This is a genomic window from Acinetobacter sp. YH12106 (genome assembly GCF_013418995.1).
Taxonomy (GTDB): Bacteria; Pseudomonadota; Gammaproteobacteria; order Pseudomonadales; family Moraxellaceae; genus Acinetobacter; species Acinetobacter pseudolwoffii.
This window is the reverse complement of record NZ_VPAV01000016.1, coordinates 1-57671: the sequence shown is the minus strand read 5'-3', so window position 1 is coordinate 57671 and position 57671 is coordinate 1. Positions and strand designations below refer to the sequence as shown.

Annotated in this window: 53 protein-coding genes and 4 pseudogenes (1 of these 57 running past the window's edge); 17 read left to right on the top strand and 40 right to left on the bottom strand. The window is 45.7% G+C overall.

The genetic code is table 11. From position 1 onward, the window contains the following. From FTU45_RS11345 to FTU45_RS11330, 4 genes are all read right to left on the bottom strand, one after another. Window positions 1-557: the 5' end (the start) of an amino acid permease gene (locus FTU45_RS11345; RefSeq protein WP_074384173.1), read on the bottom strand. It extends 883 nt beyond the left edge of the window; 557 of the gene's 1440 nt are visible here — the first part of the coding sequence; it begins with the start codon at window positions 555-557; its stop codon lies off the left edge, out of view. A gap of 151 nt (window positions 558-708) precedes the next feature. Beyond that, entirely contained in the window at window positions 709-1071 is a 363-nt protein-coding gene (locus FTU45_RS11340) for a RidA family protein (RefSeq protein WP_373685755.1), read from the bottom strand. A 45-nt stretch (window positions 1072-1116) separates the two neighbouring features. Further along, entirely contained in the window at window positions 1117-2229 is a 1113-nt protein-coding gene (gene alr, locus FTU45_RS11335; RefSeq protein WP_180076415.1) for an alanine racemase, read from the bottom strand. Window positions 2230-2252: 23 nt separating this feature from the next. Next, entirely contained in the window at window positions 2253-3512 is a 1260-nt protein-coding gene (locus FTU45_RS11330; RefSeq protein ID WP_100328927.1) for a D-amino acid dehydrogenase, read from the bottom strand. A 138-nt stretch (window positions 3513-3650) separates the two neighbouring features. On the opposite strand from FTU45_RS11330, the gene FTU45_RS11325 reads away from it, so the two are divergent. Continuing rightward, the gene (locus FTU45_RS11325; RefSeq protein WP_180050560.1) at window positions 3651-4118 is read left to right on the top strand and encodes an Lrp/AsnC ligand binding domain-containing protein; all 468 of its coding nucleotides are present in this window, start codon (window positions 3651-3653) and stop codon (window positions 4116-4118) included. 110 nt (window positions 4119-4228) lie between these two features. On the opposite strand, the gene lysM is transcribed toward FTU45_RS11325, so the two are convergent. The 6 genes from lysM to FTU45_RS11295 all read right to left on the bottom strand — a co-directional run bounded on the left by lysM (window position 4229) and on the right by FTU45_RS11295 (window position 7990). Then, on the bottom strand, window positions 4229-4726 hold the full coding sequence (lysM, locus tag FTU45_RS11320; RefSeq protein ID WP_005095992.1) for a peptidoglycan-binding protein LysM: 498 nt from the start codon (window positions 4724-4726) through the stop codon (window positions 4229-4231). Window positions 4727-4912: 186 nt separating this feature from the next. Continuing rightward, window positions 4913-5149: an acyl carrier protein gene (gene acpP / locus FTU45_RS11315; protein WP_004646101.1), complete on the bottom strand. Its 237-nt coding sequence runs from the start codon at window positions 5147-5149 to the stop codon at window positions 4913-4915. An 83-nt stretch (window positions 5150-5232) separates the two neighbouring features. Then, on the bottom strand, window positions 5233-5967 hold the full coding sequence (fabG, locus tag FTU45_RS11310) for a 3-oxoacyl-ACP reductase FabG (protein WP_005095990.1): 735 nt from the start codon (window positions 5965-5967) through the stop codon (window positions 5233-5235). Then, window positions 5964-6950, bottom strand: a complete 987-nt coding sequence (gene fabD, locus FTU45_RS11305; protein WP_005095987.1) for an ACP S-malonyltransferase — start codon at window positions 6948-6950, stop codon at window positions 5964-5966. The genes fabG and fabD overlap by 4 nt, the downstream gene beginning before the upstream one ends. 222 nt (window positions 6951-7172) lie before the next feature. Continuing rightward, window positions 7173-7355: a 50S ribosomal protein L32 gene (gene rpmF / locus FTU45_RS11300; protein WP_004279227.1), complete on the bottom strand. Its 183-nt coding sequence runs from the start codon at window positions 7353-7355 to the stop codon at window positions 7173-7175. Between the two features lie 77 nt (window positions 7356-7432). Continuing rightward, window positions 7433-7990 carry a DUF177 domain-containing protein gene (locus tag FTU45_RS11295; protein WP_074384127.1) on the bottom strand — a complete coding sequence of 186 codons (558 nt, stop codon included), beginning with the start codon at window positions 7988-7990 and terminating at the stop codon, window positions 7433-7435. A 97-nt stretch (window positions 7991-8087) separates the two neighbouring features. On the opposite strand from FTU45_RS11295, the gene FTU45_RS11290 reads away from it, so the two are divergent. The 6 genes from FTU45_RS11290 to rluB all read left to right on the top strand — a co-directional run bounded on the left by FTU45_RS11290 (window position 8088) and on the right by rluB (window position 12607). After that, window positions 8088-8750, top strand: coding sequence for an elongation factor P hydroxylase (locus FTU45_RS11290; protein WP_180076422.1), 663 nt, complete (start codon window positions 8088-8090; stop codon window positions 8748-8750). 87 nt (window positions 8751-8837) lie between these two features. Continuing rightward, window positions 8838-9455, top strand: a complete 618-nt coding sequence (locus tag FTU45_RS11285; protein WP_180076414.1) for an L-threonylcarbamoyladenylate synthase — start codon at window positions 8838-8840, stop codon at window positions 9453-9455. A gap of 41 nt (window positions 9456-9496) precedes the next feature. Further along, complete coding sequence (locus FTU45_RS11280) at window positions 9497-9781, top strand: hypothetical protein (RefSeq protein ID WP_005095980.1); 285 nt, start codon at window positions 9497-9499, stop codon at window positions 9779-9781. A gap of 311 nt (window positions 9782-10092) precedes the next feature. After that, window positions 10093-10887: a ScpA family protein gene (locus FTU45_RS11275; protein WP_100355517.1), complete on the top strand. Its 795-nt coding sequence runs from the start codon at window positions 10093-10095 to the stop codon at window positions 10885-10887. Then, on the top strand, window positions 10884-11474 hold the full coding sequence (gene scpB, locus FTU45_RS11270; protein WP_005095975.1) for an SMC-Scp complex subunit ScpB: 591 nt from the start codon (window positions 10884-10886) through the stop codon (window positions 11472-11474). The genes FTU45_RS11275 and scpB overlap by 4 nt, the downstream gene beginning before the upstream one ends. Window positions 11475-11515: 41 nt before the next feature. After that, window positions 11516-12607 (top strand): 23S rRNA pseudouridine(2605) synthase RluB, encoded by a 1092-nt coding sequence (gene rluB / locus FTU45_RS11265; protein WP_074384125.1) that lies wholly within the window; start codon window positions 11516-11518, stop codon window positions 12605-12607. 54 nt (window positions 12608-12661) lie between these two features. Here rluB and FTU45_RS11260 read toward each other — a convergent pair whose 3' ends face one another. The 7 genes from FTU45_RS11260 to bfr all read right to left on the bottom strand — a co-directional run bounded on the left by FTU45_RS11260 (window position 12662) and on the right by bfr (window position 23113). Then, window positions 12662-14398, bottom strand: a complete 1737-nt coding sequence (locus FTU45_RS11260; protein ID WP_180040304.1) for an ABC transporter ATP-binding protein — start codon at window positions 14396-14398, stop codon at window positions 12662-12664. A gap of 10 nt (window positions 14399-14408) precedes the next feature. Beyond that, entirely contained in the window at window positions 14409-15560 is a 1152-nt protein-coding gene (locus tag FTU45_RS11255) for an ABC transporter permease (RefSeq protein ID WP_180076413.1), read from the bottom strand. A 7-nt stretch (window positions 15561-15567) separates the two neighbouring features. Then, on the bottom strand, window positions 15568-16506 hold the full coding sequence (locus tag FTU45_RS11250) for an ABC transporter permease (protein ID WP_180076412.1): 939 nt from the start codon (window positions 16504-16506) through the stop codon (window positions 15568-15570). 12 nt (window positions 16507-16518) lie between these two features. Next, the gene (locus FTU45_RS11245) at window positions 16519-18525 is read right to left on the bottom strand and encodes a M3 family metallopeptidase (protein ID WP_180076411.1); all 2007 of its coding nucleotides are present in this window, start codon (window positions 18523-18525) and stop codon (window positions 16519-16521) included. Between the two features lie 19 nt (window positions 18526-18544). Beyond that, window positions 18545-20350, bottom strand: coding sequence for an ABC transporter substrate-binding protein (locus tag FTU45_RS11240; protein WP_180076421.1), 1806 nt, complete (start codon window positions 20348-20350; stop codon window positions 18545-18547). A gap of 22 nt (window positions 20351-20372) precedes the next feature. Continuing rightward, window positions 20373-22130 carry an ABC transporter substrate-binding protein gene (locus tag FTU45_RS11235; RefSeq protein WP_180076410.1) on the bottom strand — a complete coding sequence of 586 codons (1758 nt, stop codon included), beginning with the start codon at window positions 22128-22130 and terminating at the stop codon, window positions 20373-20375. A gap of 518 nt (window positions 22131-22648) precedes the next feature. Beyond that, the gene (gene bfr, locus FTU45_RS11230; protein WP_100328939.1) at window positions 22649-23113 is read right to left on the bottom strand and encodes a bacterioferritin; all 465 of its coding nucleotides are present in this window, start codon (window positions 23111-23113) and stop codon (window positions 22649-22651) included. A 342-nt stretch (window positions 23114-23455) separates the two neighbouring features. Here bfr and FTU45_RS11225 point away from each other — a divergent pair, with 342 nt between their 5' ends. After that, window positions 23456-24523: an aldehyde reductase gene (locus tag FTU45_RS11225; RefSeq protein ID WP_180076409.1), complete on the top strand. Its 1068-nt coding sequence runs from the start codon at window positions 23456-23458 to the stop codon at window positions 24521-24523. Window positions 24524-24644: 121 nt separating this feature from the next. On the opposite strand, the gene rlmF is transcribed toward FTU45_RS11225, so the two are convergent. From rlmF to FTU45_RS11195, 6 genes are all read right to left on the bottom strand, one after another. After that, complete coding sequence (rlmF, locus tag FTU45_RS11220) at window positions 24645-25619, bottom strand: 23S rRNA (adenine(1618)-N(6))-methyltransferase RlmF (RefSeq protein ID WP_100357348.1); 975 nt, start codon at window positions 25617-25619, stop codon at window positions 24645-24647. Window positions 25620-25845: 226 nt separating this feature from the next. Beyond that, window positions 25846-27885, bottom strand: a complete 2040-nt coding sequence (gene ligA / locus FTU45_RS11215; RefSeq protein ID WP_180076408.1) for an NAD-dependent DNA ligase LigA — start codon at window positions 27883-27885, stop codon at window positions 25846-25848. A 108-nt stretch (window positions 27886-27993) separates the two neighbouring features. Beyond that, window positions 27994-28986 (bottom strand): cell division protein ZipA C-terminal FtsZ-binding domain-containing protein, encoded by a 993-nt coding sequence (locus FTU45_RS11210; RefSeq protein ID WP_180076407.1) that lies wholly within the window; start codon window positions 28984-28986, stop codon window positions 27994-27996. 1 nt (window position 28987) lies between these two features. Further along, entirely contained in the window at window positions 28988-32440 is a 3453-nt protein-coding gene (gene smc / locus FTU45_RS11205) for a chromosome segregation protein SMC (protein WP_180076420.1), read from the bottom strand. Between the two features lie 11 nt (window positions 32441-32451). After that, complete coding sequence (locus FTU45_RS11200) at window positions 32452-33147, bottom strand: GntR family transcriptional regulator (RefSeq protein ID WP_180076406.1); 696 nt, start codon at window positions 33145-33147, stop codon at window positions 32452-32454. A 200-nt stretch (window positions 33148-33347) separates the two neighbouring features. Continuing rightward, complete coding sequence (locus tag FTU45_RS11195) at window positions 33348-34151, bottom strand: sulfite exporter TauE/SafE family protein (protein ID WP_180076405.1); 804 nt, start codon at window positions 34149-34151, stop codon at window positions 33348-33350. Window positions 34152-34178: 27 nt separating this feature from the next. Between FTU45_RS11195 and FTU45_RS11190 the strand changes: the two genes are divergently transcribed. Both FTU45_RS11190 and FTU45_RS11185 read left to right on the top strand, forming a co-directional pair. Beyond that, window positions 34179-34934: a biotin--[acetyl-CoA-carboxylase] ligase gene (locus tag FTU45_RS11190; protein WP_100355526.1), complete on the top strand. Its 756-nt coding sequence runs from the start codon at window positions 34179-34181 to the stop codon at window positions 34932-34934. A gap of 13 nt (window positions 34935-34947) precedes the next feature. Then, a complete protein-coding gene (locus tag FTU45_RS11185; protein ID WP_005172432.1) occupies window positions 34948-35691 on the top strand; it encodes a type III pantothenate kinase in 744 nt (247 codons plus the stop codon). Here FTU45_RS11185 and FTU45_RS11180 read toward each other — a convergent pair. The 3 genes from FTU45_RS11180 to ffh all read right to left on the bottom strand — a co-directional run bounded on the left by FTU45_RS11180 (window position 35642) and on the right by ffh (window position 38514). Next, window positions 35642-36247 carry an alpha/beta hydrolase gene (locus FTU45_RS11180; protein ID WP_005172434.1) on the bottom strand — a complete coding sequence of 202 codons (606 nt, stop codon included), beginning with the start codon at window positions 36245-36247 and terminating at the stop codon, window positions 35642-35644. The two genes, FTU45_RS11185 and FTU45_RS11180, sit on opposite strands and share 50 nt — an antisense overlap. Window positions 36248-36384: 137 nt before the next feature. Beyond that, window positions 36385-36957 carry an alpha/beta hydrolase gene (locus tag FTU45_RS11175; RefSeq protein ID WP_005095930.1) on the bottom strand — a complete coding sequence of 191 codons (573 nt, stop codon included), beginning with the start codon at window positions 36955-36957 and terminating at the stop codon, window positions 36385-36387. Between the two features lie 150 nt (window positions 36958-37107). Then, the gene (ffh, locus tag FTU45_RS11170; RefSeq protein ID WP_180076404.1) at window positions 37108-38514 is read right to left on the bottom strand and encodes a signal recognition particle protein; all 1407 of its coding nucleotides are present in this window, start codon (window positions 38512-38514) and stop codon (window positions 37108-37110) included. A gap of 138 nt (window positions 38515-38652) precedes the next feature. Between ffh and FTU45_RS11165 the strand changes: the two genes are divergently transcribed. Next, complete coding sequence (locus tag FTU45_RS11165; RefSeq protein WP_180076403.1) at window positions 38653-39462, top strand: inner membrane protein YpjD; 810 nt, start codon at window positions 38653-38655, stop codon at window positions 39460-39462. Between the two features lie 60 nt (window positions 39463-39522). On the opposite strand, the pseudogene FTU45_RS11160 reads toward FTU45_RS11165, so the two are convergent. Beyond that, window positions 39523-39789, bottom strand: a pseudogene (locus tag FTU45_RS11160) (class I SAM-dependent methyltransferase); the annotation flags it as partial. Between FTU45_RS11160 and FTU45_RS11155 the strand changes: the two are divergent. Both FTU45_RS11155 and FTU45_RS11150 read left to right on the top strand, forming a co-directional pair. Further along, window positions 39778-40170 (top strand): annotated as a pseudogene (locus FTU45_RS11155) (inner membrane protein YpjD); the annotation flags it as partial. The pseudogenes FTU45_RS11160 and FTU45_RS11155 sit on opposite strands and share 12 nt — an antisense overlap. Window positions 40171-40269: 99 nt before the next feature. Further along, complete coding sequence (locus FTU45_RS11150) at window positions 40270-40749, top strand: DUF4097 domain-containing protein (protein ID WP_257220136.1); 480 nt, start codon at window positions 40270-40272, stop codon at window positions 40747-40749. 55 nt (window positions 40750-40804) lie between these two features. Here the strand turns inward: FTU45_RS11150 and FTU45_RS11145 are convergent, their stop codons facing one another. The 12 genes from FTU45_RS11145 to paaA form a co-directional block, all read right to left on the bottom strand. Continuing rightward, window positions 40805-41404, bottom strand: coding sequence for a DapH/DapD/GlmU-related protein (locus tag FTU45_RS11145; RefSeq protein WP_180076402.1), 600 nt, complete (start codon window positions 41402-41404; stop codon window positions 40805-40807). Between the two features lie 31 nt (window positions 41405-41435). Continuing rightward, window positions 41436-42374 carry a PaaX family transcriptional regulator C-terminal domain-containing protein gene (locus tag FTU45_RS11140; RefSeq protein WP_180076401.1) on the bottom strand — a complete coding sequence of 313 codons (939 nt, stop codon included), beginning with the start codon at window positions 42372-42374 and terminating at the stop codon, window positions 41436-41438. Window positions 42375-42437: 63 nt separating this feature from the next. After that, window positions 42438-43730 carry a phenylacetate--CoA ligase PaaK gene (paaK, locus tag FTU45_RS11135; RefSeq protein WP_159138559.1) on the bottom strand — a complete coding sequence of 431 codons (1293 nt, stop codon included), beginning with the start codon at window positions 43728-43730 and terminating at the stop codon, window positions 42438-42440. A gap of 59 nt (window positions 43731-43789) precedes the next feature. Continuing rightward, on the bottom strand, window positions 43790-45001 hold the full coding sequence (gene pcaF, locus FTU45_RS11130) for a 3-oxoadipyl-CoA thiolase (protein ID WP_180076400.1): 1212 nt from the start codon (window positions 44999-45001) through the stop codon (window positions 43790-43792). Between the two features lie 11 nt (window positions 45002-45012). After that, complete coding sequence (locus FTU45_RS11125) at window positions 45013-46566, bottom strand: 3-hydroxyacyl-CoA dehydrogenase (protein WP_180076399.1); 1554 nt, start codon at window positions 46564-46566, stop codon at window positions 45013-45015. A 3-nt stretch (window positions 46567-46569) separates the two neighbouring features. After that, complete coding sequence (gene paaG, locus FTU45_RS11120) at window positions 46570-47361, bottom strand: 2-(1,2-epoxy-1,2-dihydrophenyl)acetyl-CoA isomerase PaaG (protein ID WP_180076398.1); 792 nt, start codon at window positions 47359-47361, stop codon at window positions 46570-46572. Then, complete coding sequence (locus FTU45_RS11115; RefSeq protein ID WP_180076397.1) at window positions 47361-48131, bottom strand: enoyl-CoA hydratase-related protein; 771 nt, start codon at window positions 48129-48131, stop codon at window positions 47361-47363. Before FTU45_RS11115 ends, paaG begins: the two co-directional genes overlap by 1 nt. A gap of 38 nt (window positions 48132-48169) precedes the next feature. Further along, window positions 48170-49228: a 2Fe-2S iron-sulfur cluster-binding protein gene (locus FTU45_RS11110; RefSeq protein WP_180076396.1), complete on the bottom strand. Its 1059-nt coding sequence runs from the start codon at window positions 49226-49228 to the stop codon at window positions 48170-48172. A 75-nt stretch (window positions 49229-49303) separates the two neighbouring features. Further along, window positions 49304-49804: a 1,2-phenylacetyl-CoA epoxidase subunit PaaD gene (paaD, locus tag FTU45_RS11105; RefSeq protein WP_074384102.1), complete on the bottom strand. Its 501-nt coding sequence runs from the start codon at window positions 49802-49804 to the stop codon at window positions 49304-49306. Window positions 49805-49832: 28 nt separating this feature from the next. Further along, complete coding sequence (paaC, locus tag FTU45_RS11100; RefSeq protein ID WP_180076395.1) at window positions 49833-50588, bottom strand: 1,2-phenylacetyl-CoA epoxidase subunit PaaC; 756 nt, start codon at window positions 50586-50588, stop codon at window positions 49833-49835. A gap of 17 nt (window positions 50589-50605) precedes the next feature. Further along, the gene (gene paaB, locus FTU45_RS11095) at window positions 50606-50896 is read right to left on the bottom strand and encodes a 1,2-phenylacetyl-CoA epoxidase subunit PaaB (protein WP_004279183.1); all 291 of its coding nucleotides are present in this window, start codon (window positions 50894-50896) and stop codon (window positions 50606-50608) included. 31 nt (window positions 50897-50927) lie between these two features. Further along, window positions 50928-51872 (bottom strand): 1,2-phenylacetyl-CoA epoxidase subunit PaaA, encoded by a 945-nt coding sequence (paaA, locus tag FTU45_RS11090; RefSeq protein ID WP_100328957.1) that lies wholly within the window; start codon window positions 51870-51872, stop codon window positions 50928-50930. Window positions 51873-52135: 263 nt separating this feature from the next. Here paaA and paaZ point away from each other — a divergent pair, with 263 nt between their 5' ends. The 3 genes from paaZ (at window position 52136) to FTU45_RS11075 (ending at window position 57004) form a co-directional block, all read left to right on the top strand. Next, window positions 52136-54247, top strand: coding sequence for a phenylacetic acid degradation bifunctional protein PaaZ (gene paaZ, locus FTU45_RS11085; RefSeq protein ID WP_180076394.1), 2112 nt, complete (start codon window positions 52136-52138; stop codon window positions 54245-54247). 194 nt (window positions 54248-54441) lie between these two features. Continuing rightward, window positions 54442-55881 (top strand): MFS transporter, encoded by a 1440-nt coding sequence (locus FTU45_RS11080; RefSeq protein WP_005095892.1) that lies wholly within the window; start codon window positions 54442-54444, stop codon window positions 55879-55881. A gap of 187 nt (window positions 55882-56068) precedes the next feature. Next, window positions 56069-57004 carry a tRNA-dihydrouridine synthase gene (locus FTU45_RS11075; RefSeq protein WP_180050636.1) on the top strand — a complete coding sequence of 312 codons (936 nt, stop codon included), beginning with the start codon at window positions 56069-56071 and terminating at the stop codon, window positions 57002-57004. 52 nt (window positions 57005-57056) lie between these two features. Here FTU45_RS11075 and FTU45_RS11070 read toward each other — a convergent pair. Next, window positions 57057-57545: pseudogene (locus FTU45_RS11070) on the bottom strand (nuclease-related domain-containing protein); the annotation flags it as partial. A gap of 40 nt (window positions 57546-57585) precedes the next feature. On the opposite strand from FTU45_RS11070, the pseudogene FTU45_RS11065 reads away from it, so the two are divergent. Continuing rightward, window positions 57586-57671: pseudogene (locus FTU45_RS11065) on the top strand (IS5/IS1182 family transposase); the annotation flags it as partial.

Sequence of the window (57671 nt, the reverse complement as noted above, 5' to 3'; positions counted from 1 at the left end):
ATAAAGCCGCCAATAAAGATCAGGCCTAAAATGGCTAAAATCTTAATCAGGGCAAACCAGAATTCAATTTCACCAAACAGTTTGACCGTCAGCAAGTTCAAACCCAGAACCAGCAATACACAGCCGACACTGATCAATGCCTGCCCGATGGGGGTAAAGGCCACACCCTCAGGCAACCAGAAACTCAGATAATTAATAATCGCTGCTAAATCGGCAATCCCGACCAGAACCCAACCAAGCCAATAAGACCAGCCAATATAATAGGCCGCGCCCGGACCAATCAGGTCGCGTGCCATATCAATAAATGATTTGTAATGTAAATTAGCCAACAATATCTCACCCAATGCGCGCATCAGGAAGAAAAACATAAAGCCAATAATCATATAAATAAATAAAATTGAAGGGCCGGCCAAAGAGATAGTTTTACCCGATCCCATAAATAAACCGGTACCAATTGCACCACCAATGGCAATTAACTGCAGATGCCGATTGGATAGCTTGCGTTGTAGCTCATGTTGCGACGGCGCTGCGTCATCTTTAGCGGATGTTGTATTCATGTTTAGTTCCTTTTTCGCATCAGACCCTTGCCCATCTGATCGGATTTCTTCCTGAAATCCTGAATGCAGATGAAGTTCCATTTAAAAAGCTAAATGACCGGATCTGATGTCCTTACAAAATTAAGTTGGGAGATATAAAAACCAAAACAACTCAAGCCTGTGCTGCAATCACTGCAATTTCAATCAGCCAGTCAGGATTGACCAGATCTGCCTGAATGGTGGCACGTGCCGGAGTTCCCTGTCCTTGCAACCAGTGAATCCAGATCTGGTTCACGGTTTGAAAATTTTCCCGATTTTTCACAAATAGTTGTGCCGACAGCAGTCGGCTTTTGTCTGTTCCTGCCAGCTTGAGCAGCTGATCAATTTTCGTCAGCACTTCCTGCGTTTGACCGCTAATATCCTGACGGGTGCTATCCGGCACCTGCCCTGATACATACACGGTCTGGTTGTGAATGGTGACAGCACTCATGACCTGATTGCTGTTAATACGCTGGATATCGGTGTGTTCCATCATCATATGTCCTCTCAATTTCTTCCGTTATTTGGTCAATATTTAGTTTTAGCTTTCAATCCGAACCGGTACACGAGCCGTAATCGCACACATCAATTCATAGCCTACGGTTCCTGAACCGGCCGCGACCTCATCAATTGATAAAATTTCACCTTGCGAAGATTTCCCCCAAAGTACCACTTCACTCCCCACAGTCGCCTGAGGGACAGCGGTCAGATCGACGGTAAGCATATCCATACTGACCCGACCAAGAACTTGAGTCTGCACTGAATCCACCAGAACTGGTGTACCTGTGGCTGAAATGCGCTGATACCCATCGGCATATCCACACGCCACTACACCAATGCGCATCGCCTGCTCCGCAACGAAGTTAGAACCATAACCCACACTTTCATCAGCCTGAATATACTGAATCGCAATGATTTCACTGCGCAGGCTCATGCCGGGCTGCAAATTCCAGTCATCAATAGTATGGTCAGGATAGTCAGGCGAACTGCCATACAGCATGATGCCACTACGCACAATGTCGGATTGAATATGGTGATGATGGCGCAGGATGGCTGCACTATTACTGACAGAAGTTTTCCCTGCTAAGGGTTCAATGATTTGCGTGAACATTGAATATTGATAATCAATGCCGTTCTGGCCAAAGCGCTGACCATCTGCATCGGAAAAATGCGTCATATGGCTAATTGAGCGCACATTGCCCAGTGCCTGGACTTGCTTAAAAATATCCGTATATTCGTGGGCCTGAAAACCCAAACGGTTCATACCGCTGTTAAGTTTTAAGTACACATCAAATTTTGCGTCTGGATTGATCTGCTGAAACTGCGTTAACCAGGTGATTTGATGCTGGCTATGTAGACTAAAACTTAAATCTAATGCAGCACAGACGTCTAAATCGTCTACAGCAAAAATTCCTTCGAGCAGTAAAATTTTGCCCTGCCAACCGAGCGCACGCAGACGCTGCGCTTCAGCCAAATCCAGCAAGGCAAAACCATCGGCTGATTGAAATACTGAATAGACTCGCTCAATACCATGACCATAGGCATTGGCTTTAACCACAGCATAGACTTCTGCATTTGGCGCTGCGGCTTTGGCGATCTTCAGGTTATGCTGCAATGCATCTAAGTGCACTACAGCTTGAATTGGGCGTGGCATAGCTTCTTCCTTGAAACAGCAATTTAGGCCGCGTGTGAATAACGTCCGAGTGAAAGTCCTTCAGTGCTGATTTCGGTTTTATGATTCAACACCATGTCACTGATTAACTTGCCCGAACCACAGGCCATGGTCCAACCCAGGGTGCCATGTCCAGTATTCAGGAACAGATTTTTAAAACGCGTTACACCAATAATCGGGGTACTGTCTGGGGTCATTGGACGTAAACCGGTCCAGAAACTCGCTTCTGCCAGATCCCCGCCTGGGAATAATTCCTGAGTGACCATTTCCAGAGTGGCACGGCGATTGTCTTTCAAATTGTGGTTAAATCCACTTAGTTCGGCCATACCGCCAACACGGATCCGCTGGTCAAAACGCGTGATGGCAATTTTATAGGTTTCATCCAGCACCGTAGATTGTGGTGCAAAGTTGGCATCAACAATTGGAATGGTCAGTGAATAGCCTTTGACTGGATAAACCGGCAAATCCAGATTCAAAGGTTTTAAGAAATCACGCGAATAACTACCGAATGCCAATACATATTTATCAGCCGTCAGCACTTCACCATTGACCACGACACCCTTAATTTCATCGCCTTCAATCACCAAACGCTCAACATTTTGGTTAAATTTAAACTGCACGCCCAATTCTTTGGCAACATTGGCTAAGGCATTGGTAAATAAATAACAGTCGCCTGTCTCATCATTGGGTAAATGCAAGCCGCCCACCAGTTTATCCTGGGCATGCGCCAGGGCTGGCTCAACTTTGGCCAGATCAGCGCCCAACAACAATTCATGCGGTACGCCGCATTCTCGCAATACCGCAATATCACGTTGCACCATCTCTAATTGCGCTTCGTTACGAAAGACTTGCAAAGTACCTTTAGAACGGTGCTCATAGCTGATCCCGGTTTCTTTACGCAATTCACGTAAACAGTCACGGCTATATTCAGCCACACGAGTCATACGTTCTTTGTTAATCGCATAGCTGGCTGGATTACAGTTTTTCAGCATTTGTGCCATCCAGTTCAACTGCCACATACTGCCATCTAAATTAATGGCTAAAGGTGCATGATGCTGGAACATCCATTTCACTGCTTTAAATGGAATGCCCGGTGCTGCCCATGGCGTCGAATAGCCCGGAGAAATTTGTCCGGCATTGCCAAAACTGGTTTCTTCAGCCGGCCCGGTTTGACGGTCGAGCACTTTAACTTCTGCACCCTGCTGCGCCAGATAGTAGGCACTCGCCACACCGATTACACCACTGCCTAAGACCAAAACGCGCATCTTACTACCCTCAAATTTTTCTAGTTAATTTAACTAGTATATTTTTGGATCAATAGTGAATTTAACTATATTGAGACGATATATTTAGTGAAATAAACATTTTTTTCGGGCAGAATTAAAAAAAAGAGGGAAATATTGATGCGTAAATTAGACCGCATTGATCGCATGATTCTGGCTATCTTGCAACGCGATGGCCGGATTGCCATTAGTGAGCTGGCAGCACGTGTGAACCTGTCAACCACACCCTGTTCAGAACGGGTAAAACGGCTGGAGCGCGAAGGCATTATCATGGGTTATTACGCGCGCTTAAATCCGGAACTGCTAGAACGCAATTTGCTGGTCTTTCTGGAGATTAAGCTTTCTGCAAAATCGGGTGATGTATTTGATCAGGTGGCGCGTAATCTGACCGAAATTCCAGAAGTACTGGAATGTCATTTGATTTCCGGTGACTTTGATTATCTGGTCAAGGCACGTCTCAAAGAGATGAGTGCCTATCGGCGTCTGTTAGGCGATTTGCTAAAAAAATTACCTGCTTCTGCCTCCTCACATAGTTATGTGGTCATGGAGGAAGTAAAAGAAAGTCTCTATCTGGATCTTGGCGGGTAATTATTTTTATCTTTCAACATTCAGCGCTCAAGCTGTTTCCAAAAAAATAATGCCCCAAATGGGGCATTATGGTGAACAAGATATTTAGATATTTATTTTCGACTTAAAAATCAGGCCGGAATACGCAATACCTGTCCCGGGAAAATATCATCAGCATCTTTGAGCAATGGGCGATTGGCCTCAAAGATCTTATTGTACTGATTGGCATCACCATAAAATTCTTTCGAGATTTTTGACAAGCTATCCCCCGATTTTACCGTATAGAATTTGCTTTCCGGTTCAGGGCTGCTGACCGTAAGCTGATCATCCACTTTGGCCACATGATCAATATTCCCCACCGCCAGAATAATTTTTTCACGATCGGCCTGACTTTGCACCTGACCTCTGACCGTGGCCAGATCCGAGGTTGAATTATAACTGATGGATAAACCAGTGATCGGAAGACCCAGACCTTTTACATGACCAAGTAATTTATTTGCGACTTCTTGGGCAGAAGGCTCTGCGGGCTGTGCTGCTGCGGCTGGAGTAGTATTTGCTGGTGCGGCCTGCGGCTCTGCGGCAGCTGTATTTTTCTTACCGATACCTTTTACAAAATCAAAAAGACCCATATGGAACTCCATTCTTGTCGTTAATGTCATATCACTCTTATTTTTTATAATGAAAATAGCCAAGGCATAGTTAGTCATTGGTGACAGAAAGGTAATCGATTGTAAAATTTCCATTTAGGTGAAAAGCAGACACAAAAAAACCACCGAGAGGGTGGTCTTTATGCTCAGCAAAGCTGAAATCGGCGATTAACCCAGTTTCTTAGAAACATAGTCAATTGCAGATTGAACAGTTGTGATTTCGTTAGAATCTTCATCAGGAATCGTGATGTCGAAATCATTTTCGAAAGACATAACCAGTTCAACTAGATCTAGAGAATCTGCACCTAAGTCATCCATGAAAGACGCTTCGTTTTTAATCTCTTCGATTTTGATACCAAGTTGTTCTGCAACTGCTTGCTTAACACGTTGTTCGATATCGCTCACAGGAATTCTCCTCATTGCTTGTGGCGTTTTTAATGCCGTTAGTTTAATTGAATCTAAAAAATTTGGAAAGTTTATACTTGAGCTTAGCTCATGTATAAGCCCCCATTTACATGCATAACTGTACCAGTAATGTAACTGGCTTTGTCTGAAGCCAGGAAACTTACAGCATTTGCGATATCTTGTGGGTTACCCAAACGGTTTAACGCCACTTGCTCAGTCATTTTTTTACGAATTTCTTCGCTTAACTGTTCAGTCATTTCAGTTGCAATAAAGCCTGGTGCGACCGAGTTAACCGTAATCTGACGGCTACCCATCTCTTTGGCCAAACTACGACTGAAGGCTTCAATTCCGGCTTTGGCAGCAGAATAGTTGGCCTGCCCCGGGTTGGCAAAGTGTGCCACCACAGAGCTGATGTTGATGATGCGTCCGAAACGTGCCTTGGTCATGCCTTTCAGCACACGTTTAGACAGACGGTAAACGGCTTTCAGGTGAATATTTAAAATATCATCCCAGTCATCTTCAGACATGCGAAGCAATAAGTTGTCTTTGGTAATACCGGCATTATTAACCAACGCCAGCACTGGACCATAGTTCTGTTCGATCTCGGTCACCAGTGCATCAATCGCAGCACCATCACGTACATCTAAAACTTTGCCCGCACCATTTTCAGCAAACTGTGCAGATAATTTTTCAGCGCCCGCTTCAGAGGTCGCAGTACCCACGACAAAATAACCATCCTGAATCAACTGTTGTGCGATCGCAGCACCAATACCACGACTTGCACCTGTTACCAAGGCAACTTTCGGTTCCTGTGTCATGCAATTTTCCCTTCTGCCGTCAATACGGTGTTCAATGCATCTTCCAGACGAGATTTGCTATCCAGTGGAAGTGCTTTTTCGATATTCGGTAGGCGTTTCGCCAAGTTACTCAATACATTACCCGGACCACATTCAACGATGTACTGAATGCCTTCATCTTGAAGGAATTGCAGGGTTTTGGTCCATTGTACTGATTCATAAAGTTGCGCTGTTAAAGCCTGACGCAATGCAGGGACATCAGCCGCAGCTTCAGCGCCTACATTTTGTAATACAGGAATGCATGGCAGCTCAATGGCGGTTTGTTCCAATGCAGGCGCAAACTGTTCTGCCGCAGGTTTCATCAGTGAACAATGCGATGGAACCGATACCGGCAATGCAATTGCTTTAGCGCTATTTTCTTTGGCCAGTGCCATCACTGCTTCAACGCGATCTTTATTGCCTGCAACCACAACCTGCCCTTGGGCATTGTAGTTTGCCGCTTCAACAGAACCTTCACCTGCTGCAGTTGCCTGTGCACACAGCTCAATCACTTTGGCATCATCCAGACCTAAAATAGCAGCCATTGCACCGACACCCTGAGGTACAGCCGTCTGCATCAGTTTACCGCGCAGGTTGACCAGTTTGACTGCATCACCCAGGCTTAGGCTACCCGCTGCCACCAGCGCGCTGTACTCACCCAGTGAATGGCCTGCCAGATATTTCGGTGCCACACCACCAGATTCCAGCCACACGCGCCACAAGGCAATACTTGCAGTCAGCAATACCGGCTGGGTAAATTCAGTTTGATTTAAGTTTTCGCCAGTTTGCGCAATCTGCCACAAATCGAAGCCGACAGCTTCAGAGGCTTCTGCAAATGTCTCGCGAATAGCAGAAAACTGCTCTGCAAGTTCAGCCAGCATGCCGGCTTTTTGTGAGCCTTGACCTGGAAATACAAATGCAGTTTTCGTTGCTTGTGCTGCTTGTTCGAGTTGTGTCGCAGACATAATAAAATCCTTTCATTCAAGAGGTGTCATCTTCAGTTGTAGCAAGAAGACTGGCCAATAAAGCCACCTAAATCATTGTGGAGCGCAATTTAGCATGTAATTTTGCTGGCGGTAATTGCCAAATACAACAAAAAACCGATGCAAGCAAAAATCAAGGACAAAAAAAAGGGAGCTAAATGCTCCCATTTTTTCTACTAAGCTTGACGCTTAATACATCATCAATTATTCAGCAGATGCTTTAGCGAATAATTGACGACCACGGTAGATACCATCTTTAGATACGTGGTGACGACGGTGAGTCTCGCCAGTAGCTTGGTCTACAGTTAATGCATTCTCGGTTAAAGCGTCATGTGAACGGCGCATGTCACGGCGAGAGCGACTTTTACGGTTTTGCTGAACGGCCATGATGGCTCCTTACAAAGATCGAAAAAATGGATCAGAACAAATTCGATTGTCTTATACACAAGAGTATAACACAAAAATTAGTTAAGTTTACCCTTCAGAGCTGCCAAAACATCAAACGGATTATCTCGTTTTTCTTCGACAACTTCTTCTATGGCAGGCTGATGCTTATGTTCGCAAAACTCATGTTTAGGCGACAACGGCACCAACAATAACAGTTCATCTTCTATCAGCGCGAGCAAATCAGCGGTCGCAGGTGCATCATAGTCACCTTTGGTCGTTGCTTCACTTTCACCTAGGACGATGAAATCAGCATCCTCATCCAAGCGCTCTATCAGTGACTCATCATCCACAAGTGCCAAATGGAACGATGAAACCAGTTCAATCTCTACAGTTTCCAGACAACGCTGGCATTCCATAGGAACTTTTGTTTCAACGTGACCATCTAGCCATGCAATACGATGATAGGCATCCATTGATAGCTTACAGTCTATGTTAATCAATTGATCATCAATTGATCCAACAGCTTCACGAGCGATACGAACAAAGCGGGATAAAGGCAGTTGACCTGACCATTTAAAGCCCTGTTCAGCCCATTTAAACGGCTCAATCTGTGCCGGAAAGGTATTTGCTGACATAATTAAGGCGGCAATTCTACAAATTCATCAGTACTCTGTCAAAGATTAAGATACAATTTTGTACTTATTTCGACAGACCATTTGGGTAACTCAAGTCATGCATCTGTTGCAGCCGCAAACAGAAGTGAATGTTTCATCACTCGTTAGCACAATTCCAAGCCTTGATTCTGACAGTTCAACACAACAAGTGCAACTCTCGCCATGGACGAATTTATCGTCAGAAGCGCAGCAGGTGGACTGGCTCATCTTACACTTTAATCACTGGTTTTCCCATTTAAATGTGACTTTAGTCCGTGGCGAATTTGAACCTGAATATTTTCCTGCCGATGCCGATACTGCTGCCCGGATTCAGTTTGCACATGGATTCTTTAATAGTGCCTTGCATGAAATCAGCCATTGGACAATTGCCGGGGATAAACGCCGGGAACTTCCGGATCTTGGCTACTGGTATGCCCCGGATGGGCGTACAGCCGAGCAACAAGCGCTGTTTGAACAGGTAGAAATTAAACCGCAGGCAATCGAGTGGATGTTTGCCCAGGCCTTTGGGCGTAAATTCCGGGTATCGCTGGATAACCTGACTGGTGACGGTGGTGACGGAACCCGCTTTAAAGATCATGTCTATGCACAAGTGCAGGCTTATTTTCGTGGTGAGGCAAAATTGCCACGGGATGCTCAACGCTTTATTCAAGGTATCTGTGCCTGTAGCAGAGGTGGCAAAAGTTTACAATCTGATGAATTTATACGTGAAATGCTTGATTAAATTACACAAATCTACCTTTTTGGTGATTGCCAGACGCTGCCTGAGCGCCACATAATAAGCCATCAGCCCAAGCTTGGAGTAGCCTCTATGCTGCATTTACGCGTACACCCCGATAACCCGCAACCGCGCTTAATCAGTCAGGCGGTAGAACGAATCCGTGCTGGCAATGTGGTGGTCTATCCCACGGATGCTGCCTATGCGATTGGTTGCCAGATTGGGAATAAAAGTGCCATGGAACGCATTGCGCAGATTCGCGGACTTGGCCCAAAACATCAATATGCAATTTTGTGCTGTGATTTATCCGATATTGCCACCTATGCCAAAGTGGACAATGCCATGTATCGCTTACTCAAAAACAATACACCAGCAGTCACCACTTTTATTTTACCGGCCACCAGTGAAGTGCCGAAACGCTTGATGCATCCCAAAAAGAAAACCATTGGCCTGCGCATTCCGAGCAATCCGGTGTGTCAGATGCTGCTCAAAGAACTGGGTGAGCCTCTCTTGACCTCTACCCTGATTTTGCCGGACCAGACCGATCCGCTGGATGATCCTTTTGAGATTGAAATGCAATTGGGCAAACGCATTGATGTGTTTATCGATAGCGGTTTAGGTACATTAAGCACCACCTCGATTATTGATTTATCTGGTGATCATCCAGAAATTATTCGTCGTGGCATGGGTGATGTCAGCGCATTTGAATAAAGAATGCCATCTTATTTCCAGCCGACTGCAGGAGTCAGTCTATGGATTTATTTTATATCCTGCTGAATCAGCATGAATTCTCTGCCCAATATTGTATCTATGCAGAACTGCCTTGGACACTTCAATCCAGGGCCATCATGATCGAAGCATATCCTTCGCCCAGTCCCACTCTAAACATTGATGCTACTGAATATCAGTTTTTCATGAATTTGGCTTTGCTTCGACAGCTATTACAGATCTATTCAAGCCAGAACCTATGCCTGGCAGAGACTTGCCAACGTATGATTGAGTTTGCACTGAGTGAATATCCTTCCTCACCGCGCTGACGTTCTTAGCACTCAGATAGGTATTAATCATATCGCAGGATACTAAAACATGGATATGGTCATAGCTTCTACCCGTAACACATTGACTCTTTGCCCCGCTTATCTGGCTGTTTTTCTTGGGGCCTTCTTTTAAATTGCAGATAAATTCCATTATTTTTTCAAGTTTTTATGCCTTTGACTCCTTATTTAATTTATTTAGAGTTACTTTTCCAGTACAATGACGGCACTTAATTCTATGCTTTTTCTTTCGATGAGATACCGAAGATCAAGCCTTTGCATGCCTTTGAAAATTCGCGTGGCCTATAATTGTAATGACTCAAATTATCCATAACACAATGGAATCTGCTCCGCACATTCGGGTTCTGGATGAATGGCAGGATACTATTCCAGAGGATCTGTATATTCCTCCCGCCGCATTTGAAATCTTGTTAGAACATTTTGAAGGCCCACTCGACTTTTTAATTTACCTGATTCAAAAAAACGGTTTTGACCTGTTGCAAGTCGATATCGCGCCGATTGCAGCGCAATATTTATCCTATATGGATGCAATGAAATCCCTGAATATTGAGCTGACCGCAGATTATATGGTGATGGCTGCTTTATTGGCAGATCTCAAATCGCGTCTGTTATTGCCTAAACCGAAAAGCCTGTCTGCGATTGAGCAAGATCCAAAACAAGAACTGATCGACCGTTTAGAAAATTATTTAAGAATTAAACAGGCAGCAGAACGTCTGGGGCAAATGCCTATTCTGGAGCGTGATACATTCCTGACCCATGTCAGTCTGGGCGACGTTCAGCAGAATAATGAAGGCTATTCGATCGATTTACTGCGTGATGCCTTGTTGTGTATTTTTAACCGTCCTGAACCGGTGATTCATCAGGTGCAACAGGAACCGGTACTGCTCGAAGAACGGATTGCCTATATTGAAAGCTGTCTGGAATCTGGCGAAGTCTTATCTTTTGCCGATTTACTCAAACCGAGTCAGGGACGCATGGGTATGGTGGTGACCTTTATGGCAGTGCTGGAGCTGACCCGGCAACAAAAAATCCAGATTATTGCTACAGGTATTGAAGCCCCGCTCGCAGTTCAAGGAGCCAGTCAATGACACTAGAGCCAAATACGCTGTTTTCTGCAGAAGATCATCTGCATGAGGTGTTGATGCAGCTTGAGGCGATTATTTTCGCCAGCGACTCTGCGGTTTCATTGGCGCGTCTGAAAGAGGCTTTTCAGGATCGCTATAGCAAACAGGAATTACGTCAGTATTTACAACAACTTTCCATGTTAATGCATGGCCGTTCGATTGAACTGATTGAAACAGCACAAGGTTACCGTTTTCAAGTGCGTGCAAAATATCGTAATATTATTGCACAGACCTGGCCTGAGCGACCAACTCGCTTGTCGCCAGCCTTACTTGAAACACTTGCAGTGATTGCTTATCACCAGCCGGTGACCCGAGCCGATATTGAACAAATTCGTGGTGTGACGAATAACAGTCAGATTTTGCGTACGCTGTTTGACTGGAACTGGATTAAAGAATCCGGATTTCGTGAACTCCCTGGAAGACCTGCGTTGTTAATGACAACGCCACAATTTTTAAATGCGTTTGGCTTGAATTCTTTAGGCCAATTGCCTCCCCTGCAGGATGCCAAGGAAGCTTTTATGGCCCTCGATGCAAATGCACCGAAGTCATAAATAGGTGAACTGTTGATAATTATTTCTAAGGTTATGCTGTCATGAGTGAAAAATTGCAAAAGGTGCTTGCACGCGTTGGTTTGGGTTCTCGCCGTTATATGGAAGAAGTCATTGCCGCGGGTCGTGTAAGCGTCAATGGGCAAATTGCCCAAGTGGGTGAACGAATCGAACCAGGTGATGAGCTTCGCATCGATGGTCGTAAGGTTGCATTTCAGATTGAAGACGAAATTCGTCGTCGTGTGATTATCTATTATAAGCCTGAAGGCGAAATCTGCTCACGTAGCGATCCTGAAAACCGCCCGACCGTGTTTGAACAGTTGCCTGCGATTCCGGGCGATCGCTGGGTCATGGTCGGCCGTCTGGATATTAACTCGACCGGTCTGTTACTGTTCACCAATGATGGCGAACTTGCCAACCGCTTGATGCACCCATCCAATGAAATCGAACGTGAATACGCAGTTCGTGTCATGGGTGAGGTGACACCACAAATCAAAAACACCATGCTTAAAGGCGTGGTATTAGATGACGGCCCAGCGAAATTCGAATCGTTCTCTGAACTCGGCGGTGATGGTATTAACCGTTGGTTCCAGGTCGTAGTAAAAGAAGGTCGTAACCGCGAAGTACGTCGTATCTTTGAATCACAAGGTCTGAAAGTAAGCCGTCTGCTGCGTACCCGCTACGGTACTGTGATTCTGCCACGCGAACTGCGTACCGGTCGCTGGATTGAACTGGATAAAAACGATATCGACAACCTGACCAAAGCTGTGGAACTGAAACCACGTCAAGGTACAGGCCTGTTTGGTATGGCGAAACGTCGTAACGAGCGTATGCAGGATAAACCGATGGCTGCACGCCGTGGCGGTTTCTTGCGTCAGCAACGTCGTGACAGTGATGAACAACAACCACAGAATAACCCTGGCCGCGAGCGTCGTGATGACAATGCCTATGGTCGTCGTGACAGAAATGAAAACCAAAATGGTACGCAGTTCGTTCGTCGTGACAACCGTGATGGCAATACTCAATTTCCTCGCCGCGAAACTCGTCCAGATCAAGCTTTTGGTCGCCGTGAAGAGCGTGATGAAAATGCGCCACGTCGTCCATACGGTGTCAATAAAGGCTTTAAAAAGTTTTAATTGATATAAACAAAAAAAGTCAGGCAAATGCCTGACTTTTTTATGCATTATGTATCAGGCACTTTGTGGAATCCCTTGTGGAATGGCACTGAGTAAACGCTTGGTATATTCATGCTGTGGTGACTGATACAATTCATCTGAATTGGCAATTTCCACCAGTTCCCCATGATTCATCACCATGATCTGATCTGAAATATACTTCACCACCGATAAATCATGTGAAATGAAAATATAACTGAGTCCAAATTCATCCTGCAAATCTTGCAGTAAATTCAAGACCTGTGCCTGTACCGATACATCCAGCGCCGAGACCGACTCATCACAGATCAAAATTTCAGGCTTCAAAGTCAGACAACGTGCAATTGCAATACGCTGACGCTGACCACCGGAAAACTCATGCGGATAGCGATAAAAAGCCTGAGCAGGCAAGCTGACCCGCTCCAACAGATCCAAAGCCATTTGCTTGCGCTCTGCATCATCCTGACCAATTTTATGAATCTGCATCGGTTCCATCAGGATTTGCCCCACGGTAAAACGCGGATTTAAAGAGGCATAAGGATTCTGGAAAATGATCTGGATTTTACGTTGATACTGGTTAAATTCCTTTTCAGACATGGCCAAAATGTCCCGCCCCTGAAACAGCGCTTTACCGCCTGTTGCCTGTTGCAAACGCATCAATAACAAGCCAATGGTGGTTTTGCCAGAACCGGATTCTCCGACCAGCCCCAAGGTTTTACCTTTGGCCAGCTGAAAAGAAACCCCTTTCACCGCCTGAAATTCATCTTTGCCAAACAGACCTTTGCGGCTATAAAAAGATTTTTTCAGATCACGTACATCCAGAATAATTTCTTCTCCACCCTTCAGTCCGCGTGAGCGTTGCGGAAGTTGAGTATTCAGGTGGATATCGTCCAGCCAGGTTGAACCATCCTGTTTCATAAAATCACTGATCATCGGCAAACGTAACGGACGTTGCGACAATTGTGGACGGCAATGCAATAAAGCCCGGGTATACATATCCTGAGGTCGATCCAATACGTCCTGAACCAAACCCTGTTCACGAATTTCCCCATGTCGCATCACAATCACCTGATCGGCAATTTCACCAACCAAAGCCAGATCATGGGTAATGAACAGCATCGACATCTGACGGCGCTGACGCAGAGATTCCAGCAAGTCCAGAATCTGCTTTTGAATGGTGACATCCAGGGCTGTGGTCGGTTCATCCGCAATTAACAGCTTGGGTTCACAGGCAATGGCCATGGCAATCATGACCCGCTGCTGCTGCCCCCCCGAAAGCTGTCCCGGATAGGCATCGATTTTAGTTTCAGGTGCAGGGATCCCCACTTCTTTGAGCAGTTCTAAAGTACGTTGCCGCGCCTGTTTTTTATTCATACCCAAATGGAGTTGCAGGATTTCTGCAATCTGCATGCCTACCGTAAATACCGGATTGAGCGAGGACATCGGCTCCTGAAAAATCATGGCAATGTCTTTACCACACATCTGGCGCATGTCACGGGTTTTGAGCTTAAGCAGATTTTTCCCTTCAAAGATAATCCGGCTGTCTTCGGAAATACGCGCGCTTTCCGTCGGGAGCAAGCCCATGGTCGCCAGTGAAGTAACCGACTTGCCACTTCCCGATTCTCCCACCAATGCCACCGTAGTATTGGCCGGAATTTCAAAAGAAACCCCTTTTACGGTTTCAATATATTCTTTATTTTCACCTTTAAAACTGACTCGCAGATTTTCTACGCGAAGTAGCGCAGGTGCTGTGCTTGGATTGATTTCAGACATGGTTGCGCTCCTATTTCAGTTTTGGATCTAATGCATCACGGAGTGCATCGGTAAACATCGAGAAAGCAGTCACCAATACCGCCATGGCGATTGAGGCTGCCGCCAGTTGCCACCATTTACCCAAAATCAGCTCGCTTTGCGCTTCATTTAGCATACTGCCCCATGACACGACCCCGATAGGCACACCGAAACCAAGGAAGCTCAAAATGACTTCAGACTTGATAAATGCCACCACCAGAATAGACATCTGTACCAGGGCAATATGGCTGACATTGGGAAAAATATGGACAAACATACGACGCATATTGCTCACGCCAATCGCCTTGGCAGCCAGCACATATTCACGTGCCGTATGTTTCATGTATTCGGCACGAACCAAACGGAAGACCCCGGTCCAGCCAGTCAGACCTAAAATCAAGATGATTGATAAAATGCCTTTCTGCTGTAACACTGCGGCAATCGCCAAAACCAGCAACAGATAGGGAATCGAGGTAAAGATATTATAAAACCAGTTGAGAAGATCATCGACCCAGCCACCAAAGTAACCTGCTATTGCACCAAGTACGGTGCCAATGATCACAGCGACCAAAGCCGCAACCAGTCCGACCAGAATCGAGGTTTCCGCACCTTTAATGGTTTTCTGTAAAACATCCTGTCCCCATTTATCCGCACCAAAGATCAGACTCTGTTTTAATTCGCTGTCCTGATCCATCAGCTGACCACCGAGCTGCTGGTTAATGACGTGCATGTCTTCTGCCAGCGGATCTGTTACACCATAATAATCGATGCTGCCCCCCATCCTTTGCTCAGCAGCAATTTCAGCATTGAGTTCTGCAATCACCTCTTTTAAAGGATCGACTGGATTGACCGGTAAAACGACCAATTCTGCTTCCTGTTCTTCACCGGAAACAGCCGGCATAGGCGCTGCACTGATAAAACTTGGCGGTGCATAACTGACCGCCACTTCTTTATTCCAGTCCTTGGCAATAAAACCGCTCATGGAAAGCAAAAGTAGCAGCAGATAAAACAGCACCACCAATAAGGAGAACATGGCAATCCGGTCACGTTTCAAACGGCGCATGGCCAGTTGCCATAATCCTGTCGAAGTAGACTCAGGCACGGCTTGAGCGTGTTGCTCTTTTTTAAATATCGCACTCAGCATAATTCACCTACTTCAACTGTACGCGTGGATCGACCCATTTATAGATCAGATCGGCAATCAAGTTGAATATCATGGTCGCAGCGGCAACATAGACCGTAATCGCTTTAATCACCGGGAAATCCGAACGCTCTACGGCAATAATCACTTCACGGCCAATCCCCGGAATACCAAAAAAACGCTCAATCAGGAAAGCACCGATCAGCAGTGCCGGAAGCCCGGCCATCACGTCGGTAATAATCGGAATCGAAGCATTGCGTAGCACATGCACGCCCAGAATCCGGCTTTCGCCCAGACCTTTGGCCCGTGCAGTACGCACATAGTCCTGATTGACTTCATCCAGTACGAAACTGCGGTACAGACGTAAGGTCGGGGCAATACTCACCACCAGCATAATCAGTACAGGCAACAAGGCGTATTTGAAAAGATTGTCAGCAAAATTATCACTCCAGCCCTGCACCGGAAACCAGCTCAGCTCATAAGCGAGGAAATACTGAAACACAATGATATAGACCAGAATACTGATCGACATACCGATGGTACACAGCATCATGATCATGCGATCGGTCAGACTGCCGCGAACTGACGCCACACCCAAGGCTAAAATGATGGAAATAATGGTTTGCAAAATGGTCAGTGGAATCAGAATGGTCAGTGAGGGTCCCAGACGCGTACTAATAATTTGCGCCACCGACTCGCCGGTACTCCAGCTCACCCCATAATCAAAGGTTAAAATCTGCTTGATGAAAATCCACAGTTGCACATAATACGGTTGATCCACGCCAAGCTGTTGCCGGATGTTTTCAATCTGTTCTGCATTGGACATCTTACCAGCGAGGATATAGGCAGGATCGCCCCCCACCCAGTTAAACAGCAGAAAGATCAGCAAAATCACCCCGAGCATGGTGGGGATCATTTGCCAGAGCCGTCGAATAATATATGCCAGCATCGCTTGCCTTCCTTAATTTTTTCCAGAGATTTCATTAAAGAAAGCTTTGCTGTCCGGATCACGACCCAGAAAGTCTTTCACCATCTGCTCGCCATGTTTTTGTCCGCCTTGCGCCAAGACCGTATTGCGATAATGCGCACCGACTTTTTTATCCATCAACTGATCGCCAAAGGCAGAGAGCATATCTAGCGCAATCACCTCGGACCACATATAGCTGTAATAACCTGCCTGATAGCCGCCCATCACATGCCCAAACTGTCCCGGGAACTGCTGACCGGGTACATAACCCAAGGCAGTTTTGCTTTCCATCTCTTGCCATAATTTTAATGGGTCGGTCTTGAGGGCATCTTTACTGTGTAAGGCCATATCGTACTGCGCATATAAAGTCTGACGCGCATAATGCAGACCGCGACCATAGTTTTTTACGTCTTTGAGACGCTCAGTCATGGCAGCATCGACACGTGGACAAGCCGGTTCACAATAATCGGCCACTTTTGATAAGGTTTCCAGACGGCGTGCCCACTCTTCATACATCTGTGAAGGTGCTTCCACCAAGTCACGTTCTACCGATGTACCAGACTGTTCGGAATAGCGGGTTTTCGATAAAATCCCGTGTAAGGCATGCCCCATTTCATGCACAAAGGTTTCCAGCTCGTTGCTGTTCAAACCTTTGCGGTTGAAGTTGGTGACCAGTACCGACACTGGACGACGCTGATTCAGGGTACTGCCACCATAAGCGCCCCAGACGGCCGCATGTCCATATTTACCTTCACGCGGGTATTTATCGACATATAATCCGCCCAAGAATTCACCTGAGGCAGTGTCATGTACCGCATAATATTCCACTTCATTGTGCCAGGCCTTGACTTTCATCGGCCTGAAATCAATCCCGTACAGTTCTGATGACACAGCAAATAACCATTTTTGTGCCGCTTCGGTCGGGAAGTAATCGCGCAGTTTTTCCTGATCGACCTTGTATTTGGCCTGACGCAGTTTTTCACTCCAATAGCCCTGATTCCAGCGAGTAATATCTGCTTTCTCTCGTGGAACTTTTAAGGTCTCGGCTTTGAACTGGCGTAACTCCTCTACATCTTGTTTCTCTAAAGGTGCGACTTTGCTATACACATCCTCTAGAAAAGAATTCACCGCTTCAGGTGTTTTTGCCATACGAAATTCAAGGGCTGAATGTGCATAGCTTTCTTTATCAAAAAGTTGGGCCATCTCATAACGCAGATCAATGGCTTTTTTCATAAATTGCAGGTTTTGCTCTGTCCCACGGCGGGTATAAGCCATCTGATAACGTTTACGCGCTTCATCACTTTCTGCCAGCTCCATGAATGGCTGGTATTCCGGATAATCAAAGCCAAGCAGATAATTGCCTTTTTCATTTTTCTTTAACCCCGCCATATAGCTGGCTGGCAGACCTTTCATTTCTGCTGGGGTAAATTCGACTTTATGCGGATTATCACGTACATTTTTGGCGAAATCCTGAGACAGCTTGGTCGATTCTTCGATGATATCTTTCAGGCGCTTTTGTTTTTCTGCACTGAGTTGTACCCCTGTTTTTTCAAACTGCTCCAGAATATCTTGCAAGAATTTTTGAGCAATCGGATCGCTGGCCTTCAGTTTCTTGAACTGGGCATACAGTTTCGGATTCTGGTACAGCGTGGTCTGGTACTTGCTGATTTTTAGCTCACAGTCATCTGCTGCCTGACGCAATGCAGGGTCTGGATCGACATTACTATACAATCCGACTGCTGCACCAAAATCCCGGGCTTTGGCATGCAATTCATCCCATTCAGCCAGATAAGGCCCTGCCTTGGCCTTATTTTTAATTTTCTGATTTTCAAATATCTGAATATCTTTTTGCATGCTGGCCAGATTGGCATCACATAAAGATGGAATCTCTGCTGCCTTAAATAATGGCAGCAGCTGCGCTTGAGTCTGTGCCGCTACCCCCTGATATCCCCCCATTATGACTAAACATAAGCTACTTAATTTTAAAGACTTCGATTTCATATTTATCTCCAGATTTTTCTTACTTTTTGCTATCAATATCGATGTACATCCACTCTGAAGACAGAATCGGATGGTTTTTATAACCAATGACCCGGGGTTGCGACAAGACATTACGATAGGTGCTATATAGCATCAGTACCGGCATATTCACTTCCAGAATCCGGGACATTTTGCGATAGATTGCATCACGTTCAGGACTGGCTGGCATACTTTGGGTTTGCTCATACAGGCGGTCAAATTCAGGATGTTTGAAGCAGGCATTGTTGGTGACATTGACATTTTTGCCATAAAAAAGCTGCATAAAATTGTCGGCATCCGGATAGTCTGCAATCCATGCCGAGCTTTTAAACATGGTCTTACACTGTTTTTCCAGCTTGATCGCCTCGGCAAATGGCATGGCTTTACTGACCATCTTGATCTGAATATTGTCCAGGGCTTTTTTCCAGAATTCTGCCTGTTGCTGACCACGACTGGTATTACCGACAATCAGTTCAATCTCTAAAGGCTTACCATCGGGTTGTCTGCGCCAGCCATCGGCCCCGACTTTGTATTGATAACGGTCAAGCAGCATATTGGCCGCCTTGACCGAATAGGGAATACTGCTTTTATAATCCGGTGAATAACCAACCACCCCGGGTGGTACCGGCATCTGTAAGTTATTGGCATCGCCCTTGAGCAAGACACTGATCATATTGTCGGTAGAGTAAGCCATGGCCATGGCACGACGTAGCGCAATTTTTTCCTTGCTGAACCCACCGACCACAGGATTCTGCATATTCCAGTAATGGTAGCCAATCAGCGGATCGGTAATCCGGGATAACTGAACCCCTTTTTGTTTTAAGGAGGGTTTGAGTAGCCCATTTTCAAGCGCCTGAACCACCATGTCGCCGTCGATTTCAGTCATGTCCAATTCATTTTTATTAAAGGCCAACCAGCGTGACTGGGCTTCTTCAATGACCCGGATATCAATCGTGCCAATTTGCGGCATTTTTTTGCCTTGCAATGCATCCACAATAGGCTGGTCTTCGCTGCTACTGGCTTTAAAATTCCAGACAAAACTCCGGTAGTTCGGACTGGCTTTTAAAATAATGCGTGAACCCGGAGTCCAGCGTGACAATAAATAAGGGCCTGTACCGACTGGTTTGTCCATCGCAAAGCCTGCTTTATTACGGTACTTTTCAATAACTTCACGGGCAACTGCAGCCGCCGGGCCATGTGCCAGTAACATCGGAAAGTTTTGATCCGGTTGGGTCAGTTTCAGAATCAGGGTATAACGGTCTGGCGTTTGAATGCCTTCAAAGGGGTTTTCATAGACTTTGCCATTCTTTTTGCCTAAGGCGACCCATGCTTCCAGCCCTTTAATCCGGCCATCCAGCAACCAGCTATTTGGTGAATGCAAGTTGGGATCGATCAGACGTTTTAATGAATAGGCATAATCATAAGCCGTCAGTTCACGTTTCTGACCTTTAAAAACGGGATCATCGGCGAAGTAAATGCCTTTTTTGATTTTGATGGTATAAGTGAGACCATCTGCACTGACTTCTGGCATGGCAACCGCGGTATTAGGAATCAGCTTGGCTGGGGTTGCCAGATAGTCATAGCTAAACAGGTTTTCAAAAATCGCGCTATTAACCCGGGCTGAATAGGCATCGTGCGTTGCGGCGGGATCAAATCCGGTTTCTGCCACCGGAAAAACATCCCGAATCACCTTGTTAGGATCTGCAGGATTAATGGCCCATGCAGAAACGATCCCCGAGCAGAGCAAACTTCCCAGCAGAACACTACCCGTCAGTTGCTTGAATTGCTTTGATAAATTTCCCTTCATCATACTCTTCATCTAAATAGGTTTATTTTTTGACTGGTTCAATATCGAGATATTGCCAAACGGAGTTCATGATTGGATGTGCCTTAAAGCCTTTGACCTGAGGATGAATCAGCCAGTTACGCACCCGGGTATTGTGTAAAATCCAGGGATTATCGGCTTCGATTTGCCGGTTCATTTTTTCATAATAGGGCGTACGCTGATCTGGTGGCAGTTTCATGGCAGCCTGATACAGAGCATCATAGGCTTTTGAGGTATAGCAGCTCAGGTTGCCCTGCTGTGCATTTGGGCCATATAAGAGTTGAGCAAAATTTTCACCCTCCGGATAATCTGCAATCCAGGCGCCGCCCCACAGCATATGTTTACATTGGGTGGCTTCTTTCAGGTTGTCGGCGAAATTGCTGATTTTAAATTCAATACGTAGACCAACTGCATCCAGATTCTTTTTCCATAATTCCGCTGCAATCACTGAAGAGCTGGAACTGGTCGAGTTCATTTTCAGTGTCAAAGGTGTGCCATCAGGCAAAGTCCGATAGCCATCTGCACCTTTTTTATAACCGAAACGGTCGAGCAGCTTGTTGGCCAAGAGGGGATTATAGGCAATACTATTTTTATAAGCTGGATTATGCCCATTCACGCCTTCGGGAATGATCATTTCAGCTTTATCTGCATGTCCCTTATACAGCTGTTTGATGGCTTCATTCTGGTTATAAGACAAGGCGATTGCCCGACGCAGAGCGATTTTTTCTAATGTATTCCCACCGACCACAGGATCGCGCATATTCATGATGGTATAAGTGATTTCTGCATCTTTATTTGGATAATGCAAAATGCCTTTTTGCTTGTATTCATTTTTGAGCTGCTTATTGACCAAGGCCTGTTCAGCACCACTTGCGGTAAGCCGATCATAATCCAGTTGACCCGATTTCAGCGCCAGCCAGCGCGATTGTTCTTCTTCAATAATACTGACCTTGACCATCCCAATTTGCGGCATTTTTTTGCCGCTCATTTCTTTCACCAGACGTTGATCCCAGGCCGTATTTTCACCCTTAAAATTCCAGCTAAATCCCCGGTAATCTGGATTGGCCTTTAATTCAATCCGGCTACGCGGCACATATTTATGCAATTGATAGGGCCCTGTCCCGACTGGATGCTGACCTGCACGCGCGCCATAATGCTCAATGACTTCTCTGGCGGTACCGCTAAAAGTGACATAGGCCATGATATAAGGGAAATTAAAGTCGGAACGCGTGAGCGTGATTTGCAAGGTATATTGATCAAGTGCCTTTAGTCCTGCAATTGGCGCATCGTAATTAAATTGACCAGAACTTTTGGCTTGCTGAATGGCAGCATCTGCACCGAGAATTTTGCCCTCAATAAACGAAAAGGTCGGCGAATGATTTTTAGGATCCATCACCCGCTTCATGGAGTAAATATAGTCCTCGACAACCAGTTCACGTTTTTTGCCCTTAAATGCCGGATCAGCACTAAAGTAAATTCCAGGCTTAATCTTGAAGGTATAGACTTTGCCCTCCTGCTCGATCTTGGGTAAGGCTTCCGCAGTGTTCGGGGTTAAAGTGGCGGGTCGTGCCAGATAGTCGTAGCGTAATAAGGGTTCAAAAATCGCTTCGGCAATACTGCCACTATAAAAATTATAGGTCTTGACCATATCAAAACCGTCATCAGGCGCTTCAAATGCAATATTTAAAACTTTATCTGACTGCGCAGGCGATTTTGCCAAGACCGCCTCCCCCGATCCGATGGTCAGTGCTAAAACGGTCATCTTTAACATTGCTGATTTCAAAGTCATACCTATTTTTATCTTAATGTTTTATTGATCTAGGAAGTTCTTAACCTAACGCCCTATATTTGTTGCAATTTATGAATCAAAGCTGAATAGAGAAATTAAATTGGACAAAGCAAATCTCATATCTTCAAAAACAACTATTTTTTCAACTTCTACCGAGAAAATTTATTTTTATGCACTTGCCCTTATTCTGCCTAACCAAATATTTTTAATGAACCTTTTATGTCATTTTTATCTTTAAAACGCCGATTCGTCTTCTCTTCACACAAAGATAAATAAGCTTTTTTTTAGAGAATTCACATGGCCTTGATCTTAGAACCCAGAAATTCATAATAACCAACTGCTCACTAAATGTCTCTTTATGCAATCATCCTATTCTTTGTGCAATGTTTATCAACCCCACATTGTCCCAACTGAAACCAGAATAGTATTGCCCTCAATTTTTATCCCATAAAAAAACCCAGCATATGCTGGGTTTTTTGATTGATCTGATCTTACATCTGCGATTGAATATAATTTTGCAGGCCAATCAGTTCGATCAGACGCAATTGTTTTTCCAGCCAGTAGGTGTGATCTTCTTCGGTATCTGACATTTGCTGGCGCAGCATATCACGGGTGATATAGTCCCCTTTTTCTTCGCACAGCTTGATGCCCTGTGCCAGTTTTTCTCGCACATGATATTCAAGTTTCAGGTCGGCTTTCAGACAGCTCACCACATCTTCACCAATCTCAATGTCATCGCGTTGCATGTTCGGTGTACCTTCAAGGAACAATACACGGCGGATAATCGCATCCGCATGCTGGGCTTCTTCCTGCATTTCGTGGTCGATACGTTCAAAGATTTTGGTTAAACCCCAATCTTCATACATCCGAGAGTGAATCAAGTATTGGTCACGAGCAGCCAGTTCGCCACCGATCAACATATTTAAATAATCTACGACTTCTGGATTACCGCGCATTTGAATTACTCCCTGCCTTTATCTGGCTATTATGGAGAAACTCAAAGGATTTTGCAAAGCCTAACATTGGTTAAATATATGATTTTTATATAATTAAAATGAGAAGTACTTGCATTTACAGTTCGATCCAGACTAAATCCCATTTATAAAACAATACTTTGCACTGTCACGACTATTCACTTTAAGCACAATCTGCCGGATAAATCCATCAGTTAAGATTTGTAAGTATTCATTAAAACCCACAAGATTGCTTATTTTTGTATAAACATCACCGCATTGGCGTACTTCATGCTTAAATTTCGCTTATCATTCACACAAATTTAAAACAACAACGGTTCCGATATGACACATCCCCAAACAACAGCGCCTGTTCTGGTTACCGGTGCATCGGGTTATATTGCCAGCTGGGTCATCCAGAAATTACTCACGCAAGGCTATACCATACATGCCACGGTACGTGACCTGAATAAAAGTAAAAGCTTTGCCCATTTAGAAAAAATTGCCGACAGTACGCCGGGAACTCTCAAGTTATTTCAGGCCAATTTATTAAGTCCAGGCTCTTTTGATCAGGCCATTCAAGGTTGTGAAATTGTCTTTCATATGGCCTCGCCTTTTGTGGTCACCAATTATAAAGATGCAGTCAAAGATATTATCGAACCTGCGGTGTTAGGCACTGAAAATGTATTGAATAGTGTCAATCAAACTGAATCAGTGAAACGCGTGATCGTCACATCGAGTATCGCATCTACCTATGGCGATGCCATTGATATTCTACAAACTGAAAATAACAGTTTTGATGAATCATGCTGGAATACCACCAGTTCGGCCACGCATCAGCCTTATCCTTATTCCAAAGTCATGGCAGAGCGCAAAGCCTGGGAAATGGCTGAAGCACAGGATCGCTGGGATCTGGTCTGTATCAATCCGGCACTGGTTTTTGGACAATCCTTAACGCCAAATACCCAATCCGGCAGTGTGGAAGTCCTCCAACAGTTTGCCAATGGCATGACGCTGCTTGGCGTTCCACCGATGTGGAATGGTGTGGTCGATGTGCAGGATGTCGCTGAAGCACATCTCCGTGCTGCATTTAAACCGGAAGCACATGGGCGTTATATTATTTGTAGTGAAAGCCTGAGCCTGCTGGAAATGGGTCAGATTTTACGAGCACATTTTGGCAATAAGTTCCCCTTCCCGCGCAATCAGTTACCAAAGGCGGCCTTTAAACTGTTTGGACCATTGGCAGGTTTTAGTCCCAAGTTTGTGGAACTGAACATGGGTTATCCGATCTACTTCAATGCGCAAAAGAGTCAGGATGAACTGAGCATTCAGTATCGTCCGGTACGAGAAAGTCTGGTCGAGCATTTCCAGCAATTACTCGATGATGGCGTAGTCAAAAAATATATTCCTTAATCGTACTAGCTCAAACCTGATCTGACAGTTACCGATTTTTTTATTGTATCTGTCAGATTAAATTTGAGCGACTACACCGACTTATGCGCCCACAAGCTCACTATTCCTGCCTAAAAACAAGCTAAGCAGAAGTCCAACGCGCATTTTTCCACGCTTGCTGTTGCTTTGCATCTAGGAAAGTCCAAGCCACAAAACGACTCTCTTTTTGCCCCTGCGTCATTTTAATGGTTTTTAAATCCACTGCACCGCACTTACGCAAGGTATTTAACAGCATAGGCAATGTGGTTTTCTTAGAAACCAGTGTACTAAACCAAAGACATTGCTCAGCAAATTGTGTGCTCTCTTGTACCATCTGGCAAACAAAGCGTTCTTCTCCACCGTCACACCACAGCTCGTTCTTTTGTCCGCCAAAGTTTAACACCACTTTAGACCGATCAACCGGTTTGCCAAGTTTGCGTAATTTTTGCGTTGCTGTGGCATTTGCTTCATCTTGCGAAGCATGAAATGGTGGGTTACACAGGGTCAAATCAAAACGATCTGAAGGTTTAATCACGCCTTTGAAAATATTGCTCGGTGTCTTTTGCAATCGAATCTGAATCCCCTTTTTGAGATTTGGATTTGCCTCCACAATAAATTGAGCACTTTTAACCGATGCAGGATGAATGTCTGAGCCAACAAATTTCCAACCATAACTACGATGACCAATAATCGGATAAATACAGTTCGCGCCCACCCCAATATCTAATACGTGAACGGCGTGTCCTATTGGAATCTGACCTTTATTGCTATCACTCAACAAGTCCGCCAAATAGTGAATATAGTCGGCTCTACCCGGAATAGGTGGACAAAGATAATCTTGAGGAATATCCCAATATTGAATACTATAAAAATGCTTGAGCAATGCTTTATTGAGCATTTTCACAGCTTGAGGATCAGAAAAGTTGACTGAAAGATCGTTATATTGATTCGGGCTGACAAAAGGCGCAAGTTCCGGACAACTCTTGATTAACTGAGGAAAATCGTAACGACTGCGATGCAGATTTCGTGCATGTAATTGCGATTTTTGTTGCAGAAAAGATTTCTTTGCTTGAGCCATGTGTATGTCAATCATCAACGGGAGAACAGAATCAATAAGGCAGGATCTATACCTGCGAATGAATCGATATTGTACGTGAATTCAACTCACATTGCCGAACCCGTCCTTGTATTTGTCTATCCTCCCCCCTCTCATTCACCTATAGTTTTGAACTAGCAATAAAAAAGACACCTCAAGACTCATCATCCTTAGTGTCTTTTTTATTTAAGTCATTGTTTAGAACTGATTAGTCTTCGATTTGCCCATGCTCTTTCATCAGGGCAATGAACTGTTCCTCATTGATGACCGTTACACCCAGCTTTTCTGCCTTGTCCAGTTTAGAACCGGCTTTTTCACCGGCTACCACGCATTTGGTTTTACTGGATACACTGCCGCTGACTCGCGCACCCAGTGCCTGAAGTAATTGAGTCGCTTCATCGCGCCCCATACTGCTTAAGGTTCCGGTCACGACCCAACTTTCGCCATTGAGTGGCTGACGGGTCGGTGCAACTGGCGCATCCCAGTGAATGCCCGCGGCCAGTAAACGATCCAGAACTTCCAGATTATGCGGCGCCTGAAAGAAATCAATAATCCATTCTGCGGTAATATCCCCCACATCTGGCGTTTTTTTGAGTGCTTCGATATCCGCGATACGTAATGCATCCAAGGTCTGGAAATTATTGGCCAGCATGCGCGCTGTAGTTTCACCCACGCCACGAATACCGAGTGCATAAATAAAAGCGGCCAGTGTGGTTTTCTTACTGTTCTCAATAGAATCTATTAAATTCTGAACAGATTTTTCACCCATTTTTTCAATCTGTAGCAGCTGCTCACGATGTTCATGCAGGTGATAAATATCCGAGACATCTTTCAGCAGATTTAGATGCAGCAAAGATTCTGCCCAGCGATCCCCCAGACCCTCAATATCCATGGCTTTACGTGAAACAAAGTGACGAATCGCCTCAATACGCTGCGCTGCACAATACAGCCCACCCGAACAACGCGCCAAGGCTTCACCTTCCGGCATCACCACCGGTGAATCACAGACTGGACATTGCTCAGGTAAATGCACTTCAACGGCATCCACCGGGCGGAATTCCGGCCAGACTTTTTCGACTTTAGGAATCACATCACCACTACGATAGACACTGACCGTATCGCCAATCCGTACATCCAGACGGTGAATTTCACCAATATTATGCAGGGTCACATTGGATACCGTGACACCGCCGACCGCCACCGGATTCAAACGTGCCACCGGTGTCAGAGTTCCGGTACGACCCACCTGCCAGTTAATATTTTCAACGGTGGTCAAGGCGGCAACTGCCGGAAATTTATAGGCGGTGGCCCAACGCGGCTCCCGGCTCAGAAAACCGAGTTGCTGCTGCTGTTTCAGGTCATTGACTTTAATCACCATGCCATCGATTTCTACACTGAGACTGGCACGTTCCTCAATGATCTGTTCATAGACTTTTTGCACGTCCTGGATACTGTCACAGATAAAGTGACGCTCGCCAACCGCAAAACCGAACTGATGTAACCATTCCAGACTGGCAGACATTGTGCCTTGCCCATGATGCGGTACGCATTGTGCAATTCCATAAGCATAAAAAGCCAGTGGCCGTAATGCGGCAATATTCGGATCCAGCTGACGCAAACTGCCTGCCGCCGCATTACGTGGATTGGCAAAGGTCTTTTCACCTTTGGCTGCATTGGCGGCATTCAGTTTTTCAAAGCCGGATTTCGGCATCAACACTTCGCCGCGTACTTCTAACAAATCGGGAATGATGCCATTCACTGATGATAAAAGTTTCGGCAGATTGCGAATGGTTCTGACATTCTGGGTAATATCTTCACCGGTTTCCCCGTCGCCGCGAGTCACACCACGGGTCAATACGCCATGCTCATACCACAGGGAAATAGCCAGACCGTCAAATTTCAGTTCTACATCATATTCAATTTTTTGATTCGGCAAACGCTCTTCAATACGGCGAGCAAAAGCAAAAAGATCGTCCTGATTAAAGACATTGCCCAAGGACAGCATCGGAACGGCGTGAGTAATGCTCACAAATTTTGCAAGTGCCTGCCCGCCGACTTTATCGGTTGGGCTATCCGGCTGGATCAGATCGGGATATTGTTGTTCTAAAGCTTTAAGCTGATGAAAGAGCTGATCATATTCACTGTCTTCAATGCTCGGTTGATCCATCACATAATAAGCATGATTATGCTTGGCAAGCAGTTGAATCAGTTGACGCATTTGCGCAATGACAGTGGCATCTTGGGTCATAATTTCACCATAAAAAAGGGCGGAAAATCCGCCCTGTAGAATATTCAGCTTTTGGCTATTATAAAAATTGCAGTCCACAGATTCAACTTGGAGATTAAACAAAACCGCTTAAACTTCTGTAGGTTGACCCGCGCGATAATCAATCGCCTGATGGCGCCAGAATTCACGTAATTGTGGTGTAAATTCCTGCTGGTTCTGATCGTAGACCAGACCATCCACTTCACGGGCAATCAGACGTGAAATACTGTCCATGGTATCAAAGGCATTTTGTACATCGCTATGCGGCAAAGCCAGGAAGAAGGCCAGACCTTTGACTTCCTGAGTCGAGAGAGTTTCCAGATCAAAACCTTCCATGCCGGTATCCGTCATTTGCAGTACCGAAAACAGCAGTTTTGAATCATCTTCACTATAACGGTGGAAACAGGCCAGTTCGCCATAACGCAGACCATATTTCAACAAGACTTTCAGGGTTTTATCACCTGAAAGTACCCGGCCTTGCGGATAGATATGCAGAGAAATAATCGTTTCAGCATTGGATAAGGCACTTTCTTCATCCACTATTTTCTGTTCATGCAGATGAGCATCCAGAATACTGCTTTCATCATTAAATTCAGAAATTTCCGCTTTTTCAATACTGCTGTTCAGACTAAATTCGGTAGCTGTATCTTTATCTTCCGTCTGGTTATTTTCCGCTTCTACTTCGGCCGGCTTTTGCTCCACTGATGTTTCGGCTGCTTCTGTGCTTGCAGAACTTGCCACGACTTCAGCTTCGGTCACTGGACTCGGCTCGACCGCTGCAGCTGTCTCAAGCACTGCTGGCTCAGCTAAGATCGGTTCAGGCTTGCGAAATGCTGAGGGCTTTTCAGGGGCCGGTTCTTCTACACGCAGGCTTGGCTCTACACGCTGTGCCGGATCTGCGTTCTGCTTTGCCAGTTGCGATCGTACATGCCGAGGAATGACAGGGGTCTGGCTATCCGGATCGATATGCAGGTTGGCATCCAGTGACGGTACAGCCTCTACAGGTTTTTTGAACAGCATTCTGATGCCGAACAGCATGATGACAATTGCTATCACAATCCCGATAATGGTGGTGATTTCCATATTATACCTCCGCAGCTAAGCCGTATTCTTTTGCCTGTTCCAAATTTACTGTCACTAATTTTGAGGTTCCCGGTTCAGGCATGGTTACACCTAAAAGATCAGTCGCCATCATCATTGCAAGTTTGTTATGGGTAATATAAATAAATTGCACGTGTTCAGAAAGCTCTTTGACTAAATTACAAAAACGTCCCACATTGGCATCATCTAGTGGTGCATCGACTTCATCGAGTACACAAAAAGGTGCCGGATTTAAGCGAAAAATCGCGAATACCAGTGCCAATGCAGTTAAAGCCTTCTCCCCACCGGAGAGTAATGCCAAGGAGCTATTACGTTTACCCGGTGGTCGGGCCATCAGTTTTACACCCGATTGCCATCCATCTTCAAGACTTAAACTCGCCTCGCCCCCTTCAAATACTTTCGGGAACAGGTTTTGCAGTTCGGCATTGACTTGATCAAAAGTGTGCATAAACAGTTTGCGGGTTTCCTGATCAATACTTTTCATCGCAGCTTGTAGCTGTTCCACAGTATTTTCCAGATCCTGCATCTGGTGGCTCAGTTCCTCATAGCGTTTCGAGACTTCTTCATATTCTTCAGAAGCCGCCAGATTCACTGCACCGAGCTTATCGAACTGCACCTGAGCTTTTTCCAGTTTCGCCTGATGGGTTTTGACATCAATAGTTAAACCGCTGATGACTTCATGATTCAGTTCTTTTAATTGTTCTGAATAATGCTGCAAATCAGATTTGGCTGCCTGCCAGGCCAGACGTTTGGCTTCCAGTGCTGTACGCAGTTTTTCATCCTGCTGCTGGAAACTGTGACGCTGTTCAGTCAGCTGCTGCTGTTTGCTCTGCACCTGATTTAATTCGATCTGCCAGTCGGTCCAGGTTTTTTGCAGCTTTTCAGTGATCTGCGCCTGTTCATTAAACTGGCTCTGTAAAGCAGGCAATTCCAGCTGTACCGGATCGACAAATTTCTTGGCCTGCTCGATTTGTAGATTAATTTGTTGATACTGTTCTATTAAAAATACCTGATCTTTTTCCAGCAATTCAATCTGCTGCTGACTCTGTACGCTTTGACGGCGCAGCAGTTCCAGTTCCTGCTGCGCTTGCTGGCTAAGCTGCTGCGAGTCATCTAACTGAGTGCTCAATGCTTCCAGCTGGAATTGCAGGGTTTTATAATTTGGTAGCGCTTGTTCCAGCTTAATATTCAGAGCATGCAGATCAATTTCCAGATCATCTTTCTGCATGGCATCTTCTTCTAGCTGCTCATCGAGTTGTTGCAGCTGATGCTGTAATTGCTGCTTATGTAATGCGAAAGCCTGAGCACTACTTTGAACTTTGGCAATATTGACATCGAGTTGTTGCAGTTGCTTTTGTGTGTGCTTGTACTGCTCACTGATCGTTTGAATCTGGGTTTTTAACTCCTTCATCCGAAGATTCAGTTCAGGCAGTTGCTCTTCAGCCTGACTAAGTTGGGTATTCAGTGCTGATAACTGAAGCTCGATTTCCTCCAGACGGATACGATGACTCAATGCGCCCTGAGCGGCTTGGCTCGATTCATCATAATCCAGCGCAATCACCCAATCAGGCCCAACCTGATAGCCATCCAGACTGAGTAGGGTCTGACCTTGCAAAAGCCCAGTTTGAAGTTTCAAGGCTTGCGCTAATGAATCTACAACTGCAACCTGCTGCCACAGTGAATACTGTGGAGATTCAATCCAGTCGGCCAGACACACCGTATTGGCAATCTGAATTTCATCTTGCACAGTATATGGCTTTAACTGACGCGCCCGATCTTCAAGAAAGTTTTCACCCTCTGCCAGAATCTGGGCAGACAGCCATTTTGCCAGAAACTTTTCGATCAACTTTGCATGGTCTTTGCCTGCATCGTTGAGCTTAAGTACATGCATTAGCTGTAGTGCATCGGCCTTGGCATGTGGATTGGCTTTGGTCAGCAATTGACTGAGGTTGTTCTGTTCTGAATGCAGCACCTGAATTTCAGATTTTAACTGCATCAAGCACTGCTGCTGTTCTGCCTGCTCGGTCTGAACTTGAGCCAATTGATCTTGCAATACAGTGCGTTGCGCTTCACATGTGAATAGCTGCTGTTCGATCTCAGTCTTGTCTTGTTGATATTGCTCTAGCTCATCTTGTTGCGCTTGATGCTGAATCTGTATGCTCTGTTGCTGTACGGTCTGTTTTTGCTGTTCAATCCGCTCAATATTCTTGGCCAGTTGTTCACTTTGAGCCAGCATTTGTAATTTACGCTGCTGCTGCTGTTCGACCTGAGTTTTGATTTGGGCAAATTGTGCCGCGACTGTTGTATGTTGTGATTTGAGATCAGCCAGATTTTGGCTCTGCGCCTGATTCTGGCCATCTTGCTGCTGCAATTGTGTTTGCTGATCTTCAGCTTGCTGCTGCAAGGTATCGAGTTGCAGTTCAATCAATTGCAAACGCTCTTTGGTCTGGGCTTTTTGCTGTTCCAGCTTGACCAGACTGGTGGAATTTTGCTCGAGCAAAGACTGTTTTTGCTGCAAGGTCATTTCCAGTTCGGCCAGTTTTTTCTCGGCCTGTTGCCATTCACTTTGCAAAGGTGTCGATTGCTGAATCAGACGCTGAAACAGTTCACTGGTACGACCTAAATCATGTTCAACCGTAGTCAGCTCGGAACGCACCAGCTTAAAATTATCTCCGAGAGTATTCATCTCCACGGTATATTCTTCTTGCAAGCGCTGGCTTTGTTCACATTGAAAAGACAGGATTTCAATCTTGATGCTGCGGATCTGTGTTTCCAGTTGCTTATATTGAATCGCGCTTTCAGCCTGACGTTTCAGAGTTTTTAGCTGAGATTTCAGCTCAGAGGCAATATCTTCCAGACGCGACAGGTTTTGCGTGGTGTGATCCAGATGCAGCATGGTTTCACGGCGCCGTGCCTGATAACGTGAAACGCCGGCAGCTTCTTCAATATAGACCCGCATTTCGTCCGGCTTGGCATCCACCAGACGGTTGATCATACCCTGCTCAATAATCGCATAGGAGCGTGGCCCAAGCCCAGTCCCCAGGAAAATATCGGTAATATCACGACGCCGGCATTTGCTGCCATTCAGGAAATATTCAGACTTGCCATCGCGGTTGACCTGGCGGCGTACTGCCAGTTCATTATAGGCATTATAAGCACCGCCCAGCTTGCCATAGGTATTGTCAAAGCGCAGTTCCACACTGGCCATGCCCACCGGTTTACGCTTGGCAGTTCCGGTAAAAATCACGTCCTGCATGCTGCCACCACGTAGCTGGCGCGCACTGGACTCACCCATGACCCAGCGTATGGCATCAATGACGTTGGATTTACCACACCCGTTCGGTCCCACCACCGCAGTACGATTATCTTTAAAATGTAAAGTGGTACTGTCGGCAAAAGATTTAAAGCCTGAAAGTTTTAAACTGCTTAAACGCATAGTGTCCTGATTTAACGTCGTGAGCGTCTGGCCCACGCGAGTTCAATTTGTTTCATCCGTGTCAGAGATTCCAACACAAGGTTGCGCAAGTGTCGACAAAAATCTTCCATAAATAAAGCGGCCTGATGGGTTTTTCGTATCAAAATTGCTTCAGTGACCAGTTTAAACAGGTCGAAAGATTCCTGTAACTCACGTCTGGAAATATTCAGGGTCAGAAAATAGCTGCGCCGCAAGCAAGGTAACAGTTCCTGATAGTAGCGCATCAGATAGGGATTTCCGACCATCTCACGCTGCTGGGCCATGCCCTGAAAGATCAGATCATAAAACTTTTCTGTATGTCCTTGGCGAGTTTCTGCATCTAATTGTTCTAATAATAGCTGAATGCGCTCGGCTTCATGACTTCGCCAGGTTTCCGCCATCCGGTGCACCATCTGTCCGAGTAATAATGAAGTGATGTCAAATAAGGCACGAACCTGCAAGGCCGACATTTCCGAGACAATGGCACCACGACGCGGATAGATTTCAATCAGTTGGGTACGTTCCAGCAACAGCAGTGCTTCACGGACCGAGCCGCGACTGACGTCCAGCTCGGCAGCAATCCTGAGTTCCTGTATGCGTTCGCCTTCGACCAGCTCACCGCGAATAATCTGTTCACTGATATGCTTGGCAATCTGCTCAGACAAACTGTGCGCTTCTTCTAATGCCATACCATTCCTGTCTTTATTTTTATGGATACTGGTTTAGCCCTTCACTCGGACTATTGCACTATTAGACAGATTTTTAGCAAGGAATACTTTGACATTGTCAGACAATCTTGTGTCTGTACAGCCAACTCAAGCTGAGAAAAAAGGAGAATAGTCACCTATTCTCCTTATGCAATCCATCAGCTCAGCCGAAAAATATTAAATCAGGCCATAAAACCCTGATAGATAAAGTACAGACCGACGGTGGTCAACAGTGCGGCAAAACATTTTTTCAGCATTGCCGGTGAAAGCAGATGTGCTACTTTTGCACCGAGTTTGGCAGTAAAAAAGCTCATCATGCTGATGCCAATAAAGGCATAAATATGGATATAACCAATCGTATTTGGCACCTCGACCTGCGCCTTCTGACCAAACCAGATAAAACCAAGTGCGCCTGCCACGGCAATCGGCAAGCCACAAGCCGCAGAGGTCGCGACTGCTTTTTGCATCACAATACCGCAGCGATTCAGGAAAGGTACGGTCAGACTACCGCCGCCAATGCCAAAGATCGCGGATGCCACACCAATACCGCCACCCGCCGCAAGCTGTAGCGGGGTTGATGGCAGCTTTTTGTTTGGATCAACCTGGACATTGGCACCTTTAAACATTCTAAATGCGACCCAGACTGCAAAAAAACCAATCAGCAACTGCAAACCCTGACCCGACAAATAGTCAGCAATCCCTGCGCCCAGAAAGGAACCGATAATCAGGCCGGGTGCCAGATTACGAAATACCGACCACAACACGGCACCTCTTTGATGATGCGCCATGACAGAACTGATCGAGGTGACAATAATGGTAGCCAGAGAAGTCCCCACCGCCATGTGCATAATCACGCCGGGATCGTACTGGAGCTGGGTAAAAACAATGTACAGAATCGGCACAATAATCAAACCACCACCAACCCCAAACAGGCCAGCGGTAAATCCGGCAATTGCACCAATCAATAAATATATGATTAACTCCATAACGATATTTACCACGTTTAGATTCAAATGGATGTAGAAACTCGTGAACTGCAACAACGATTAAGCGATGCAGGCCAGCTTCCGGAAGTATTGCTCATCAAACCGATTACCACATCGACCAATGACGATGTGCGGGAATTGGCAACCAAGGGGGTACAGCAGGTTCTGGTCTGTAGCCATGTGCAGACCCAAGGCCGTGGACAGCGCCAGCGTCAGTGGATTTCACCTGAAGGGAATATCTATTTAAGCACATTGCTGCATACACAAAAACCCATCGATGGCCGTTTGGCTCTGGAAATTGCGTTAAATATCCTGCAAATGCCCAGTCTACAAGGGCTGGACTTGCAAGTAAAATGGCCGAATGACCTGTATAGCGTCAAAGGCAAATGGGGCGGCATTCTGGTAGAACCAATTTCACCTACGCAAGTGGTGGTCGGGGTCGGGATCAACCTCAGCCCAATGTCTGCTGAGGTTCCCGAGCAGCAAGTGACCTCATTGAATGAGTTGGGCCTGCATCCGGGTTCACGCATTCAGCTGATTGCAGAACTGTATCTGGCGATTCAGCAAGCCGGACAATGGTTTAGTTATGGCAGCCAGAATCTGTCTGGTCGTTTCAATCGACATGCCGCTTTTATCCAAGAGAGGGTTGAATTTACCGATCTGCAAGGGCAATATTCAGGAAAATTTCTGGGTATTCAGGATGATGGCGCTGTTAAAATCGCAACTGAAACAGGTGTCCACATCTTTTACCAAGGTCAATTACGGCTCAAAAATAATCCTTGAACAGGCATAATCCATGAAGAAACTATGGCTAGATATTGGCAATACCCGACTCAAATACTGGATTACCGAACAAGATCAGATCATTGAACATGCAGCGGAATTACATTTACAATCCCCTGCCGATTTGTTACTTGGCCTGATTCAGCACTTTAAAACGCTGGATCTGGATCAGGTCGGATTGTCTTCGGTTCAGGACAAGGTCAATAATGAGCGCATTCTCAGTATATTAGATGGTCTGCATATTCCAGTGATTTTTGCTCAGGTGCAGGCCCAATATGCTGGCCTGATTTGTGGCTATGATGAACCCGCACAACTGGGGATTGACCGCTGGCTACAGGTACTTGCTGTCGCGACCCAGCCTCATGAGAATTATTGTGTGATTAGTTGTGGTACAGCGCTGACCATTGACCTGATTCAAGGACAACAACATTTAGGCGGTTTTATTCTGCCAAATTTATATTTACAACGTGATGCACTGATTCAGAATACCAAAGGTATTAAAATTCCGGATGCCGCATTTTCTGAGCTCAATCCCGGACGCAATACCATCGATGCAGTACATCATGGCATTCTGCTCGGTCTGCTCAGCACCATTGAAAAAGTGCTGCATGATTTTCCGGCACAGCTGGTACTAACCGGTGGAGATGCCCCACTGTTTGCCCAGCATCTTGAGCCGTATCAGCCGAGGATTGAACCTGATCTTCTGCTTAAAGGTTTGCAGCATTTTGCGGCTCATTTGCCAGACACAGTTTCATGATTTCGAGCAATTGAGGAAATTCGGTAAATCCATCACATTTGTTAAAATGTCCGGCTTTTTTAATCTCAAAAATTTGAGCATTTAAGCTGTGGGCCAGGCGCAGGGAAACCGGTGCAGGTACAAAAGGATCATTACTGGAGATCAGCATGACCGCGCGTTTATAGCTATACGGCAGGTTGTTCAGATCCAGTCGTGTCGCCTGCAGCATTTTATTCAGTTCCGACCAGGCCACCAGCGGTGTATCGAAAGCTGAAACCAGAATGACCCCGCCGGTCTTGCGGTGCTGCTGGAGATAATGTTGCTGTAAAAAACTTAAAACACTGAGTCCACTCAGGCCATGGGCAACTAAAAACGTATGCTCATCCAGATGTGGAATATGCAGTTTCAGATTTTGCTGCCATTCTTCTAGGTCAGGCTGAAAAGGATTGGCCAGCATAATCCGTTTTGAATCAACACCGACATTTTTGAGTTGGCGACTCAGCCACGGATACCAATGGTCATTTGAGGTGGCCTGATAATCAGGCACGATATAGACTTTGTTGATTATATTTTTCATCGTGTTTTACTTATTATAATTGAGCACAAAGTGCTTTGACAAAAACTACTATTAAACAGTCTGAAGATGAAATTCAAGTAACTTTTTGCATCCCATCTCAGACTCAATTTACAAATTGAACGAATCCAACAACCTGCTTAAGATTCAGCTTTAATCAGATAAGGCTCAATCACTTTCCAGAGTTCTGGCAGATCGGTACAGCCTTCTGAATCGATAAAATGTCCCTGATGCTTGGCACTCACCACAATCGCATCCAGACTGTCTGCCTGTTCCAGGCTAAATTCAGGCTCCACCCGATCATCGCCTTCAGAATAAATCACCACCCGTTCTGCCACCTGCTGTTTAAGCAGATCAAAATCGATCTCAGCAGCATCAATAAACGGATTGACTTCATCTAAACGACCCAAGCGGCCATTAAATCCTGCGATCAATACCAATTGCTGAATCTTTTGCTGTTTTAACTCTCTGGATAAGTAATGCAATACAGCCACAGTTCCTAGGCTATGCCCGATAAAAATACTGTCTTCATCAATCCCCTCAATCTGCTCACGCATTTGCTGGTCCCACACCTCTAGCTTGGGTGTGGTCGATGGGTCAAGTCGCAGTACTTTTAAGCTGACATTTTCCTGTTGGGCTTTTTCCTGAATCCATGGAAACCAGTTTTCTTCCGGGCTTGCAGTATAACCATGGACGATGATCACTTGAGCCATTTTAAATTTCTCTTTGTTTTGTGCTGATGTTCCTGAGTCTGCCTGATTGGATTTTTATTTTGGGTAAGTAAATGTTGTTTTGTTTAAACCGGTTTTCTGATTGATACATAATAAAAAAGGCGCATTTCGCGCCTTTTTTAAATCAGAATCTTATTTCTTGTCATTGCCGCCGAACAGTGGACCCATGCCACCGCCGCCGCCAAACTGTTTCTGCAAACCACCGAGTGATTTCATCATTTTTGCCATACCTGACGGATTGGCAAATTTCTTCATCATCTTGGCCATTTGCGCATGTTGTTTAATCAACTTGTTGACTTCCGCCACTTCCATACCACAACCTGCTGCGATACGTTTTTTACGGCTTGGGTTCATCAAGTCTGGATTACGGCGCTCTTTGATGGTCATCGACTGGATAATCGCTTCCATTTTCTTGACCTGCTTTTCAGGATTGGCCTGGGCCAACGCATCTTGCAGACCGGCATTGCTCATACCAGGAAGTTTGTCCAGGAAGCCCATCATGCCGCCCATCTTGTTCATCTGCTCAAACTGCATCAGCATGTCTTCAAAGTTGAAGCTGCCACCTTTTTGCAGTTTTTTTGCCATTTTTTCGGCTTTTTCTTTGTCGACCTTGCGTTCAAGTTCTTCGACTAAAGAAAGTACATCACCCATACCGAGAATACGCTGTGCAACACGCTCAGGATGGAATGGCTCCAAGGCATCGAGTTTCTCACCCATACCCAAGAATTTAATTGGCTTGCCAGTAATCGCGCGTACTGAAAGCGCCGCACCACCGCGCGCATCACCATCAGTTTTGGTCAGGATCACACCAGTTAAAGGCAAGGCATCGTTGAATGCTTTGGCAGTATTTGCTGCATCCTGACCGGTCATGGCATCGACCACGAACAGGGTTTCAGTCGGGTTAATCGCTGCATGCAGCTCTTTGATTTCGTCCATCATGTCATCGTCAATATGCAAACGACCTGCCGTATCGACAATCAGCACATCAGCAAACTGGATTTTTGCCTGTTCAATTGCACGTTTTGCAATATCAATTGGGCGTTCATCTGCGTGAGATTCTAAGAAAATCGCACCTACTTCGCCTGCAACCGTTTGTAGCTGTTTGATCGCTGCTGGACGGTATACGTCAGCAGATACCATCGCGACTTTTTTCTTTTGACGTTCTTGTAAGAAGCGTGCAAGTTTCGCTGCGGTTGTTGTTTTACCCGCACCTTGTAGACCTGCCAGCAGGACAACAACAGGTGGTTTTGCAGCGAGGTCGAGGCTTTCATTGGCCTCGCCCATCATTTTGGTCAATTCGTCATGAACGATTTTGACAAAAGCCTGTCCAGGAGATAACTGAGTCATCACTTCCTGGCCCAATGCTTCTTCCTTAACTTTCGCGATGAATTCACGAGTTACAGGTAACGCAACATCGGCCTCAAGAAGCGCCATACGCACTTCACGTAACGTATCTTTAATATTGTCTTCGGTTAGCTGCCCTGAGCCAGTAACATTTCTTAAACTCTGCGTGAGTCGTTCTGTTAAGGTATCAAACATTGCAAAATCCGCTTAAAATAGCCATGAGCAAAAAATTGTTTCTTAAAATAGAAAATTTATGCATAGAATGCTATAGGATACTGTAGTTCGCAGCGAATTTATATAAATGAATATTCATCACCCTTAAAAAGGTTTGACATGGTTAGCCTCCCCTTGGTTTATACGATCTTAGCATTAGTTGCTTATACCGCTTCATTCTGGTATCTGTTCATTCATTTAATGTCTAAACGTAGCCCTAACCAATGGTTTGTCGGGCTAACTGCACTGCTCGGACTAGTATTGCACGCGCTGGTTTTATATGGCGATATGCGTACTCCGATTGGCATCAATTATGATGTCTTTGCCCTGTTTTCCTTTACTTCGGGCTTGATGCTGTTACTCAGTATTATTTACAGTACATATCGTCCAATTATCGCCTTGAATCTGATTGGTATTCCGGTGGCTGCCACGGGTCTAATTCTCGGCTTTGTCTTTACCCAGCCGGCTAAAATCATTAGCCAAAATTCTCTGGGCCTGGACATTCATATTATTTTGTCTTTGTCTGCCTATGCCGTATTGCTGATGGCGACCATTCAGGCCGTCATTTTGTACCTGCAGGATCGTGAGCTAAAAAAGAAACTGAAACGCCGGGTCTGGGTCAATCTGCTGCCCTCCTATCAGGACATGGAATCGCTGTTATTCGATATGCTGATGACTGGCTTTATCCTGCTGACCCTGGCGCTCGGTTTTGGTTTCTTTACCATCGATAATTTCTTTGCCCAGCATCTGGCGCATAAAACTGCTTTTAGTATGATTTCCTGGCTGGTCTATGGTTCACTGTTAATCGGGCACTGGAAGTTTGGCTGGCGTGGCCAGAAAGCCGTGCGCTTTACCCTGCTCGGTTTTGGCTTGCTGGCACTGGGTTTTATTGGATCTAAATTTGTGCTGGAAATGATTCTAGGGCGATAATTCTGAGCCTTGAAATATTCAATTCATTGTTCAATGAAAAGGCTTTAGCTTGAGTATTCTTTAAAGGATTATACGCCCCGCACGCACTGATAATGGCCAGCGAATGACTCTAGGCAATTCTGGATCTTCCCATTCTGGCAATAAAGCATCTGCCAGTACATCCAATGGATTATGTCCAAGTGCTTTAGTGGCAGCTTTCACGGCTGACCAGGTACTCATATAACCAATTAACTGATAAAAGTTCCATTCAACCTGTAATACCGGTGGCTGAATCGCAATTTCCTGAAAGGGAAATGGTAGATTTTTATATCCTTCATCTACATGGCGACCATTCAGGCCGTGATCTTGCGACTTCAGGATCGCGAGCTGAAAAAGAAGCAAAAACGCCGGGTTTGGGTCAGTTTGTTGCCTTCTTATCAAGACATGGAATCACTCCTGTTTGATATGCTGATGACCGGTTTTGTTTTACTTACCCTCGCTTTGAGCTTTGGCTTTTTCACCATCGATAATTTCTTCGCCCAACATCTGGCACATAAAACTGCGTTCAGTATTATTTCCTGGCTGGTTTATGGTTCACTATTAATCGGACACTGGAAGTTTGGCTGGCGTGGCCAGAAAGCCGTGCGCTTTACACTTTTAGGTTTTGGTCTGCTGGCACTGGGTTTTATTGGTTCTAAATTCGTGCTGGAAATGATTTTGGTACGTTAACATACGCTAACCTAAAGCCCACACTACGTTTGAGTGCCGTCATCAAAATGTCATATTCAAAAATTATGGTTAAAGTGCATTAAAAATACACCAAGGATCATGATGATAAAATTACTTTCAAGTTTAGCACTACTTTGTTTATCAAGCGCAAGTTTCGCAGATTATCACTGTCACGGTAGCATTAAAGATCGCACGATTGATGATAATGTCAGTATCAGCCAAAACTGTCAGATTGATAATGCCACCATTAAAGGCAATGTCATGCTGTATCAGGGTGCTCAAGCAGTAATTTCAAATACTGCGATTGATGGCAATCTGGAATCGAAAGGACGTTTTAGCTCGGTTCTGGCACAACATAACCGGATTGACGGCAATATCCAGCTAGAAGGCGGTCAGACGATTCAGCTCACTGCCAATCAGGTAGAGGGTGATATCCAGCTGAAAAAGAATACCCAAAAAATTACTGTAAATGACAATGTGGTGGACGGTAATCTGCAATGCGAATCCAATCTAATTCAACCGATCGGTGGCAATAACCGGGTCAATGGTGACAAAGAAGGTCAATGTCGCCGTTTATAATTTTTATAAATGAAATAAAAAACTTGGCTGATACAATCATCAGCCAAGTGCTAAATTAATGATTCTTTTTAATTTGATATTCCGCATCAAAGGCCTGATAGTTCAGGCGATCTGCTGAATCTTCAGACAACGGTTCAACTTCCTGCATCGAGGACAAGCAGCGCTCTGTCAGCTGAATATATTCCTGCGTCCCTTTGCTTTTCCAGGAAATTTCTTTGGCATCCAGAGGACGAATGACCCGCGCCGGACTACCGAGCACCAGTGAATTTTCCGGAATTTGAGCTTTGGCTTTAACCGTGCTATTAGCACCGATAATGGTATTTTCACCAATTTCGGCTTCATCCAGAATCACGCTGTTCATGCCGACCAGTACATTTTTGCGAATGATACAACCATGTAAAATCGCGCCATGTCCGATATGGCCATATTCTTCGACTAGCGTGACGCTACCGGGAAAGCCATGAATGGTACAGGAATCCTGAACATTGGCATTTTTCTGGATATGAATCCCGCCAAAGTCGGCTCTTAAAGTAGCAAAAGGCCCGATATATACACCTTCTTCAATCACCACATCCCCGATCAGAACGGCTTGCGGATGCACATAAGCACGAGGGCTGACCACAGGAATCACACCATCGATAGCATAACACGGCATTATTTTATTCCTTTAAAAATGCAGAATTAGATTAGCTGACGGCTTCCAATCGCAAACCGCCAAAGCGTTTATAAAATTGTGGATGTACCGGCGGCATCGAACCTTCCGAAGTTCGGGCGATCTCCATAAAGAACTCATCACCTGCCGCAACCACGGTTTGATATAAATTACTGCTCAGATTACGGGCATTCAGGGAAAGCCAGTTGGATGGCAATAATTCAAAAGGCAGATTCGGATCTTTTAATAAAATCCGGCGGAATTGATGAATCAGCAAAATTCGCAACTGAAAAGCCTGAACCGAATCCAGTTCATCTTCCTGTTCCACCAGATGAAAGAATTCCCGGAAATCCGCAATGAATTTTTCATAACGCTGATGCAGTTCCTGCACCGGCCAATTGGTGGCCACCATGCGTTTTACAGTTGGATAGGATTCCTGCCAGAGCTGCAAGGTTTCGGCCTTAAACACCACCACCTGATCGGTCATTTTCAGGTTCAGCAGCAGGTTTTGCAGTTTCTGGTGATCACAGCCCGGATAGGCCATGACATTGGTGGCGATATTAGCAAAGCCCAGCCATTCCAGTTCTTTTTTCAGAACCAGTTTATTTTCCAGCTCCACCGAACTGAGCAGCACCAGATCCCATTTCTGATCCCATTCCTGATGGCTAAAACTGTAAATCTTTTGGTCAGCCATAATAAAACGCTGGCGGCTGCTTTCGGTGACACGGTAATAACTGGTGCGGCCAATTTTCTCCGAGAACAGCCAGCCATTTTGTACCAGACGAAATACAGCAGTTCTTACTGAACGTTCATTAAAGCCGAAGACATCCATGAGCTGGATCAGGCTGGCCAGACTGATAATGCCACCGCGATGAAAAATACAGTCACCGAAGATGGTCATGATTAATGAGGTTCCGCTGAGTGCTTCATTTTGAATAAAGTCATCAATGATTTGTTTTAATTTCGGATTCATTACGCTTAACTTTACCTTGTAGAAACTGGATGATAGACCATTTAGTCATCATCCAGTAGGACTTCATGCAGACTTGCGGATATCGAAAACGCGCTGTGCCTTGCCTTCAGAACGTGGCAGACTGCCTTCTGGCAAAACTTCGACACTGACACTGATACCAACCATGGTTTTAATCTGGCTTTTTAGCTGAGTTGCCAGCTGGTGCGCCATAATATCACTGCTATCTTTACGCATTTCGGTACGGATATGCAATGTATCCAGATGGCCTTGTTTACAAATCTGGATCTGATAGTTCGGAATCAGTTGCTGGATCTGTAAAATCTGCTCTTCAATCTGCGACGGAAACACATTCACTCCACGGATAATCATCATGTCATCACTGCGGCCAACAATCTTGTCCATACGGCGCATGGTACGTGCCGTGCCAGGCAATAAACGGGTCAGATCACGGGTACGGTAACGGATCACCGGCATGCCTTCTTTGGTAATGGTGGTGAAGACCAGTTCACCGAGTTCGCCATCGGGCAGCACTTCACCGGTTTCAGGATGGATAATTTCCGGATAAAAATGATCTTCCCAAATGGTTGGGCCATCTTTGGATTCCAGACACTCCATGGCGACGCCCGGGCCCATCACTTCTGACAGGCCATAAATATCCAAGGCATCAATGCCGAGACGCTCTTCAATTTCCTTGCGCATTTCATTGGTCCATGGCTCTGCACCAAAGACGCCGGTTTTAATCGAACAGTTTTTGGCTGTACCAAATTTCTTTTCCAGTGCTTCAATAATATTCAGACAATAAGATGGCGTAACCATTAATGCCGTCGGCTTAAAATCATGAATCAGTTGCGCCTGTTTATCGGTTTGTCCGCCAGACATTGGGATCACAGTTGCACCCAAGCGTTCAACGCCATAATGCGCACCTAGACCACCAGTAAACAGGCCATAACCATAAGACACCTGAATGATATCTTTACTGCTCAAGCCGGCTGCGCGTAATGAACGTGCCACCACGTCTGACCAGACATTAATATCATTCTGGGTATAACCGACCACGGTCGGCTGACCGGTGGTGCCAGAAGAGGCGTGCACACGTACAATCTGTTCCTGTGGTACAGCGAACATGCCAAACGGATAGTTATCGCGTAAATCCTGTTTGGTGGTAAACGGGAATTTGGCCAGGTCTTCCAGAGAATTAAAATCATCCGGATGCACGCCAGCATCATCGAATTTCTTTTTATAAACCGGGCTATTCTGATAGGCATGCTGCAGGGTCTTTTTCATACGCTGTAACTGAACACTGCGTAGCTCATCAACCGATACTTTTTCAATTTTTTCCATTGCATTGTTATTCATATTCTTACTCCTGACGCAGTCTTCCTGACCACGATTTAATTCATTGATTGAATGATGTCTTAATCCATATTTTCTAAAACCAGTGCAACACCTTGACCAACACCGACACACATGGTGCACAGTGCATATTTGCCTTGACGGCGTTTCAATTCATGCATAGCGGTAATCACCAGACGGGTACCACTCATACCCAGTGGATGACCCAAAGCGATGGCACCGCCATTCGGGTTGATTCTTGCATCATCATCTTGCAGGCCCAATTCCCGAATCACAGCCAGCGATTGCGCTGCGAATGCTTCATTCAGCTCGATCACGTCCATCTGTTCCAGGCTGAGTCCGGTTTGTTTCAAGACTTTCTGTACCGCTGGCACCGGGCCAATGCCCATATATTTAGCTTCGACACCGGCGCTGGCCATCCCGATCACTTTGGCTTTCGGGCGCAAACCATACTGCTCGGCAAACTGCTGATTCCCAAGTAATACGCAAGCCGCACCGTCATTGACACCTGAAGCATTACCAGCCGTGATCGAACCGCCTTCTTTACGAAATGGGGTTTTTAAGGCGGCCAGATTGTCCAGTGTCGTCTCTGCGCGCGGATGCTCATCTTGGGAAATGGTCAGAGTGCTTTTCTTCGGACCTTTGACCTCTACTGGCAGAATTTCTTCGGCAAAAATACCCTTCTGCTGGGCTACTGCGGTTTTCTGTTGGCTGTGATAGGCAAACAGGTCCTGGTCTGCACGGCTAATCTGATACTTTTCAGCGACGTTTTCGGCCGTTTCCGGCATGCTGTCAACGCCAAACTGTGCTTTAAATTTTGGGTTGATAAAACGCCAGCCAATGGTGGTGTCATAAATTTCAGGGGTACGGCTAAAGGCAGTCGTAGGTTTGGATTGCACGAAAGGCGCTCGGCTCATGGATTCTACGCCACCCGCCAAAACAAATTGTGCTTCACCCGATTTGATGGCACGTGCTCCCAGTCCAATGGCATCCAGACCTGAAGCACATAAGCGGTTCACGGTGAGCGCTGGAACAGATTCAGGCAACCCTGCGAGTAAAGCAGCCATACGCGCCACGTTGCGGTTATCTTCACCGGCCTGATTGGCACACCCCAAGATCACTTCATCCAGTTCTGTCCATGGCAAGGCCGGATGCTGATCTTTCAAATATTGAATCGGTAGCGCTGCCAGATCATCAGCACGAATGCTGCTCAGTCCACCGGCATAGCGTCCGATCGGGGTGCGAATTCCATCAAAAATATAAACCTGTTCCATGATTCTTCCTTTTAGCCAGCAACACGTAATGGTTGCTGCTGAGTTTTCTGTGCATGTCCCTGCACCGCTTTCTTTGCTAAATATATACTAGTTCTATAGCGGTCTTCACCATAAATACGATACATATTTTCTAAAATTTGTAAAATTGTGTAATATCCAATTTTATCTGCCCATTCGAATGGACCACAAGGATAATTCACGCCATATTTCATAGCAGAATCAATATCTTGTTCTGATGCAATATCATGCAATACTGCTTCACAGGCTTCATTCACCAACATGGAAATACTACGTATAACATAAAGACCGGGATGATCCTTAGACCAAATAGGTATCATATCCATACCTATGAGGAATAGCTCCACTGCCTGGCGCTGTTCAGTACTACATGCTGGTGATGCAACGACTGGAATTGCCTGGGCATTTGTCCAATCTGCATGCCAGTCCATCAACACCACAGGCTCATGCGGATAGGTAAGTTCAACCGACTCACCGAGCGATAATCGCAGGGAAAGATCACCAATCAGGATTTCATTCTGTTCTGCCGCCTGAAAAATGAGATCCACATGAGAGGCCTGTTTTAAACGTTCAATCAAGGCTAAGGAATGTCGCCATTCACCTTTTACCGTGACTTTGAGCTTATTCAGCGACTTGGCATAACACACTGGCAATTCATATACAGGCACAGGCTTGGACTGCGTGTAATCATAAAAACCCTGACCGGACTTGCGGCCATAACAGCCGGCATCGACCAGCTCTTTTTGAATCAAGGATGGGCGGTAGCGTGGCTCATAGAAAAATTCCTGATAGACACTTTGCGTGACCGAGAAATTCACATCCTGACCAATCAGGTCGGTGAGTTCACATGGACCCATGGCAAAACGGCCACATTCGCGCATGATGTAATCGAGCTGTTCCGGGGTGGTAGCATTTTCCTGCAAGGCACGAAAGGCTTCGGCATAATACGGTCGTGCGACACGATTGACGATAAAACCGGGCGTCGATTTGGCCCGTACCGGAACCTTGTTCCAGTCCTTCATCAGATCAAATACTGCATCGGCAAGGACTGCTGAAGTTTTCAGCCCGCGGATAATCTCGACCAGTTTCATCACCGGCGCCGGATTAAAGAAATGCAGCCCAATCACCCGTTCCGGATGCGGAATCGCCGAGGCAATTGCGGTAATGGAAATCGAGGAAGTATTGGACGCAAAAATCGTCTGTTCCGGACAAATGGCAGCCAGCTGTTGAAACAGGTTTTGCTTCACTTCTTTCTTTTCGACAATGGCTTCAATAATCAAGCCCGCATCGGCAAGCTGCTGAATGTCCTCTGCCACGATCAGATTGGCGAAGGTACTTTCCAGCAATTGCTGGGTCATTTTGCCATTTTGTACCCGCTTGCTGAGCTGCGCCTCTAAAGCAGTCAAGGCACCCTGAACTTTGCTGCGATCGAGATCAAACACATAGGTCGGATGCCCGTGCATGGCGGCCAGTTGCGCAATGCCAATCCCCATGGTTCCCGCACCGACCACAGCAACTTTGACGTGTTCCAAATTGATCTGTTGCATGATTTAGCATCCTTTATATTCAGGGGTACGCTTCTGCATAAAGGCTTGTACACCTTCTTTATAGTCACTTGAACGTCCAGCCAGACGTTGCAGGTCACGTTCCAGAATGAGCTGCTGATCCAGATTATTGTCGGCTGCGGCATGGATGGCTTTTTTGATCAGGGACAGACCATAGGTCGGCTGCTGTGCCAGATGCTCTGCCAGTTTTTTCGCTTCTGCTTGCAGTTGTTCATCTTCAACCACTTGCCAGATCATGCCCAGTTGTACTGCGCGCTCAGCCGGAATTTTATCGCCGAGCATCGCTAAGCCCATCGCTTGGGCACGCCCGACCAGACGCGGCAGGAACCAGGTACCGCCTGAATCTGGTACTAAACCTAGACGACAAAAGGCCTGAATAAAGGAAGCCGATTTTGCAGCAATTACAATGTCACAGGCCAGTGCAATATTGGCACCGGCCCCTGCCGCCACACCATTCACCGCACAAATCACCGGTTTTGGCATTTCAGTAATCAGTTTGATTAAAGGGTTATAGTATTTTTCAATTGACAGGCCTAAGTCCGGTGCATCAGCATTCGGATCGACCACACGATCATTCAAATCCTGGCCGGCACAGAAACCACGGCCTTCAGCTGAAATCACCACGGCACGAATCTGGCTGTCTTTGGCCCAGGCCTTGATAACCCTGGAGACTTCCTGATGCATGGTTTCATTAAAGCTGTTGAGCTGTTTCGGACGGTTAAAGGTCAGGTAGCCCACTGCATTTTTTTCTTCGACAATAATTGTTTGATATTCCATTACACACCTCTAAATTCTGGTTTTCTTTTTTGTAAAAATGCATTGATGCCTTCTTGGCGATCTTGGGTCGCCGCCAGCCAGACAAAATGCTGACGTTCCAATTTCAGTCCCTGACTTAATGTCACTTCATGAATCGACTTTAAAGATTGCTTGATGGCGCGAATGGCCAGCGGTGCCTGCTTAGCAATTTTTTCTGCCAGTTCCAGTGCGTATTGCACGGTCAGTCCTGCCGGACAAATCTGGCTGCTTATGCCATGTTGCAATGCGGTTTGTGCCGAAATCATTTCACCGGTCATGGCCCAGCGCATCGTCAATTGCTGACCGACCAGACGGGCCAGACGCTGGGTTCCACCGGCACCCGGCAGCATACCTAAACCAATTTCAGGCAAGGCAAATTGGGCATTTTCTCCGGTCAGCACCATGTCACCATGTAGAGCCAGTTCAAACCCTGCACCAAAGGCATAACCATTCACCGCCATGATTACAGGCTTGGAAAATTCATCAATTTTTTTCCAAAGCAGTGGCCGCTGATCCTGCTGGATGCTGACCACATCTAACTGCGCCAATTCATTTAAATCAGCACCGGCAGCAAAGCATTGCGTATTTCCGGTAATGACCACGGCTTTCACGGCAGCATCTGCTTCCAAGTCCTGTAAACAAGCTGCAATACCTTGCAAGGTCGCATTATTTAGGGCATTGCGCTTTTCCGGGCGATTCAGCTCAATCAGGACTACGCCGGGTTTTGGTGAGCTGGTTTTAATATAGGTCATCCTTGAACTCCTGCTATGCTCAGCAATTGATTCCGTACTTATTCATCAAAACTCAGACGTACATTGGCCGTGGTTGGACGTGCCTGACAACTGAGCACATAGCCTTTCTGGATTTCATCTTCTTCCAGACTGTAATTCACCGCCATTTCAACCTGGCCCTCTAACACCTTACATTTACAGGTGGCACAAACACCGCCCTTACAGGCATAAGGCAGATCGGCTCCGGCACGTAGCGCAGCATCTAAAATACTGTCATCCTGTTTGGAGACTTCAACAATCAGCTCGCGACCATCGAGGATAATATTGACGCGTTCTTCACTGCGGCTTTCCATCTGCTGGGCGGTTGCTTTCGGTGCAATACCCGTATTGAAGCGTTCAGTATGAATCTTGCTGCGCTGAATGCCCCAAGTCGGTAATACCGTTTCGACCGCTGCCATCATTTCTTCCGGACCACAGGCAAAACAGTGATCGGTGTCTGCTGAAATCAGATTGGCCTGAAACAGCTGCTGCAATTTATCCGCATTGATACGACCGTTAAAGATTTCGCTGTCATTCAGTTCACGTGAAAAAATATTTACCAGTTGCAGACGTTCCTTAAAACGGTCTTTCAAGTCCATGATCTGTTCAGAAAACATGGTCTGTTTCCAGGAACGGTTGCCATATACCAAGGTAAATGTGGCTTCTGCTTGACGGTTTAGCACCGATTTTACAATCGATAAAATTGGCGTAATGCCACTGCCTGCTGCAAACCCTAGATAATTCTGGCCACCGGCCTTGGCTGCTTTCTGAAAGAACACCCCTTGCGGTGGCATGACTTCCAGTACATCGCCCGCTTTGAGATGCGCATTGGCCCAGGTCGAGAACTGACCTTGATCAATTTTTTTAATTGCAATACTCATGTCTTCCTGAGTATCACTACAAATCGAATAGCAACGGCGCAGCTCGCCGTCATCGGTTAAATGACGAATGGTCAGGTGTTGACCCGGCTGATATTGGAAAGCATCCAACTGCTCAGGCGCGAGATCAAAGGCAATGCAGATCGCCTGCTCGGTTTGTGGCTGAATCGATTTAATGGTTAATGGTATAAATTGGCTCATGACAAAATCCTTCTTTTAGGTGACGGTGTTCAGGCTTGTTATTGGTTTACCCTGCCCACCGCGCAATCGTTACAATTAAATACATTTGAAATAGTCAAAAGTTTCTAAGCAGTCCCGACATTGATATAAAGCTTTACAGGCGGTCGAACCGAATTCACTTAATAGTTTGCTGTTGTTACTTAAGCACTGTGGACAGGTGATGCCATCGGTCAATGCCACATGCGTACCACAGCTATGTGACTGGCCTTGCGGCGGGGCAATACCATATTGCTGTAATTTGTGTTTGCCCGATTCACTCATCCAGTCCGTGGTCCAGGCTTCAGACAGGTCCACAATGACTTTGACCGGCGTCAAACTGTTCGCCTCGAAAGCCTGGGTAATTTCTGCTTTTAATATATCTGTGGCTGGACAGCCGCTGTAGGTCGGCGTGAGTCGCACCACAATTTCATCCTGCTGATTCAGCTCGACGCCACGAATCATACCCAGATCAATCACTGACAATACCGGAATCTCTGGATCAGAAACCTGCTGCAAAACGTCCCAACATTGATCTTCTACGTGTCGAATCAGATTCATGCGACTCACTCCCTGTGATTGTGCCGAATTACCAGTTCATGTTTGGATAAGAGCGCTGCATATATTGCAGTTCAGCCAAAATAAAACCGAGATGTTCTGTATGTAAACCCTGTTTAGCCCCACTACGATAAGCGCCCAGCTCTGGCAGGCTTAATTCAAATCGGGCTAATTCGGCTGTAATTGTTTCTAGCCACTGGACTTTTAAATTTTCAATATCTGGAAGGACACCACTATTGACCAGCTGTTTTTCATCTGCCGTCAATACAAAAAGTTCCTCAGTAAAACGCCATAACTGGTTTAAACCTTGCTGGGTTTTTTCATGCGCTTCAGCTGTACCTAGACTTAGGCGTTCCATCCAGGTGGTGGAAAAACGCTGGTGATATTTCACTTCTTTGAGTGACTTCACTGCAAAAGCCGCCAGCTCAGCATGCTGACTTTGACTTAAGGCACTAAACAATAAAGCATGATAGTGATCCATCAACCACTGGCGTACCAAGGTCTGGGCAAAGTCACCATTTGGCTGTTCGCATAGCAGCAAATTACGATAGTCACGTTCGGTGCGGAAATAAGCCAGCTTGTCTTCATCACGGCCCAAGCCTTCCACTTCACCGGCCAGACTGAGTGCGGTACGTGCCTGACCCAATAAATCCAGTCCGATATTGGCTAAGGCAATATCTAGCTCCAGTTCAGGGGCATGGCCACACCATTCTGCCAAACGATGTGACAACACCAGTTGACTGTCGCCCACATGTAAAAGAAATTCTGCCAATACTTGATTTGTCATAATCTTCACCTTTCCCTTTACATGTGCTCGATGCCAGCTGGAATGTTATAAAAGGTTGGATGGCGATAGACCTTGTCCAAAGCCGGTTCAAAAAATTCTGCTTTTTCATCTGGCTGGGAAGAGGTAATCAATTCAGATTTCACCACCCAGATACTGATCCCTTCATTGCGGCGGGTATACACATCGCGGGCATTTTGTAGTGCGACCTCCTCATCTGGCGCACGCAGGCTGCCAACATGACGGTGACTCAGACCCTGTTTACTACGCACAAACACTTCATAAAGTGACCAGTTGTTTTTGTTATTCATGAGCAAATTTCCCTATATTGATCAAACTGTTTTAAGCAACTTTTTGTGCTGCTGACTGTTGCTGCTGTTTTTGCGCATAGACTGCTGCTGAATCACGTACCCACTTACCGCCTTCCCAAGCTTTGCGGCGTGCTTCAATACGCTCATGGTTACACGGTCCCTTGCCTGCAAGAATCGCAAAGAACTCATCCCAATTGATTTCACCAAATTCATAATGTCCGGTTGCTTCATTGAATTTAAGGTCTGGATCGGGAACGGTTAAACCCAGCTGCAAGACTTGCGATACAGTGTTATCGACAAATTTCTGACGTAAATCATCGTTGCTGAATAATTTAATTTTCCACTGCATACTTTGTGCACTGTTCGGTGAATTATCGTCACTTGGACCAAACATCATCAGTGCCGGCCACCAGAAACGGTTCACGGCATCCTGTGCCATCTGCTTTTGTTCCGGCGTACCATTGGCCAATTCCATCATGGCTTCAAAGCCCTGACGCTGATGGAAACTTTCTTCCTTACAGACGCGCACCATGGCACGTGCATAAGGACCATAAGACGTACGGCACAGCGCAACCTGATTGACAATTGCTGCACCATCCACCAGCCAGCCAATCGCGGCAACATCGGCCCAGCTCAGGGTTGGATAGTTAAAAATTGAAGAATATTTCATGCGACCGGCAATCAGTTTATCCATCATGTCGTCACGATCCGCACCCAAGGTTTCTGCAGCGCTGTACAGATACAAAGCATGACCGGCTTCATCCTGGACTTTTGCCATCAGCACGGCTTTACGTTTTAAGGTCGGTGCACGGGTAATCCAGTTGCCTTCCGGCAACATGCCCACCACTTCAGAGTGTGCATGCTGACCGATCTGACGAATCAAGGTCTTACGATAAGCATCCGGCATCCAGTCCTTCGGCTCTATGGAAATATCCTTTTCAATCTTTTGATCGAAGATTTGTTGTTGGTTATTCATTGTTCCCTCACTTATCCCAAGTGTTGATACACCCAAATTAAAACGATACGTAATTAAAATCAATATCTATTTATTGGTATCATTTAATTTTTATACCTTATTTTTTGTAAATATATGTTTTACATCATTTAATATTTTTTATTTTATTGTTATTCATTTTTAAACACAGATTTATGATTGACATTTTCAATTTTTCAACACAAATTATGAAACATCAAAATTAAAAATACCCCTCAAAACGTATCATAAATGGAGTTTTTACAATGTTAGAGTTAGACAGCAGCTCAAGCACAATGGATTATCAAGATACTGAATCAACTCATAATCCTATTGCCATCAAAAGCTTAGCTTCACTGGTGTACGGCCAAGAATACACAGCGCAAGCCGATTTACGTACGGTTTATCATGCCATTAGCGGTGAGGCGGTTTATCAAGTTGGCAGTCAGGGCATCGATACCCAAGCCGTGGTGAAGTATGCCAAACAAAAAGGTGCGACTATTGCCACATGGACGTTTCATCAACGTGCCAATGCACTGAAGCAAGTGGCACAGTATTTGATGGAACGCAAAGAAGACTTTTATGAACTTGCCAAGGCAACCGGCTGTACCCGTAAAGATGCCTGGATTGATATTGAAGGCGGGATTGGGACCTTATATGCCTATTCGAGTTTGGTGCGTCGCGAACTGAGTGATGAAACCGCATGGGTTGAAGATGCATGGATTCCGCTATCCAAGCAAGGCAACTTTGGCGCCAAACATATACTGAGTCCTAAAGCCGGTGTCGCAGTGCATATCAATGCCTTTAACTTCCCGATCTGGGGCATGCTGGAGAAAATCGCACCGACGCTACTAGCAGGCGTACCCTGTATTGTCAAACCGGCAACAGAAGGTGCCGAGCTGACCCATGCCGTGGTCAAAGCCATTCATGAAAGCGGTTTCTTGCCAGAAGGTTCACTGCAGCTCATTTGTGGACAGATCTATGATTTATTTGATCATTTAAATCCTCAAGATACGGTCACTTTTACCGGTTCTGCTTCAACCGGGCAAAAACTCCGTTCGCATCCACATTTAAATGCCTACTCGATTCCATTTACCATGGAAGCAGACTCGGTCAACAGTGCGATTTTGACCGAGCAGGCCAATGATGAAACGATTGATTTATTTGTCCGTGAAGTTTTCCGTGAAATGACCTCTAAAGCCGGACAAAAATGTACCGCAATTCGTCGTGCGTTCATTCCGGCTGAACTTTTGGACACCGTACAGAGTCGCCTAATTGAAAAACTGAAAAAAGTCGTTGTGGGTGATCCGGCTCAGGAAGGCGTGACGATGGGTGCTTTGGCCAGCGTCAAACAGAAACATGATGTCGCGACAAAAGTTGAACAGCTCAGCCAGGATGCAGAGATCGTATTCGGTAGCCACTTGCGTCAGGACTTTAAGATTCAAGTACAAAGCGCTGAAAAGTCTGCATGTTATCCACCCACAGTCCTGGTATGCAAAGTGCCAGCTCAGGCAGAAAATATCCATAAGGTTGAAGCCTTTGGGCCTGTGGTGACTTTAATGCCATATACTGACCTGGCTCAGCTTGCTGACCTGGTGGCACGTGGCGAAGGTAGCCTGGTGGCATCCATCGTACGCAATACCGATGAAAATATTGAACAACTGCTCAGCAAAATTGCGCCATGGCATGGCCGTGTCCATATTCTGGATGCTGAAAGTGCCAAAGAAAGTACCGGACATGGTTCGCCATTGCCTTTGCTGGTGCATGGCGGGCCAGGACGTGCCGGTGGCGGTGAAGAACTCGGTGGCTTGCGCGCAGTCAAACATTATATGCAACGTACTGCGATTCAAGGTTCACCAAATGCCATGACCCAAGTCGGCCATAGCTGGACGGCTGGAGCTCAGGTCTTTGAAGACCGTGTCCATCCTTTCAAAAAGTCATTTGATGAATTGCGTATTGGCGAGCGTTTACTGACTGCACGACGTAGCGTGACCGAAGCGGATCTGGTGAATTTCGGCTGCCTGAGCGGTGATCACTTCTATGCGCATATGGACAAAATTGCTGCAGCAGAATCGCTGTTTGGTGAGCGTGTGGCCCATGGTTACTTTGTGGTATCTGCCGCGGCAGGTTTATTCGTCGAGGCTGCTCCAGGCCCAGTCATTGCCAACTATGGCATGGACAACTTGCGTTTTGTAGAACCGGTGAAAATTGGCGATACCATTCAGGTAGAACTGACCTGTAAGCAGAAAACTCCAAAAACACTGCGCGATCCAGCACAGAAACCACATGGTGTCGTGGTCTGGGATATTAAAGTCAAAAATCAGCGCAATGAACTGGTCGCAACCTATGATATTTTGACCCTGGTTGAGCGCGGCTAAACATTTAAACTCAAAAAAGGAATCATTATGATTCCTTTTTTTTCAATTCAAATACTATTTGTATCTATTCTTAAAAAACAGATTGACGTCAATCCAATTAAACTTTAGATTGATCAAACACGATACAAAATAAAAATAATATATAAATTAAAAGTATCAAATAAATATCTCAAACGATCAGCACAGGATGTTGCATGATGAATGATAAATCGCTAGACATAGACATGGTTGAAAGGACGATTCAACCGCCCAATCAAAGTTTTGAGCCTACACCGACAGAAACGGCCGTGCCGCTGTCTGAACAGATTGAACCACCACCGGAAAGCAGCACCTATCAATGGTATGTGGTGGTCATTTGTATGGTGGCTTACATTCTGTCATTTGTAGACCGTCAAATTTTATCCTTAATGATTGAACCGATTAAAGCCGATTTAATGCTAAGCGATACCCAGTTCAGCCTGTTACAGGGTCTAGCCTTCTCCTTGTTTTATGCCATTATGGGTCTGCCCATTGCCGCGCTGGCGGATCGAAAGTCCCGGATTAAAATTATTGCGACCGGGATTGCATTCTGGAGCCTCGCTACAGCGGCCTGTGGTCTCAGTAAAAACTTTATTCAAATGTTTATTGCACGTTTGAGTGTCGGAGCCGGTGAAGCTGCGCTTTCCCCTGCCTTTTATTCAATCGTTGCCGATTTATTTCCCAAAGATAAATTAGGCCGTGCACTCGGGGTATATGCGATTGGTGCCTTTATTGGTTCGGGTTTAGCTTTCCTGATTGGCGGCTATGTGATTGGCCTGCTAAAAGATGTCAGCTTCGTGGCTTTACCGCTCATTGGTGAAGTAAAAACCTGGCAACTTACCTTTATGATTGTGGGTCTACCAGGCGTATTGCTGGCCCTGCTGATGGTTTTGACGGTGCGTGAGCCTGCACGTAAGGGCATGAAAGTCGGTCAGGATGGTCAGGTCATTAAAGCCTCTTTCAAAAATTCGATCGGTTTTATCAAGACACATAAAAAGACCTTTTTCTGTCATTTTATCGGCTTTTCTTTTTACACCATGATGCTGTATTCGCTGCTGGGCTGGGCACCTGCCTATTACATGCGTAATTTCGGTCTGGATGCGAGTCAAACCGGTTATATCCTTGGGACGATTATTTTAGTGGCAAATACCTCTGGTGCCCTGTTCTGTGGCTGGCTGATCGACTTCTTTTCAAAGCGTGGCTATAGCGATGCTGCAATTCGTACCGGTGCCATTGGCTGTGCGGCGCTGATTATTCCGAGTGTGCTGTTTACTCAGGTCGATAATATGCAGCTTTCATTTGCGCTGATTTTTGTGGCGATGTTCTTCTCCACTTTCCCGATTCCTGCATCCGCTGCTGCTACGCAAATGCTGACACCAAACCAGTTACGAGCCCAGGTCTCTGCCAAGTTTCTGCTAATTTCAAATCTGATTGCCTTAGGCATCGGAACCACCGCAGTGGCGTTGATCACGGATAAATATTTTCAGAACACGATGATGGTTGGTAATTCTATTTCGATCGTCAATGCCATTGCCGGAGTGATTGGCTTCTTCTTGTTGTATAAGGGCTGTCAGTATTATCGTGAGAGTATGAAAGTCGAAAAACTGGCTGACTAAAATAGCTGGATATGAATCAGCCATCTTAAGCTTCACTGTGAAAGGCCTTTAATCCACATTAAAGGCCTTTTTTATATCCATTCCACAAGCTCAATTTTCAAGTTCTCAAATTTCAATTCTCCCTCCAACCTAGACAGGCTGGCTAAAAAAACGTATAACACCGTTTTAAATTTACAGGTGTGCACCGTTGAAACTTGTGCTTGCTCCCATGGAAGGCTTAACCGATCCGATTATGCGTGATGTGCTGACATCCGTAGGTAGCTTTGACTGGTGCGTGACCGAGTTTATCCGTGTCACCGACTCTATCCTGCCCGATCATGTTTATCACAGTTACTGCCCGGAACTGTTAAATGATGGCAAGACGGCGGCGGGTACGCCGGTACATGTGCAGTTTCTGGGAAATAATCCGGAAATGCTGGCAGCAAATGCAGCCAAAGTTGCCGCAATGGGCGCACCGGCGATTGACCTGAATTTTGGTTGTCCTGCGAAAACCGTGAACCGTCATCGCGGCGGTTCCGTTTTACTGGATGAACCCGAAGTGGTGCATGAGTTAGTCAAAGCCGTGCGTGATGCAGTACCGGCGCATATTCCGGTATCTGCGAAAATGCGTCTGGGTTATATGGACCGCAACTTTATGCTGGACAATGCCCATGCTATTGAAGATGCAGGAGCATCTTGGGTGACGGTGCATGCGCGCACCAAAGCCGATGGCTATACCCCGCCTGCTTTTTGGGACCAGCTACAACCGATTCGTGAAGCACTGAAAATTAATGTGATTGCCAATGGTGAAATCTGGAACAATACCGATGCCAAACAGTGTCGTCTGGAATCCGGTTGCGAAGACCTGATGATTGGCCGTGGTGCCGTGACCACACCCGACCTGACCCAATGTATCCGTCAAAATTCGGATGCACCTTTGATGAACTGGAATGAACTGCTGGAACTGCAAATTCGTTTTATCAATGGCCCCGCCAAAACTGAGATCGGGATGGTCGGTCGTTACAAGCAATGGCTCGGCATGATGTCGAAACATTATCCTGAAGCCAAAGCCTTATGGGATGAAGTAAAGCGGATTAAAGTTCTGGCCGAGATTACCGAAAAACTGAAAGCTTCAACTATGTAAATGCAAAAGCCTTTGAATGATTCAAAGGCTTTTTTTGATTCTATAAATCATTTTAAGGCTGCTTATGCTGTTTTAAGCTTTCTACATGTTCCCGATTGGTTTTCCAGGATTTTTCTAAAAGCTCTTTTTCTAAAGGCAGTTGTATCCGTTTTAATTTTGTTTCAGAAATCATCTGTTGATCAAAACTTTTCACATAATCGGTCCAGCCTGCACCGCGAAATACCTCATTCGGCATTGGTGTTTTAAATACCGCATCCGGCATAAATACAATCACGGAATGCAAAAGATCTGGCTCCACAATATCAGTCAGTAATTGTTCCAGAACTTTGATGTGTTTATAGTTTTGATGAATCGGATTTTGAAATGTATAACTGTTTTTATAAATTTTCTGAGTCCATTGTTTCTGACGCGCGCTTGCAAAAATCCAGCCCTTATAGTTTTTGGTTTCAATCACAAAGATGCCATAAGGACTTAATAGCAGATGATCGATTTGTGTGGTGGCACCTGCTTCATCTGGAAGGGTCAAATCATTCAGTAGAATAGACCTCTTGCGAAAGTAAAAAATTGTTTATACTAGTCCCATGAAATATGAAAATTTAACTAGATTTAATGATGGGGAATTTAAACGACTTGTTGGCGTTCCTCGTCCATTATTCTTAAAAATGGT

Excerpts from the sequence above, each read along its gene's own strand:
- FTU45_RS11340 (WP_373685755.1), bottom strand. The coding sequence starts at position 1,071 with ATGATGGAACACACCGATATCCAGCGTATTAACAGCAATCAGGTCATG.
- alr (WP_180076415.1), bottom strand. The coding sequence starts at position 2,229 with ATGCCACGCCCAATTCAAGCTGTAGTGCACTTAGATGCATTGCAGCAT.
- FTU45_RS11330 (WP_100328927.1), bottom strand. The coding sequence starts at position 3,512 with ATGCGCGTTTTGGTCTTAGGCAGTGGTGTAATCGGTGTGGCGAGTGCC.
- FTU45_RS11325 (WP_180050560.1), top strand. The coding sequence starts at position 3,651 with ATGCGTAAATTAGACCGCATTGATCGCATGATTCTGGCTATCTTGCAA.
- lysM (WP_005095992.1), bottom strand. The coding sequence starts at position 4,726 with ATGGGTCTTTTTGATTTTGTAAAAGGTATCGGTAAGAAAAATACAGCT.
- fabG (WP_005095990.1), bottom strand. The coding sequence starts at position 5,967 with ATGACACAGGAACCGAAAGTTGCCTTGGTAACAGGTGCAAGTCGTGGT.
- fabD (WP_005095987.1), bottom strand. The coding sequence starts at position 6,950 with ATGTCTGCGACACAACTCGAACAAGCAGCACAAGCAACGAAAACTGCA.
- rpmF (WP_004279227.1), bottom strand. The coding sequence starts at position 7,355 with ATGGCCGTTCAGCAAAACCGTAAAAGTCGCTCTCGCCGTGACATGCGC.
- FTU45_RS11295 (WP_074384127.1), bottom strand. The coding sequence starts at position 7,990 with ATGTCAGCAAATACCTTTCCGGCACAGATTGAGCCGTTTAAATGGGCT.
- FTU45_RS11290 (WP_180076422.1), top strand. The coding sequence starts at position 8,088 with ATGCATCTGTTGCAGCCGCAAACAGAAGTGAATGTTTCATCACTCGTT.
- FTU45_RS11285 (WP_180076414.1), top strand. The coding sequence starts at position 8,838 with ATGCTGCATTTACGCGTACACCCCGATAACCCGCAACCGCGCTTAATC.
- FTU45_RS11280 (WP_005095980.1), top strand. The coding sequence starts at position 9,497 with ATGGATTTATTTTATATCCTGCTGAATCAGCATGAATTCTCTGCCCAA.
- FTU45_RS11275 (WP_100355517.1), top strand. The coding sequence starts at position 10,093 with ATGACTCAAATTATCCATAACACAATGGAATCTGCTCCGCACATTCGG.
- scpB (WP_005095975.1), top strand. The coding sequence starts at position 10,884 with ATGACACTAGAGCCAAATACGCTGTTTTCTGCAGAAGATCATCTGCAT.
- rluB (WP_074384125.1), top strand. The coding sequence starts at position 11,516 with ATGAGTGAAAAATTGCAAAAGGTGCTTGCACGCGTTGGTTTGGGTTCT.
- FTU45_RS11260 (WP_180040304.1), bottom strand. The coding sequence starts at position 14,398 with ATGTCTGAAATCAATCCAAGCACAGCACCTGCGCTACTTCGCGTAGAA.
- FTU45_RS11255 (WP_180076413.1), bottom strand. The coding sequence starts at position 15,560 with ATGCTGAGTGCGATATTTAAAAAAGAGCAACACGCTCAAGCCGTGCCT.
- FTU45_RS11250 (WP_180076412.1), bottom strand. The coding sequence starts at position 16,506 with ATGCTGGCATATATTATTCGACGGCTCTGGCAAATGATCCCCACCATG.
- FTU45_RS11245 (WP_180076411.1), bottom strand. The coding sequence starts at position 18,525 with ATGAAATCGAAGTCTTTAAAATTAAGTAGCTTATGTTTAGTCATAATG.
- FTU45_RS11240 (WP_180076421.1), bottom strand. The coding sequence starts at position 20,350 with ATGAAGGGAAATTTATCAAAGCAATTCAAGCAACTGACGGGTAGTGTT.
- FTU45_RS11235 (WP_180076410.1), bottom strand. The coding sequence starts at position 22,130 with ATGACCGTTTTAGCACTGACCATCGGATCGGGGGAGGCGGTCTTGGCA.
- bfr (WP_100328939.1), bottom strand. The coding sequence starts at position 23,113 with ATGCGCGGTAATCCAGAAGTCGTAGATTATTTAAATATGTTGATCGGT.
- FTU45_RS11225 (WP_180076409.1), top strand. The coding sequence starts at position 23,456 with ATGACACATCCCCAAACAACAGCGCCTGTTCTGGTTACCGGTGCATCG.
- rlmF (WP_100357348.1), bottom strand. The coding sequence starts at position 25,619 with ATGGCTCAAGCAAAGAAATCTTTTCTGCAACAAAAATCGCAATTACAT.
- ligA (WP_180076408.1), bottom strand. The coding sequence starts at position 27,885 with ATGACCCAAGATGCCACTGTCATTGCGCAAATGCGTCAACTGATTCAA.
- FTU45_RS11210 (WP_180076407.1), bottom strand. The coding sequence starts at position 28,986 with ATGGAAATCACCACCATTATCGGGATTGTGATAGCAATTGTCATCATG.
- smc (WP_180076420.1), bottom strand. The coding sequence starts at position 32,440 with ATGCGTTTAAGCAGTTTAAAACTTTCAGGCTTTAAATCTTTTGCCGAC.
- FTU45_RS11200 (WP_180076406.1), bottom strand. The coding sequence starts at position 33,147 with ATGGCATTAGAAGAAGCGCACAGTTTGTCTGAGCAGATTGCCAAGCAT.
- FTU45_RS11195 (WP_180076405.1), bottom strand. The coding sequence starts at position 34,151 with ATGGAGTTAATCATATATTTATTGATTGGTGCAATTGCCGGATTTACC.
- FTU45_RS11190 (WP_100355526.1), top strand. The coding sequence starts at position 34,179 with ATGGATGTAGAAACTCGTGAACTGCAACAACGATTAAGCGATGCAGGC.
- FTU45_RS11185 (WP_005172432.1), top strand. The coding sequence starts at position 34,948 with ATGAAGAAACTATGGCTAGATATTGGCAATACCCGACTCAAATACTGG.
- FTU45_RS11180 (WP_005172434.1), bottom strand. The coding sequence starts at position 36,247 with ATGAAAAATATAATCAACAAAGTCTATATCGTGCCTGATTATCAGGCC.
- FTU45_RS11175 (WP_005095930.1), bottom strand. The coding sequence starts at position 36,957 with ATGGCTCAAGTGATCATCGTCCATGGTTATACTGCAAGCCCGGAAGAA.
- ffh (WP_180076404.1), bottom strand. The coding sequence starts at position 38,514 with ATGTTTGATACCTTAACAGAACGACTCACGCAGAGTTTAAGAAATGTT.
- FTU45_RS11165 (WP_180076403.1), top strand. The coding sequence starts at position 38,653 with ATGGTTAGCCTCCCCTTGGTTTATACGATCTTAGCATTAGTTGCTTAT.
- FTU45_RS11150 (WP_257220136.1), top strand. The coding sequence starts at position 40,270 with ATGATGATAAAATTACTTTCAAGTTTAGCACTACTTTGTTTATCAAGC.
- FTU45_RS11145 (WP_180076402.1), bottom strand. The coding sequence starts at position 41,404 with ATGCCGTGTTATGCTATCGATGGTGTGATTCCTGTGGTCAGCCCTCGT.
- FTU45_RS11140 (WP_180076401.1), bottom strand. The coding sequence starts at position 42,374 with ATGAATCCGAAATTAAAACAAATCATTGATGACTTTATTCAAAATGAA.
- paaK (WP_159138559.1), bottom strand. The coding sequence starts at position 43,730 with ATGAATAACAATGCAATGGAAAAAATTGAAAAAGTATCGGTTGATGAG.
- pcaF (WP_180076400.1), bottom strand. The coding sequence starts at position 45,001 with ATGGAACAGGTTTATATTTTTGATGGAATTCGCACCCCGATCGGACGC.
- FTU45_RS11125 (WP_180076399.1), bottom strand. The coding sequence starts at position 46,566 with ATGCAACAGATCAATTTGGAACACGTCAAAGTTGCTGTGGTCGGTGCG.
- paaG (WP_180076398.1), bottom strand. The coding sequence starts at position 47,361 with ATGGAATATCAAACAATTATTGTCGAAGAAAAAAATGCAGTGGGCTAC.
- FTU45_RS11115 (WP_180076397.1), bottom strand. The coding sequence starts at position 48,131 with ATGACCTATATTAAAACCAGCTCACCAAAACCCGGCGTAGTCCTGATT.
- FTU45_RS11110 (WP_180076396.1), bottom strand. The coding sequence starts at position 49,228 with ATGAGCCAATTTATACCATTAACCATTAAATCGATTCAGCCACAAACC.
- paaD (WP_074384102.1), bottom strand. The coding sequence starts at position 49,804 with ATGAATCTGATTCGACACGTAGAAGATCAATGTTGGGACGTTTTGCAG.
- paaC (WP_180076395.1), bottom strand. The coding sequence starts at position 50,588 with ATGACAAATCAAGTATTGGCAGAATTTCTTTTACATGTGGGCGACAGT.
- paaB (WP_004279183.1), bottom strand. The coding sequence starts at position 50,896 with ATGAATAACAAAAACAACTGGTCACTTTATGAAGTGTTTGTGCGTAGT.
- paaA (WP_100328957.1), bottom strand. The coding sequence starts at position 51,872 with ATGAATAACCAACAACAAATCTTCGATCAAAAGATTGAAAAGGATATT.
- paaZ (WP_180076394.1), top strand. The coding sequence starts at position 52,136 with ATGTTAGAGTTAGACAGCAGCTCAAGCACAATGGATTATCAAGATACT.
- FTU45_RS11080 (WP_005095892.1), top strand. The coding sequence starts at position 54,442 with ATGATGAATGATAAATCGCTAGACATAGACATGGTTGAAAGGACGATT.